The sequence below is a fragment of the Morganella sp. GD04133 genome, from assembly GCF_029835375.1.
Classification (GTDB): domain Bacteria; phylum Pseudomonadota; class Gammaproteobacteria; order Enterobacterales; family Enterobacteriaceae; genus Morganella; species Morganella morganii_B.
In genome coordinates this window covers 1-57,671 of record NZ_JAODZS010000018.1, presented here as the reverse complement: position 1 = coordinate 57,671, position 57,671 = coordinate 1, and the positions used below count along the sequence as shown (strand labels likewise).

Sequence of the window (57,671 nt, the reverse complement as noted above, 5' to 3'; positions counted from 1 at the left end):
AAGTACTGAATTTTACGTAAAATGAACAGTAATATCTGTCATGTGAAATACTGAATTTTACGTAAAATGAACAGTAATATCTGTCATTTTTCGGCTAATTAATTGTCATATAGGTAATGTTAACATTAATTCCTTAAAATTCTACGCATAACAGTGGTATATTTCGGACTATTCCAGATTGGCATGTAAAAAAACTAACCAACTAACGCCCGCATTAGTTTTATATGAATTTCATCATCATTAAGGGACTGAATGTAATGATATTCAACGCCTCCGGAAGATAAAAAGAATGTTTTATTCTGCTCCATTATTTCCTCTAATGTTTCCAGGCAGTCTGCAGAAAACCCCGGACACATCACCTGAACGGATTTAACGCCTTGCGAGGGTAATAACTTCATGGTTTCATCAGTATAAGGCGTAAGCCACGGCTCACGGCCAAAGCGGGACTGATAAGTGTGCATGATACGTTCTGCCGGGAAATTAAGCCTTTCCCGCAGTAATGCTGTTGTCGCGTCACATTCCGCCGGGTAAATATCCCCTTCTTTCGCATAACGGACAGGAATTCCGTGATAGGACAAAATCAGGCGGTCAGGTACCCCGTGCTTCGCGAATGCCGCCTCTGCCGACTGTGCCAGCGCCTCAATATAGAGCGGGTGAGTCGCGTAGCTGCGGATAAAACGGAGTGACGGGAATGTCCGGCGGCGTTTAAAGATATCCGCCAGCCCGTCAAAGACCGCCGCGGTGGTTGAGCAGGAATACTGCGGATACAGCGGCAGAATATCCAGATGTGTCACGCCCTGCGCCAAAAGGGCATCAACCGCAGATTCCAGCGACGGCGAACCATAGCTCATCCCCAGTTCCACCGGAGTCCCCGGCATCTGAGCCGCCAGTGCCGCCTGCTGACGGCGGCTGTATACCAGCAGCGGGGAACCCTCTTCCATCCAGACAGACTGATAAAGCTTCGCCACACGCGGTGAGCGGAACGGCAGCACAATACCGCGCAGAATACACTGCCAGAGCAGCGGAGAGACATCCACCACACGCGGGTCACTCAGAAACTGCTTCAGATAGCGTTTTACCGCCGGGGTTTCCGGCGCATCCGGAGTCCCTAAATTAACCAGTAAAACGCCGCGTTTGTATTGATTTGTCATCAGAAAATCCTGTCAGCAACTGAGAATGATTGTCAGGGTAATGTATTGTATGTAATGATTCTTATTCTTTTCTGCCATGTTCTTCATGTTCTTCATCCTTTTGCCCGCAGGTTCGTTGGCTGCGGTTCACTGGCAGTTCAGGATAAAAAAAGGCAGCCGTTTGGCTGCCTGACAGAAATAAGTGCCGGATCAACCCAGGATACGGGCTAATTCCTGACTGACTTCGCTTACCGGACGGGTGCCGTCAATACGGTTGTATTTCACGTCACTCATCTGAGCTTCTTTCTGATAGTACTGGATCAGTGGTGCAGTCAGCTGATGGTATTCCACCAGACGCTTACGGACGGTCTCTTCCTGATCATCTTTACGGATGGTCAGTTCTTCACCAGTCACGTCGTCTTTATTTTCTGTCTTCGGCGGATTGTATTTTACATGATACACACGGCCTGAGCCCGCATGTACACGGCGGCCGATAATACGGTCAACGATAATCTCATCCGGAACATCGAATTCCAGAACGAAATCAACGGTGATACCGGCTTCTTTCATTGCATCTGCCTGCGGAATGGTACGCGGGAACCCGTCCAGCAGGAAACCGTTACGGCAGTCATCCTGTTTGATGCGCTCTTTAACCAGTGCGATAACTAATGCGTCAGTCACTAATTTGCCGTTGTCCATCAGTTCTTTTGCCTGGAGACCCAATTCACTGCCGGATTTCACTGCTGCACGCAGCATGTCACCCGTCGAGATCTGAGGGATCCCGTATTTTTCCATGATAAACTGAGCCTGAGTCCCTTTACCGGCGCCCGGAGCGCCGAGCAGAATAATACGCATTGCGTAAACCCCTTGCTGGTTGCTTTTTTATAATTCGGATAAAAACAAGCTACCATACCATTTGTCAGGGTATGGACTCAAGAAAAGCGGGGAAACTCTGCTGTTCGGTTTTCCTGACTTCAATAAAAAAACCACATGATCATCATGAAATCATGTGGTTTTTAAGCGGGTTATGCGCGATTTCGCTCACCCGTCGCGGGAACGCCTGTTTTTAGCCTAATAACAGACTATTCATCCGGGAAACGAATTCGTTCGGATCTTCCAGGGTTCCGCGTTCAACAAACAGCGCCTGATCGAGCAGCAGGTTGATCCAGTCGGCAAAGCGGCTTTCATCCTGCTGTTCTGCAGCCAGTTTCACCAGCGGGTGTTCCGGGTTCAGTTCAAAGTTGTATTTCACTTCCGGCGCCTGCTGGCCGGCGGCGGCAAACAGTTTCGCCATCTGTGTGCTCATATCATCAGCATCGGTGGTGACAATCGCCGGGGTTGATGTCAGACGGTGGGTCAGTTTCACTTCTTTTACGCGATCACCGAGCAGGGTTTTCACCCGCTCAACAAACGGTGCCAGCTCTTTGTCCGCTTCTTCTTTCGCTGCCGGATCTTCATCCGCCAGTTTTTCCAGTGATTCATCGGCCTTACTGACAGACTGGAAGGTTTTACCATCAAATTCATTGAGGTAATTCATCATCCACTCATCGATGCGATCGGAGAGCAGCAGGACTTCAATCCCTTTCTTGCGGAACAGTTCCAGGTGCGGGCTGTTTTTCGCAGCTGCATAGCTGTCTGCGGTGATGTAGTAAATTTTTTCCTGACCTTCCGCCATGCGGGAAACATAATCCGCCAGGGAAACGGTCTGTGCGGAGCTGTCTTCTTTCGTGCTGGCAAAACGCAGCAGTTTAGCGATCAGTTCCGCATTGGTGCTGTCCTCACCCGGGCCTTCTTTCAGAACCAGACCGAACTGCTGCCAGAAAGTCTGGTATTTTTCAGCATCATTGTTCGCCAGTTTCTCCAGCATCTGCAGAACACGTTTGGTCAGTGCGCTGCGCAGGCTGCGGGTCACAGCGCTGTCCTGTAAAATTTCACGGGAGACGTTGAGCGGCAGATCATTGGAATCGATCAGGCCGCGCACAAAGCGCAGGTAGTTCGGCATAAACTGTTCCGCGTCATCCATGATAAACACGCGCTGGACATACAGGCTCAGGCCGCGGCGCTGGTCGCGGTGCCACAGGTCAAACGGTGCCACAGACGGGATATAGAGCAGGCTGGTGTATTCCTGCTTCCCTTCCACGCGGTTATGCGCCCATGTCAGCGGATCGGCAAAGTCATGGGAGAGATGCTTGTAAAACTCATTATATTCTTCATCACTGATGTCGTTTTTATTGCGCGTCCACAGTGCCTGAGCTTTGTTGATTTTCTCCCAGATAACAGTGCCGTCTTCTTCATTTTTGCTTTCGATTTCCACCGGCAGCGCAATATGGTCAGAATATTTGCCGATAACCGAGCGCAGACGCCAGTCATCGAGGAACTCATCTTCCCCTTCACGGAAATGCAGGGTGATTTCAGTACCGCGTGAATCCTTGTGGGTTTTGGCGATAGAGTAATCCCCTTCCCCTTCCGATTCCCAGAATACTGCCTGATCAGACGGCACACCTGCGGCACGGGTGATCACCGTGACTTTGTCTGCCACGATAAAGGCGGAATAGAAACCCACCCCGAACTGACCGATCAGCTGGCTGTCTTTTGCCGCGTCAGAGCCGAGCGATTCGAGGAAAGCTTTGGTGCCGGATTTGGCAATCGTGCCCAGGTTGTCGATGACCTCATCACGGGTCATCCCGATACCGTTATCACTGATGGTCAGGGTGCGTTTTTCTTTATCAGCGGACAGACGGACATGCAGATCACCGTCATTTTCATACAGTGAACTGTCGGATAAGGCACGGAAGCGCAGTTTATCGGCCGCATCAGAGGCGTTGGAGATAAGCTCGCGCAGGAAAATTTCTTTGTTGGAATAAAGTGAGTGGATCATTAACTGCAGAAGTTGTTTTACTTCTGACTGAAAACCACGGGTTTCTTGTTCTTGCAGACTCATGAATAACCTCAGACTGACTTATCAACGAAAAAAAACAGGATAAAAATCAGGTGGGGCCGGTCTTTACATTTTCAAGGCAAACGGGGAATTTTTTGTGACAATTCTGAGGAAAAGTGACAGACGGCACAGACCGTCTGTCCGGGTAACCGGCAAAATTGCTGTCAGTAACCGCTGTTGTAACGGATTTTCTGACGTCCGGCAATGGAGTGGGACAAGGTCGTACCGTCCACCATTTCCAGCTCACCGCCGACCGGTACACCATGGGCGATACGGCTGGCGGAGACATCATACTGCGCGCACATTTCCGCAATATAGTTGGCGGTGGCTTCCCCTTCCACTGTCGGGTTGGTCGCCAGGATCACCTCAGTGATGGTTTCCTGAGCCAGCCTCGCCTCCAGTTTATCCAGCCCGATATCCATCGGACCGATGCCGTCCAGCGGTGACAGGTGTCCCATCAGCACAAAGTAACGGCCGGAAAACTGCCCTGTCTGCTCAATCGCGTGGATATCCGCCGGGCTTTCCACCACACAGATAAGGCCGGTCTGCTGACGGCGAGGGTTAGCGCAGATAGTACACTGTTCCTGCTCGGTAAACGTCCGGCAGTCCCGGCAGTGACCAATTTCCGACATGGCACGGGTCAGCGCCTGTGCCAGGCGCATCCCGCCGCTGCGGTCGCGCTGTAACAGCTGAAACGCCATACGCTGCGCCGATTTCGGCCCGACGCCCGGCAGGCAACGCAGGGCGTCCATCAGTGCTTCAAGAAGCGGACTGGTTTGCATCAGAACGGCATCTTAAAGCCCGGCGGCAGCTGCATTCCGCTGGAGACTGACGCCATTTTTTCTTTCTGAGTTTCGTCGATACGACGCGCGGCATCATTGAATGCGGCAGCAATCAGATCTTCGAGCATCTCTTTGTCGTCTTCCATCAGGCTTGGATCGATTTCCACACGGCGGCAGTTATGTGCGCCGTTGATAGTCACTTTAACCAGGCCTGCACCGGATTCACCGGTGACTTCCGTATTTGCAATCTCTTCCTGCATCTGCTGCATTTTATCCTGCATTTGCTGGGCTTGTTTCATGAGATTGCCCAAACCGCCTTTACCGAACATAGTTTTCTCTCTTTGACTAAATTGCGTATTCCAACGCAGGGTGGTTAAACAGGCCGGATACTCTCTTCATCCAGTTCCGCATCAAAAAAGGTCAGCAGAGTCTGAATGGTTTTATCCGTCACAATGGACTGACGCGCCTGCGCCAGCATCTCTTCATAGATAGCCTGCCGCCATTCCAGCGGCGTTTTCATGCTGACATCATCGTCTTCACAAATCGTGAGACTGATAACTTTACCATAAAGTTCACTCAGTGCATCACTCAGCACACTGTGTGCTGATTTTGAATTCAGGTGGCGCTGCGAGGTACGCAGATGCAGACAAATACTGTCTTCCCCGGTCTGCTCTTTCACGGCATTCAGCGCCAGTTGCTGCACCAGTTTCGGCAGCTGCATTTTATCAATATCCGCCGCCCACGGATCCCGTTCCCGGGCGGCAACAGCCAGCTTTTCAGCCACTTCCGGTGTTTTTTCGTGCTCAAGGGCTTTTTTGATATCTTTCGGGCGCGCAACCGGGGTTTTTTCTTCCGGTTCATCCTGTTTCTGCGGACGCCACTGATACGGCTGCGGCTTTCCGGATGCTTTCGGCTGCGGTGCAGACACAGCACGCCCCCGGCGGTTTTCAGTCACGGCAGCGAGTCGCTCCAGTGCTGAGTTCGCCGGTTTACCCTTATCCGTTAAGGTAACCGGCTCAGACTTTTTTGACGGCGGGGTCTCCTGCCGGTTCAGCGCATCACGGGCTCTCAGCAACTGGGCTGTCGGGTTATTTTCCGTTTCCTGCGGCATCACCGGCGGCGGTGTACTGCGTGCCGGTGCGACCGGTGCTGCGGTCTGCGGTTGTGACGGCAGGGAAACCGGTGCCACGGACGGCGCGGTGATCACGTCATCAATCACATTACGCGGATGGAATGCCAGCGCACGTAACAGTGCCATTTCCGCGCCCATGCGTCTGTCCGGCGCATACGGCAGCTCTTTGCGGCCGACCAGCAGTGTCTGGTAATAGAGTTGCAGATCCGCCGGGGCAATGGCCCGGGCCAGGATACGCAGACGCTCTTCTGTCACACCGGCAGCACTGTTTTCCTGTACCGGCAGCAGTTGCAGCATGGCAATTTTATGCAGCGCCGCCAGCATTTCTGTCAGCAGATTATCCCAGTCCGCGCCCCGTGATGCGGCATCGTTCACACCGTTCATCACCTGAACGCCATCCCCTTTTACCAGGGCTTCCAGGATAGTCAGGGGCTGCTCGTCGTCGAGAGTACCGAGCATCTGCGTGACCACGTCCGTGGTCACTTTCCCGGCACCAAGCGCAATCGCCTGATCCGCCAGACTCAGAGCATCACGCATACTGCCGTCGGCGGCACGGGCCAGTAACAGCCGTGCGCGGGCATCGTTTTCAATCTGTTCTGCGGTCAGAATGGTATCAAGCTGCTGACTGATCTGATCCACATCCAGTGCTTTGAGATGGAATTGTAAGCAGCGGGATAAAATCGTCACCGGCAGCTTTTGCGGGTCGGTGGTCGCCAGCAGGAATTTGACGTGCTCCGGCGGCTCTTCCAGGGTTTTCAGCAGCGCATTAAAGCTGTGACGGGAGAGCATGTGGACTTCATCGATAAGATAGACTTTGAAACGCCCGCGTGACGGAGCGTACTGGACGTTATCCAGCAGTTCACGGGTATCTTCCACCTTGGTGCGCGATGCGGCATCGATCTCAATCAGATCAACAAACCGCCCCTGCTCAATTTCCAGGCAGTTCTGGCATTTACCGCACGGGGTGGCGGTGATGCCCTGTTCGCAGTTGAGACCTTTGGCGAACAGGCGTGCCAGGGTGGTTTTTCCGACCCCGCGGGTACCGGAAAAGAGATAGGCGTGGTGCAGCCGCTGATGTTCCAGCCCGTTTGCGAGCGCTGTCAGAACATGCTGCTGACCGATAACCTGTGAAAATGTTTGTGGTCGCCACTTACGGGCAAGGACTTGATAGCTCATGGATTCCGCAGAGAGTGAACATGATTTTCCATCATGCTACCACAGCCTCACCACAATGGGCGAGGCTGAGTTTGCGTTTAATATGGGGAGAGACTCAACCGCCGGCATATTCCAGCAGGCAGAAGCTGTGTACACCTTCCGCTTCAAGGCGTTTCGCGCCGCCGAGATCCGGCAGGCCGATAATAAAGGCCGCTTCATGCACTTCACCGCCCAGACGGCGGATCAGACGGATGGTCGCATTGACGGTGCCGCCGGTGGCCAGCAGGTCATCAACAACCAGCACGTTGTCACCGCTGCTGATGCTGTCTTTATGCATCTCCAGGGTATCAGTGCCGTATTCCAGATCATAGGTCTCGCTGAGGGTATCACACGGTAATTTCCCTTTTTTGCGGACCGGAACAAAGCCGACACCCAGACGTAACGCAACCGGTGCGCCGAATAAGAATCCGCGGGCTTCAGTGCCCACGACTTTGGTGATCCCTTTGTCTGCGAAATGCGCCACCAGCATATCAATCGTCAGGCGGTAAGCTTCAGGGTCAGACAGTAATGTGGTGATGTCGCGAAACAGTACCCCTTCCTTAGGATAGTCAGGGATAGTCCGGATACTTTCTTTAATAAATTGCAGTTGTTCAGCAGTTGCGCTCATAATAGGTGCCATAGAGAGAACACGAAACCTCAGAATCTATGCAAATCAGGGGAAAATTGCAACCGTATCCCGTGACTTTGCCGATTATTTGTTGTTTTATATCAAACAGACTAAAAAATGCTTCCGTAGTTATCAGATCCTCAACAACGACGATCCCGGGCACATTTCACTGAGGCGGATATGAACACCAGACAATTGTTACAGGCGCTGAGGCAGAAAATCAGCGCGCTGGAAGCGCAAATTGCCCCGATAGCAGACAGGGAGCTGAGCCAGCGTTGCTTCGATGATACCCTGTTCGCCGCCCGCAATAAAACCCTGCGTCTCTGCATGGATGAATTACTGCACCATACTGATCAGCTTGAGCTGTGTGCGGATGAAAACCGGGCAGAACAGGTGCGCTTCCTGGCAGAAAAAATTGTTGCCCAGATTGCGGCACTGAGCCGTGAAGCGGCAACGCAGTCCCTGCGGCAGAAAGAGCAAAGCTATGTGAAACGGGACAGCCAGGTGGATCTGTATCAGCGTCTGGCGCAGCATCAGGATTATGAGCGCCGCCTGGCACAGATGACCGATGACCGTGAGCTGGCCCTCGGCCGCGCACAAACCTTTGCCGAACAGCAAAAACTGCAGAAAGAGCTGGCAGCACTGGCCGGACGCCTTGTCCGCTGCCGTCAGGCGCTGCAGCGGATAGAGCGGCAGATTGAACGCCACGACGGCACCGAATTTTAATCAGATACCGGATATCCCCATGAGTCTTGAAAATGCCCCCGATGAGGTAAAACTGGCGGTCGATCTTATCTGTCTGCTGGAAGAAAACCGCATCCCGCCCGCAACCGTGCTCGCGGCGTTACAGATTGTCCGCCGCGATTATGAAAACAAACTGCGCGATACTGACGGTGATCAGGCCGGCTGAGCGCCGTCATCCTTATCTTTTCCCTGCACCTGCACTTCTTTACCGCTGTTCTGATCGTGGAGATACACTTCCAGCTGGTTGAAGGCGATATTGATATCGTTTTCACGCGCCATCCGGTCAATCGCGCGGTTCACTTCGTCCGTGGTGGCACTGCGGTCACCGATAGTGCGCACATAGAAACGCAGCTGGTGATCGAGACTGCTGGCACCAAACTCGGTGAAATACACGCCCGGCGCCGGGTCAGTCATCACTTTCGGGTTATCGGTGGCGGCTTTCAGTAAGACCTCTTTCACTTTCGCCAGATCCGAACCGTAAGCCACACCGACATTAATCACAATCCGCGTGACCGTATCAGACAGTGACCAGTTGGTCAGGCGCTCGGTCATAAAGGCTTTGTTCGGGATAATCACCTCTTTGCGGTCAAAATCAACCACCGTGGTCGCACGGATACGGATTTTGTTAACCGTACCGGAGAAGGTGCCGATAGTGACGGTATCGCCGATGCGGATCGGGCGCTCGAACAGAATAATGATACCAGAGACAAAGTTGGCGAAGATTTCCTGTAACCCGAAGCTGAGACCGAAGGTTAAGGCTGCCGCCAGCCACTGTAATTTACCCCACGACACCCCGAGCGTACCGAACGCGGCAATCGTCCCGATCCCGACAATCAGGTAAGTCAGAATCGTGGTGATAGCGTACGAGGTACCCTGACGCAGCGAGAGACGTGAGAGCACAAGGACTTCCAGCAGCCCCGGCAGGTTGCGCATCATTATCCAGGAAATGACCACAATCAGGACAGACAGGATCAGATCCCCGAGCGTGATCGCCTCCACCACATTCCCCAGTGCGGTATCGACGTTGTAATGCCACAGCGTGATACTGTCGAAGAAAGAGAATATGGTAATAAAATCAGACCATATACCGTAGAACGCCACCGCAAAGACAATAAACAGCACCATCGAGGTCAGACGCAGTGACTGCTGATTAATCAGCTCCATCGACATCGGCGGCTCTTCCACAATCATATCCGGGACATCATCCCCCTCATGCTGTTCTTTATGCTGAACCTGCTGTTTCTGACGACGGGCCAGCGCACGCTGATAGGTCAGCCGCCGCGCCGCCAGTGCCAGGCCGCGCAGACTGGTGTGATACACCATATACCACATCAGCAGCAGATAGAGGCTGTCTATCCAGCGGCTGCTGAGGCGCAGCGCCGTGTAGTAATACCCCAGACCGACCAGCACCACCAGAATCAGCGGAGAGAACGTCAGCAGGGTCAGCAGAAAGGCCCGCACCAGGTGAGAGCCTTTCTCACGCCAGATCTCAATGCAGAACGGCAGTGTGAATGCAAAGACGAACACCAGCGCCACCGGCACCACCAGCTGACCAATCACATCATCCACCAGACGCAGCGGATATTCCATGCCGTAAGCGGCCCACAGCATAATCGGCAGCAGCGGCAGAGCCAGACGCACCAGTCTGCGGCGGCCGGTACGGCAGATCTCCGGGTCAATCCCGAAGTGCGTGACCGCAATGCCTTCCGGTTTCATCACCCGGTAGCTCCACTCGAACAGCACCCAGAAGAGTGCCAGCTGGCGGGAGATGGTCCACATCAGCGCGGAATCCGCACTGCCGGTTTTCAGGCAAAAATACCCGAAAGCGATGACAAGCAGTGAGGAAGGCAGGGTTTTGATCAGCGTCAGCCCCAGCGCCATCGGCGTGTATATCTGCCGGTCTTTTTTCAGCCGCCCGACATCGGCATTAATTTCCGCCAGTTTGGTATCAATATTCTTGGTACCGAAACGCAGCAGCAGCGCAATAATCAGCAGCGGAATGGTAATAAAGAGGGAATCGATAAAACCGTTGACCAGGCTTTGCAGTGACCAGTTCAGATCCAGTGACGTCAGCTCCTGTTTGGCTGCGCCCGGGAAAGACTGAAACCAGGCCAGGTTTACCGGTTTGTTACTGTTGACCCAGAAAATCTGCTGCGCGAGGGTTTTCTCCAGTGAAGCCACCACGGTAACCAGCTGAGTCTGATCCAGCTGCAGGTTAATCGCCTGGGAAATCTGGTTGCCCATCTGGGTATTCAGCTGATCCAGCAGATCCTGACGGACGGACACCACCTGCATCAGTGCATGCTTCTGAGCCCGCAGATCCGCTTCGGTCGCCGGTACATCATGGGTTTTGGCGTATTCGTCAATCAGGGTACTGACGAAATTGTCCGGCTGATAAAGCTTGTCGCGCTGCTGGTTAATTTCAAACTGCGCCAGGCGCATATCCGCAATTCTGTCCGGTAAATCCTTAATCAGTAAATCCGGCGGCAGGTTGATCTGCTCTTTAAACAGGATACGGGAGAGCAGCAGACTGCCGCGCAACACCGTAATCTGCTCTTTGAGGTTGCGCTCGGATTGCAGCGCGCGATCCAGAATACTGCGGATTTTAATCGTGCGCTGCACCAGCTGGTTATTATCACGGGTAGCGGCGACCAGTTTTTCACTTAAATCATGGTTGAGCGCGATTTCACGCTGCACCAGCGGATCGTCCTGCATATTACGCGGGGTATCATCCGAGCTCTGCGCCTCTTTGGCTGCTTCTTCCGAATAATCCAGCCGTTTACTGCTGACGGTTTCCTGAATCACATCAATATTGCTTTCCAGCTGTTTGATGCGTTCCACCACATAGTCACGCTGCACCTGCAGCAGGTTCTGCAGCAGGGTGTTCGACTGTAATGCCCGCTTCTGATAATCAATCTGCTGCTGTAAGTAATACTGCTCTACCTGAAGGGCTTCAATTTCCGTCGGCCGCAGCACTTTCTGGGCTGCCATAGAGTCATTCAGTTCAACGCGGATCTGCTGCAGGCGCTGCACATTGGCATACATAATATTCTGCGCGCGCTCAGGCTGAGTCTGGAGTGCAATCAGATCACTGTTATAAGAAGAGAGGTTATTCTGTGCGGTCTGCAACGCCTCAAGGGTGCTGTTAAGTTTCAGCTCCAGCTGTGAGAGCGGCAGATTCTCAATGGAGGCCCGGTATTCCGCCACGCCTTCATCCGTTAATGATTTAATCTGCGTTAATTTTTGTGTGACCTGATCTGACAATTTCGGGGCGTCATCCACCTGTTTTTTCAGTGCCTGCGATTTCTCTTTCAGGGCATCGAGATTGTCATAAAACACCAGCGCCCGCTCCAGATCCTGCACTGATAACTTATCAGCGGCAGTCTGTTCTTTGCGGTTATTCAGAGCATTGAGTTCGGTCTGAATGGTGTTGCGGTCCGGAATATCCGGCGCGGCCGCCAATGCACTGTTCTGAACCAGTACCGGCAGCAGAAAGATAAAACAGGTAAAAAGACGGAGGAAAATCTGCCTCAGCAGACCGGAAGCCGGGACACGGCTGATTCGCTTCATAATAATATCCACCTGTATCTGCCCTTCCCCGGCTGTTTGTTTCAGGTTATCTGATTAAAAGGTAATGATTTTTTCTGCATCCAGTGACCACTGTGCCAGTTCGGCCAGCGTCCCGACCTGCACACCGTCCACCAGCGGAAGCTCAGTGATACCGCGCGCATCGGTGCAGGTTTTGCACAGCTTAATCTCTGTTTTCTGTGCCAGCAGGATCTCCAGCATCTGTTTCAGGTTATAACCTTCTTTCGGCTGCTGACCGCGTAACCCGGCAACCACCGCATCTGACATCAGAAAAATATTCATCGGCACCTGAGTATCCTGCTCTTTAATCGCAATTGCCAGACGCAGAGCATTAAATAAAGATTCACTGCCATACGCAGCGCCGTTGGCAATAATTAATACAGGCTTCATACATGATATCCTTAAGGTTAATGTTATAAAATGTAAATCAGGCGTCTGCCGGCGGTAGTTGCATATTTTTACTGAGCATTAACATATCCAGATAACCGTCAACCAAATATTCGGCCTGCCCGCTGATATTAAAACTCTCGCTGGAAAAGAGCCAGTTTTCTAACAGCCCGGTTATCATCCCGCGCAGCATAATAGCCGCACGGCGCAGGTCGAGGGTTGACGGCAGCAGCCCCAGAGTGACACTTTCTATCAGAAAAGATTCTATTCTGGAGTATTCCGCAGCATATAAATTTTGTCTGATGGTAATTAATTCGCTCATTTCACCGGTAAATTCACATTTATGAAATGAAATGCTCAAAATAGCCCGCATTTTGGGATCGGATGCCACAGACGTCAGAATGTAAATTAATATTTTCTTAAACACTAAAAGTGGATTATCCGGGTATTTTGCCCGATACTCTTGTTCAATAAAGCCAATTTTCGTATCGGTTATCGAACAGACTTCAGTAAACAGATCAACTTTATTTTTGAAGTGCCAATAGATCGCACCACGGGTCACACCTGCTTGCTTTGCAATATCCACTAATGACGTCGCAGACACGCCCCGCTCACTGAAGGCGGTCAATGCGGCATCAATAATCTGCCGGCGGGTTTCTCCGGCCTGTTGTTTAGTTTTTCGTGCCATGTAAGGCCTGTGTCATCTGAAGTTAATTTACATACATTCGTGTATGTTTGTATTATAGCACGCTGATTTATTAGTTAATCAACCATATTTACCGGTTAAAAATCGACATTTTATAGAGGTTTACTATGCGAAAAAACAGAGGCGTTCTACCTCTGGCGATGCTCGTTCTGTCCGGGAGCTTTCTGCTGTCCGGATGTGGTGAAGAGCAGAAGCAAGGGGGCGAAATGCCACCGCCGGATGTTAAAGTTGTCACACTGAAAGCGGCACCACTGACAGTGAGCACGGAACTGCCGGGACGAACTTCTGCTTACCGCATCGCAGAAGTGCGCCCTCAGGTCGGCGGCATCATTTTAAAACGCAACTACAAAGAAGGAAGTGACGTCAAAGAAGGCGAATCGCTCTATCAAATTGATCCGGCTCCTTTTCAGGCCACGCTGAACAGCGCGCAGGCTGAACTGGCCAAAGCCAGAGCGAATGCCGAACTGGCCCGCCTGACAGTGAACCGCTATAAACCGTTGCTGGGAACAAACTATATCAGCCGCCAGGATTATGATGAGGCGGTCTCCACATACGCACAGGCTCAGGCTGCGGTTCAGGCTGCACAGGCTGCGGTTCAGACAGCACAAATCAACCTGAACTACACCAAAGTTACGTCACCGATTTCCGGCCTGTCCGGGAAATCAAACGTGACTGAGGGTGCATTAGTGGCAACGGGTCAGACCCAGGCACTGACACTGGTTCAGCAGATCGACCCTATCTATGTGGATGTGACTCAGTCCAGCGATGATTATCTGCGTCTGAAACACGAAATCGCCAGCGGTGTCGTGGATAAAGAACAGGGTAAAGTGGCGGTCAGTCTGGTGACAGCGGAAAACAAAGATTATACCCATAAAGGTTATCTGGAATTCTCCGATGTGACGGTTGACGAAACCACCGGTTCTATCACCATGCGCGCCGTGTTCCCGAACCCGCAGGAAACCCTGCTGCCGGGCATGTTTGTCCGCGCCCGTGTTGATGAAGGTGTGCGTCCTGACGCCATCCTGATCCCTCAGCAGGGTGTTATCCGTACAGCCAAAGGAGGTGCGGTGGTTAACATTGTGAACGCCAAAAATGAAATCGAAGTCCGTCCGGTCACTGTCGGCCAGTCTTACGGCAGCTCATGGCTGGTCACATCCGGTGTGAACGATGGTGAGCGCGTGGTGGTTGAAGGCTTCCAGAAAATCAAAGCGGGTGCTGCCGTTAAGGCAACAGAAGCAGATTTAAATGCACAGCCGGCGGCTGCGCCGAAAAATACTGAATCTGCTCAGAAGTCCCAATAAGGAGTCAGTGATTCATGCCAAAGTTTTTTATTGAAAGACCGATATTTGCATGGGTAATCGCCATTATTACCATGCTTGCAGGTCTGTTGGCGATCATGAAACTGCCGGTGGCACAGTATCCGACTGTTGCACCGCCGACTATTTCAATTTCCGCAAACTATCCGGGCGCCGATGCCGAAACGGTTCAGAACACGGTAACGCAGGTTATCGAACAGAACATGAACGGTATCGACAAAATGGTGTACATGTCTTCAACCAGTGACTCAGCGGGTAACATGAATATCTCGCTGACCTTTGAAGCGGACGCCAACCCGGATATTGCTCAGGTACAGGTTCAGAATAAACTCCAGCTGGCAATGCCGCTGCTTCCTCAGGAAGTTCAGCAGCAGGGGATCACGGTTGAGAAATCAGCCAGTTCATTCCTGCTGGTGGCGGGTTTTATCTCTGAAGACGGCTCAATGTCACAAAATGACATTGCGGACTATGTCGGCTCCAACATCAAAGATCCGATCAGCCGTGTCGGCGGTGTGGGTGAGACCCAGCTGTTCGGCAGCCCGTATGCTATGCGTATCTGGCTTGACCCGGATAAACTGGTTAAATACAACCTGAGTACGATTGATATCATCAATGCCATTCAGGTACAAAACAACCAGGTTGCCGCCGGTCAGTTAGGGGGAACCCCGCCGGTACCAAACCAGCGCCTGAACGCCTCCATCATTGCACAGACCCGTCTGAACAGTCCTGAGCAGTTTCAGGAAATCATGCTGCGGGTTAACACTGACGGCTCCGTTGTCCGCCTGAAAGATGTGGCATATGTTGAACTGGGTGCAGAAAACTACGGCAGTATCGCCCGCTATAACGGTAAACCGGCAGCGGGTATCGGGATCAAACTGGCGACCGGCGCTAACGCACTGGATACCGCCAAAGCAGTCCGCGATACACTGAACAATATGTCCGAGTTCTTCCCGGACGGTCTGACTGTTGTTTATCCGTACGATACGACACCATTCGTCAAAATCTCCATTTTCGAAGTGGTGAAAACACTGGTCGAAGCGATCATGCTGGTGTTTGTGGTGATGTATCTGTTCCTGCAAAACTTCCGTGCAACGCTGATCCCGACAATCGCCGTACCGGTGGTACTGCTGGGAACCTTTGCCACCCTTGCCGCCTTCGGGTATTCGATCAATACCCTGACGATGTTTGCGATGGTACTGGCAATCGGTCTTCTGGTGGATGACGCCATCGTGGTGGTGGAAAACGTCGAGCGTGTTATGCAGGAGACCGGCCTGCCGCCGAAAGAAGCCACAAAAGTGTCGATGGTTCAGATCCAGAGCGCCCTGGTCGGTATCGCCATGGTGTTATCAGCGGTATTTATTCCGATGGCCTTCTTCGGCGGGTCAACCGGGGCAATCTACCGTCAGTTCTCGATTACCATTGTTTCCGCGATGATATTATCCGTCTTCGTGGCACTGATCCTGACACCGGCACTGTGTGCCACTATGCTTAAACCAATCACCAAAGGCAGCCACGGCACACAAACCGGGTTCTTCGGCTGGTTTAACCGTATGTTTGAGAAGCAGACCAACCACTACACCAACAGTGTGGGCCGTATGCTGCGCGGGACCGGGCGTTACCTGCTGATCTATGTGCTGCTGGTTGCAGGCATGATCTTCATGTTTACCCGTCTGCCGACATCGTTCCTGCCTGAAGAGGACCAGGGCGTACTGCTGACGATGGTTCAGTTATCTCCGGGCTCCACACAGGAACAAACCCAGATTGTTCTTGATGGTGTCAGTAAGTACTATCTGGAAAATGAAAAAGACGTGGTTGAATCTGTCTTTACCGTTAACGGCTTCGGCTTTGCGGGTCAGGGACAGAATATGGGTCTGGCGTTTATCGTTCTGAAAAACTGGGATGAACGTAAGGCGAAAGAAGATAAGGTGGAAGCGGTTGTTGCACGCGCCAACCAGCACTTCTTTACCGATACCTCAGCCATGATCTTCGCGGTTAACATTCCGCCGATTGTGGAACTGGGTTCATCCAGCGGCTTCGATCTCGAACTGATGGATAACGCCAACCAGGGTCATGAAGCACTGACCGCTGCCCGTAACCAGTTACTGAAGATGGCAGGCGAGCATCCGGATATGCTGGTGCAGGTGCGTCCGAACGGGATGGAAGATACCTCACAGTATCATATCCATGTCGATCAGCAGAAAGCAGAGGCATTAGGGGTTGATATCCAAACCATTAACGCCGCGCTGAGCACCATGTTCGGCGGCAGCTACGTCAACGACTTTATCGACCGCGGTCGTGTGAAGAAAGTGTACGTACAGGCTGATGCGCCGTTCCGTATGCAGCCGAAAAATATTGCTGAGCAGTATGTCCGCAATAATCAGGGTCAGATGGTACCATTCTCTGCCTTTATCGATACGCAAAAGGATCCGTGGACCTTCGGTTCACCGCGCCTTGAACGTTATAACGGTATTCCGGCTATGCAGATTCAGGGCAGCGCCGCACCGGGTAAAAGTAGTGGTGATGCGATGGCACTGATGGAAAGCATGGCGAAAGAACTGCCGCAGGGCTTTGGTGTTGAATGGACAGGTATGTCTTACCAGGAAAAACTGTCCGGTAACCAGGCCCCGGCGCTGTATACCATCTCTCTGATTGTGGTCTTCCTCTGTCTGGCGGCCCTGTATGAGAGCTGGTCGGTTCCGTTCTCTGTTATGCTGGTGGTTCCGCTCGGGGTTATCGGCGCACTGTTACTGACCCACGCACGCGGGCTGGATAACGACGTGTACTTCAAGGTCGGTCTGCTGACAACCATCGGGCTGTCGGCGAAGAACGCCATCCTGATTGTGGAATTCGCCAAAGACCTGATGGAGAAAGAAGGTAAAGGACTGATTGAAGCAACACTGGAAGCCGTTAAGATGCGTCTGCGTCCTATCCTGATGACATCACTGGCCTTTATGCTCGGGGTTATACCATTAGTCCTGAGTAACGGTGCCGGTTCCGGTGCACAGAACGCCGTTGGTACCGGGGTATTCGGTGGTATGATCGCCGCGACCTCACTGGCTATCTTCTTCGTACCGGTCTTCTATGTGGTTATCCGCCGTCGCTTCAGTAAGAAGAGTGACGATATTGAGCATGCTCATGCGGTCACGCAGAAAAGTGATAGTCCTGACGGATTTTAATCCTGCTTAAACATAAAAAGGTCACATTAGTGACCTTTTTTATTTTTTTGACATGACGAATATTTTTAAATTTGAGTAAAAAAAACTTAAATAAACAATAGATGAGTGTAAATTATCACTTTTCACAAATGTAAGGTTTTGTCATAACACGTTATGATTCATCACCTGTCCTTCTTCATAAAAATTCAGTAAATTTAAGCAGATGAGTAATTACAGACTGTGTATCCACGCATTTATTCTGTATTTAAATTTATTTTTTTTGTATTTTGGCTAGTGACAAGAGCCGAAATAGTGTTATATTACCAGCAGGGTTAACTCAGACCTTTTTATCCACATCTTTTTCCGGAACATCACGTTCACTGACTGAAACAGATTAACACGTAATCAGCGTCTGGTTATCCGCTTGTGCTGAACGGATCTTTACGTTACCTTTATTTATAATTAAAGGCTGATGCTATATATAATATACCGACGTCGATAACGTAATACCTTACTCATGTGTTAATTATAATTTAACGTTTTTCAGCGCCTTATCATTCCCGGTTACATTCAGGAGGTGATTATGGACGAGTATTCTCCACGAAATTACGATATTGCGGTATTGAAGTATCTGTGCGATGAACTTTGCCGTGAAGGCACGCAAACGCTCATCAGAAGCAATAATTATTGGGTTAATGATTTAGCCTCAGATTCAAACTTAAAACTTAACGAATTATTAGGTTACATTGCTGACGTAACCTGGAGTTTTAAGATAAAACATACACAAAATAAGGACCTCATCTCATTTGTCGATGAATACATCGATGAAACTTACGCGCTGTTTGGTCAGATGGAAGTTTCATTTAATGAGGTTGAGGAATGGAAGAAGATGGCATCACTGGTAAGCAGCATGCTGACCAGCGAGGGGCATCTTGTCCACTAACGGAATACAGACCTATATATCAGTATATTGCGTACTAACAACTCAGCAAGAAGATAACATATGATGACTAAACTGGACTATCTCATGCGCTTACGTAAGTGCACTTCGATTGAAACACTGGAACGTGTCATTGAGAAGAACAAATATGAACTGACTGATGACGAGCTGGAGGTTTTTTATTCAGCGGCTGATCATCGTCTGGCTGAATTAACCATGAATAAACTGTATGACAAAATCCCGGCATCTGTCTGGAAGTTTGTCCGTTAATTCAGTCTGCTGTAACTGCCTCTCTTTCAGGCAATAGTCTTATTTTTAGTGATCCCGGGCCAAAGGCACAGCTGGCTGACTTTGGCTTTTGATCATGCCCGCTATTTATCCTGCTATTCTTTACCTATATTACGTTACAGATATAATTTATAACAAAAGCATATATTTTCTGTTTTTTTTCACTCACCAGGTTATTAAATTCCGATACGTATTTATTAATACACCTGCTGTACAGAAAATTACATTTTCACTATTTACCACTATGATGTGTTAAATCAAAAATAAAATTTTTATCTGAACATGCTGTTTTATGTGAAACTCATTCTTTTATACTGACAACATAAAACAAATTTTACACATATTGCTGTATCCTTTTACCTGATGTTATCTGCTGAATGCTCCGGTTTGCGCGGACAGAGATAACGTTAAATCATGAATATATGAACAATATGCGCCGGATGAATATCAGAAGATATCGTCTGTTCAGACAGGGAGGTTCAGAATCAGGAACGGGATAATCACAGAGACGGGTACAACTGAAATGGGTGGGGGCCTTGCCAGCGACATCCCGGCACACAATTCCCCTGCTATGGCTGCTTCCTTCCGGACCTGACCGAGTTAACAAGTTCATGTTGCGGGAGAACCAACAAAGCCCCCATAGGAACCCTCAATAATGAGGCGGTGTCATTATCCGGGATCAGCACTGAAATAGCAAGGCAACCGGCGCTGACCGCTGTATTTTTACACACCACTGACACAACAACAGACCTCTGCCGACCGGGAACCGCACATAACGGCGGTTTATCATTTTTCAATTGCACTGACAGCGATTAGAATGACCGGTTCCTGCTGAAATACTTAATAAGGGTAATTATGAGCCTGGCATTAGAAAACCTGATAAACCTGATGGCACTCGAAAAACTCGAAGACGGGTTATTCCGGGGGCAAAGTGAAGATCTCGGCCTGCCACAGGTCTTTGGCGGACAAGTTGCCGGACAGGCACTGTATGCAGCGGGACAAACCGTTCCGGCTGATCGCCGCGTTCATTCATTTCACAGCTATTTTCTGCGCCCGGGCGACAGCCATAAACCCATTATTTATGATGTGGAAAATCTGCGTGACGGCAAGAGTTTCAGTGCCCGCCGTGTCAGCGCTATTCAGAACGGAAAACCGATTTTCTATATGACCGCCTCTTTCCAGGGGGAAGAGAGCAGTTTTGAGCATCAGAATACCATGCCGGATGTTCCCGGTCCTGACGGACTCGCCTCTGAAACCGATATCGCCCGCAAGATTGCCGTGAATCTGCCGCCGAAAATGCAGGCACTGTTCCTGCGGGAACAGGCCATTGAATGGCGGCCGGTGCGGTTTTACAGCCCGTTTCAGAACCCGGAAAATCCACCGGTGCGCTATACTTGGCTGAAAACCAACGGCGCAATGCCGGATGATCAGGCGCTGCATCAGTATCTGCTCAGTTATGCTTCTGACTACAATTTCCTGCCGACCGCTCTCCAGCCGCATGGCTACGGCTTTATGCAGCCGGAAATTCAGATTGCCACCATCGATCATTCCATGTGGTATCACCGCCCGTTCCGGCTGGATGAATGGCTGCTGTATGCGGTGGAAAGCCCGACAGCGTCCGGCGGACGCGGATTTGTCCGTGGTCACTTCTATAATCAGGCCGGTGTGCTGGTTGCTTCTACGGTGCAGGAGGGTGTTCTGCGCTTACGGGAGAAATAAATATCCCGCTGGCAACAATAAAAAAAGCCCCCGCTGCACAGTTGTGAGCGGGGGCTTACTTTTTTGCGGCTTATGACCGGTTATAGGCCTGTTCGCCGTGCGTGCTGATATCCAGCCCGTTGATCTCGTCTTCTTCTGTGCAGCGTACACCGGTTGTCAGTGCCGCGCATTTGAATGCGATGTAAGTAATCACTCCGCTCCAGAGCACAGTCACCAGGATACTTTCCGCCTGAATCCATACCTGATGCAGCATAGTGACACCTTCCGCGTAACCGGTACCGCCGAGCGCAGACGCTGTAAAAACCCCGGTCAGCAGACAGCCCGCGATGCCGCAAACTCCGTGGATCCCAAAGACATCACAGACATCATCGGCTTTCAGGCGGCGTTTCAGTGCGGTGACACCCCAGTAACCGGCAAGACCGCTGACCAGACCGATGACAATAGCTCCCGCAACGCCCACTGTACCGGCTGCCGGGGTGATACCGACCAGACCGCCGATACAACCGGAACATGCACCAAGAAGTGAGGGCTTACCCCGCATGCACCACTCTGCTATCACCCACGCCAGCCCCCCCGCTGCTACCGCAATCACCGTATTCAGAAAAGCCAGCGCCGCAATACCATCCGGTTTTCCTGCAGATCCGGCATTAAACCCGAACCAGCCTATATAAAGGATAGCCGTACCGGTAAAGACCATCGGCAGACTGTGCGGTTTGGTGGCTGTTTTGCCCGGTAACAGGCGCGCTCCTAATATGTAAGCACCAACTAACCCGGCAACCGCCGCGTTAATATGCACCACGGTTCCCCCGGCAAAATCCAGTGCGCCATCTTCCGCCAGCCAACCGCCGCCCCAGACCATATGCGCCATTGGCACATAAGCCAGAGAGAACCAGATAACGGTAAACAGCAGAAAAGCCGTAAATTTTATCCGCTCCGCCAGCGCACCGGTGATAAGCGCAACAGTAATCGCCGCAAATGAACCCTGGAAAATAACGTGCGTCAGCTGGCTGATGCTGCCGCTGTTACTGACAGGCGTTATCCCGCTGAGAAATGCATTCGACAAGCCGCCAATCACACCATTTCCGTCAGAAAATGCCATGCTGTAACCGTAAAAAATCCATAACAGCAGTACCAGTGCGAAACTGACAATCACCTGTGTCATGACTGACAGCACATTCTCACGCCGTACCAGTCCGCCGTAAAACAATGCGATACCGGGAAGTGTCATAAAATACACCAGTGCGGCGCAAATCAGCATAAAACCATTATCCGCGCGATCCATTCCTTCCGTTGCACTGAAGGCCGGGAGCGGCAGCACGGAAGACATCACAACAGGCAGGATCATTTTTCGTTTCATCATCTGAGTCTCTCCGTGCGGTTTAAATAGCTTCATCATTTTGTTCACCGGTACGGATCCGCACCGCCTGTATAATGTCTGAAACAAATATTTTCCCGTCACCGATACTGCCCGTGTATGCCGAGCGGCAAATTGCCTCAATAATGCGATCAAGGGAATCATCAGGCACAACAATATTAATCTGTGTCTTCGGCAGAAAATCCGTGCTGTACTCTTCCCCCCGGTACAGCTCAGTATGCCCCTTCTGTCTGCCCGCCCCCCGCACTTCCAGTACGGTTAATCCCTGAATACCTTCTTCGTTCAGCGCATCTCTGACGTCATTAAGTTTAAAAGGCTTGATGATGGCCATTATCATTTTCATCGCATTCTCCGCTTCAGGTTGCTGGTGTCCTGCGGATAAATTGCAAAAGTGATGCCAATATACAGAATAGAAATTAAATCTATTGATAACAACGGGATAGAAATAAAAAAGGTGTCTGATTCATCAGACACCTTTTCCGGTGATGCGGGGATTGCACTTTTTTACAGCACCATGCACCTGTTTATGTGAACGATCTCACAATTATAGTGCAGGGGCAGCGTTCTCTTCCGGGGCATTCAGTGATTCCCCGACCTGCTGCAGCTGATACATCTGGTAATAGCGACCCTTCTCTGCCAGTAACGCCCGGTGAGAGCCGTATTCCGCCATTTCGCCGCGGTTAAGCACATAAATGGTATCCGCATCAACAATCGTGGACAGCCGGTGTGCAATCACCACCAGTGTGGTTTCACGGCGGATCAGCTGTAAGGCTTTCTGAATCGCCTGCTCGGTGCCGGAATCGATATTTGCAGTTGCTTCATCCAGGATCAGGATTTTCGGGGTCTGCACCAGCACCCGTGCCATGGCCAGCAGCTGTTTCTGCCCGTCAGACAAGGTGTTACCCTGCTCGCCCAGTTCAGTATCCAGGCCGTATTCAAGCTGTGAGACATGTTCACTCAGCTGAACCATCTCCAGCACCCGGTGAATACGCTCATCATCAATATCCCGTCCGAGGGTGATATTGTCGCGGAAGGACGCGGCCATAATGACCGGGTCCTGCTGCACCATTGCAATACCCTGTCGCAGCGCTCTGTGTGAGAATTGTTCCAGCGGACGTCCGCCGAGGCTGATTTCCCCGGCCTGCCACGGATAGTAGCCCATCAGCAGGTTTGCCAGTGTGCTTTTCCCGCTGCCGGTGTGCCCGACAAAGGCGATAAAACTGTGCTCCGCCACATCAATGCTGATATCACGCAACACCGGTTTTCCCGGCTGATAGGCAAATGTCAGGTGTGATACACGAATACTGCCGCTGGTCAGCGGCTGATCATCCGCCCCGTATTTCTGCTGCGGGCTGTCCATCAGCTCAAAAACACGCTCACCGGAAATCACTGCCTGCTGTAAAACAGACTGCTGGGATGTCAGCGTGATCAGTGGTTCATTCAGCCGCCCGAGGTAGGTGATAAAGGCGTACAGCACCCCGACGCCGATAACACCGGTGCCCCCGATCCCGAACAGCAGCATCAGGCCGCAAAGGATCGCTGCTGAAAACAGGCTCAGCAGCGGACGCAGCAAAATGCCGTCCAGCCGCAGTGCCGCCATTCTGACCTCATAGTGGCGGCGGTTGGCGGCAAACATCCGCTCCCCGAAACGCGCCTGCTGGCGAAACTGCTGAATCACCGTCATGCCGCTGATAATTTCATGGAAACCATCATTAATATCCGCCAGATAGCTGCGCACCCGGCGCACAATCGGCGTACTCAGCCGCTGATAGATCCACATCACCAGCATCACCGCCGGGAACATGGCGGTTGCCACCAGCGCCATCCGCCACTCCAGCGAATACATGGCGATCAGCATCACCACAATCAGCGCCACGCTGCGGAACAGTGTCGGCAACACGTTAACAAACAGGTCTTTGATCATCTCCGTATCATTGGTAACACGGGAGATCAACTGCCCGACCGGCTGAGTATCAAAGGCACTCAGCGGCTGGCGCAGCGCGGCATCCATCACATCAGCGCGCAGTGTCTGTACCACGCCGACAGCGGCCTGATTGAAATAGATAAGCTGAAAATAGTGCAGCAGCGACGCGGCAATCTGTAAGGCGATAAACCCGGCCACCAGCAGCAATGTCACCGGCAGGACAATCTGGTTTTTTGCCACCATATTGTCGATAAAATAACTCACCAGAACCGGTGCCGCCACTTCCGCAATGGCAGTCAGCCACAGCATCACAATGGCGACCGCCATCGGGCGGCGGTAGTTACGGCCATAGCCGAGCAGACGTTTCAGCGACGGCCACAGGTTTTTTGCCGTTTCCGGGCGGGTCTGTTCACTCATCGAGCGCGGCCTCTAACTGCTGATAATGATACATTTCGCGATACCATCCGTTCTGATTAATCAGTTCCTGATGACGCCCCTGCGCACTGATACCGCCCTGTTGCAGCACAAGAATATTGTCGGCTTCCGTCAGCGCCGAAAGCCGGTGCGCACTGATAATCACCGTACGGCCTTCCCCCCAGTGCCGCAGATTCTGCAGGATCCGGTATTCCGTCTGCCCGTCCACTGCGGAAAGTGCATCATCGAGGATCAGGATCTCGGCATCCATCAGCAAAGCGCGGGCAATGGAGATCCGCTGTTTTTGCCCGCCGGACAACATCACGCCCCGCTCACCGGCCTGAGTCTCATAACCGAGCGGCAATCGTTCAATATCATCATGGACACTGGCGAGCCGGGCCGCGTGTTCAATTTCGTCCTGTGTCGCCCCGGGCCGACCCAGCGCAATATTGTTGGCGATAGTATCGGAGAACAGAAACGGCGTCTGGTTCACCACCGCCAGCCGGGCATGCCAACCGTCGAAGGTCAGTTCCTGCAGCGGTTTGCCCTGAAAACAGATATTTCCCGCTGTCACATCATAATGACGCTGGATCAGTGCCAGCAGCGTGGATTTTCCGCAGCCGGTCGGGCCGCACAACCCGAGCAACCGGCCCGGTCTGAGGGTAAAACGGATATCATGCAGAACCGCCCGGCGGCTTTCCGGATAACAGAATTTATCCACTGCCACTGACAGCTCCCCGCGCCCCGGTTTCGGGGATTCAGTGCCGTCCGCCAGTACCGGCGGGGTTTCCAGAAGGGATTGGATCCGGCTGTAGGCCGCGCTGCCGCGCTCGACAATGTTAAACATCCAGGCTAATGCCAGCATCGGCCAGATCATCAGCCCGAGATACATAATAAAGCTGGTCAGCCCGCCGAGTGTCAGTGTGCCCTGCATCACCATCCAGCTGCCGCCGGCAACCGCGAGCAGATTTGACATCCCGATCGCCATTATAATGGTCGGGTCGAAACGGGCATCTATCTGTGCCACATGCATATTTTTGCGTCCGGCTTCTGCCGCAACGGATTCAAACCGGGAAGACTGGTGATCTTCCAGGCCAAACGCTTTAATCATCCGGATACTGCTGAGACTTTCCTGTGCGTGATTATTCAGAGAGGAGAAAGCGCCCTGCGCTGTTTTAAAACGCTGATGCAGCTGCTGCCCGTAACGTTTGATTGCCAGGGCCATCAACGGCATCGGCAGCAGGGAAAGGAGGGTCAGCTGCCAGCTGATCTCAATACTCATCGTCAGCAGCACCACCAGTCCCATGACAAAAGAATCCACCAGTGTCAGCACGCCCTCGCCGGCGGCAAACACCACTTTGTCCACGTCATTGGTACTGCGGGCGATCAGGTCACCGGTCCGGTAACGATGATAAAAGGCCGGTGACTGGCGGCTGAACTGCCGGTAAAAATCCTGCCGCAGACGCACCGCCAGCTTGTAGGAAGCACCGAATAGCCAGACCCGCCAGATATAGCGCAGGATATAAATCACCAGCGCGATAAGCAGCATCACACCGACCCAGCCCCACAACGCTGAGGTGGTCATCGTCTCTTTGGTCACGCCGTCAACAATGATGCCGACAAAACGCGGCGGCAGGATCTGTAACACCGCGATAATGATCAGAAAAGTGACCGCACCGGTATAGCGCCGCCATTCACTGAGGAAATACCATTTTAATTGGGCAAATAATCTCACAGGATCCCGTATAACATCTCAGGTTAAATCTCAGGTTAATAATCAGTCCGCTTTGCATTTTTCCGGAATCGGCAACGCGGTGGTGTACTTTATGCGCTCCATCGCAAAATTGGAAGTCACATCAATTAAACCGGGCACACCGTTAACCAGTTTTTTGTAGAAATGATCGAAACATTTCATGTCCACCACTTCGACCTGCAACATGTAATCAAATTCCCCGGCCATCCGGTAAAATTCCACCACATCAGGCATCTGCTGCACAAATTCCACAAACTGAGTATACCACTCGCTGCTGTGGTGCTGTGTCTTGATCATGACGATCACGGTCAGTCCCAGCCCGAGTTTTTCCGGGTCCAGCAGCGCCACACGTTTGCGGATATACCCTTCATCCTCCAGCCGTTTCAGCCGTTTCCAGCAGGGTGTGGATGTCAGGTTCACCGCTTCGGACAGGGTGTTCAGTGATAATGACGCATCTTCCTGCAAGAGTTGTAACAATTTACGGTCTGTTTTATCTAACATATCGCCACCAGAGAGAATAAATTTCTCCATATCATGCATGATACAGAAAATAGAAAAAGCCTTTTCTCTCACAGAATTGCTAAGATGCATCAACAGACCGTGAGGAGATACTACATGACAACCCAATGGACCACATCCGCCATTAATGCCATTCAGGCCGATTATCAGCGCAGTGCCGACACCCACCTGATCCCGCTGGAATTACCCGTTTACCCGGGGGTTTCATTATATCTCAAAGATGAAAGTACTCATCCGACCGGCAGTCTGAAACACCGTCTGGCGCGTTCGCTTTTCCTGTACGGCCTGTGTAACGGCTGGATCCGTGAAGGCACGCCGGTGATTGAAGCGTCTTCCGGCAGCACCGCTGTCTCGGAAGCTTACTTCGCCCGTCTTCTCGGCCTGCCGTTTATCGCCGTGATGCCGCGCTGTACTGCACGCCGCAAAATTGAACAAATTGAGTTCTACGGCGGACAGTGCCACTTTGTGGACAGCAGCGCACAGATTTACGCGGAATCCGAGCGTCTGGCCCGCGAAACCGGCGGACACTATATGGATCAGTTTACCTATGCCGAGCGTGCCACTGACTGGCGCGGCAACAACAATATCGCCGAAAGTATTTACCGTCAGATGTCGCGGGAAGCCCATCCGGTGCCGCGTTACATTGTGATGAGTGCGGGCACCGGCGGTACGTCAGCCACCCTCGGCCGGTTTATCCGCTACCAGGGGCATGACACAAAACTGGTTGTTGTTGATCCTGAAAACTCCGTTTTTCATGACTGCTATCATCAGAAATGCTCACATCTGCGCTGCGATACCGGCAGTAAGATTGAGGGTATCGGTCGTCCGCGTGCGGAACCGTCCTTTATCCCGGGCGTCATTGATGATGTGATCAAAGTCAGTGACCAGTGCAGTATCGCAACCCTTTACTGGCTGGAAAAACTGCTCGGCCGCCGTACCGGAGCCTCCACCGGCACCAATGTCTGGGGTGCCCTGCAACTGGCAAAGCAGATGCATGAACAGCAACAGAGCGGTTCCATTGTGACACTGATTTGCGACAGCGGCGAACGCTATCCGGACACCTATTACAACCCGCAGTGGGTGGCGGACAATATCGGTGATCTGACTGACGCACAGGCAACACTACCCAAATGGTGATGCAGCCGTTACCATAAACCTTATCTTTTTATAATGAGGTTTAGCGATGAAACGTGCTGTGGTCGTATTCAGTGGCGGGCAGGACTCCACAACCTGCCTGATTCAGGCACTACGTAACTATGATGAAGTGCATTGTGTGACGTTTGATTACGGACAGCGCCATAGTCAGGAAATAGATGTCGCCCGTAAACTCAGTCTGCAACTGGGTGCGGCGGCACATAAGGTGCTGGATGTCTCTCTGCTGAATGAACTGGCGGTCAGCAGTCTGACCCGTGATAACATTCCGGTTCCGGGATTCAGTGAAAGTGAACAAAGTGATATCCCGAATACCTTTGTCCCCGGCCGTAATATCCTGTTTCTCACTCTGACGGCGATTTATGCCTATCAGGTCAATGCCGAAGCGATTATCACCGGTGTCTGTGAAACTGATTTTTCCGGTTATCCGGATTGCCGGGACGATTTTGTCAAAGCACTGAACAACGCGGTTAACGCCGGTCTTGCCCGTGATATCCGCTTTGAAACCCCGCTGATGTGGCTGGATAAAGCACAGACCTGGGCGCTGGCTGATTATTACGGACAGCTGGATACCGTCCGCACAGAAACACTGACCTGCTATAACGGTATTCAGGGGGATGGCTGCGGGGAATGCGCGGCCTGCCATCTGCGCCGCAACGGGCTGGACAACTATCTTGCTGACCGCAGCGCTGTTATGGCCGCCATGAAAAAAATCACCGGCCTGCAATAAGCACCTGTTACGCCCGGCACCCTGCCGGGCGTTTTTCTGTACTGGCGGTGATCAACTTTCTTTCGGTGCCGCCAGCAACTCAAATTTATCGCGGATTTCCCCTTCAATCGGGATCGCTTTACCGGTTTTCATATTTACAAAGACAAAGGTCACTTCCGCATCCGCCACAACCTGCTTATCTTCCTGACGGGTAATAATCTGTTTGAGAATACCGCTTTTCTGCCCCGCGTGCTGTAAATAGCTGTCTATCACCAGCCGCTCTCCCACATACACCGGCAGCCGGTAGTTAATATTGATATTCACCACCACCACGGCGATATCCATCTGTTTAAACCAGCGGTAAGCATCGTAGCTTTCCAGCCAGTCCCAGCGGGCGGCCTCCAGAAACTCCAGATAACGCGCATTGTTAACATGTCCGAAGGCATCAATATGGTAGCCAATCACTTTAATTGTGGTGCTCATAATATCTCTCCCTTTACTTCTGTTTCCGGTATTCCCTTCCCCGTCAGCCCGGGGAAGGGAAATCAGCCTCTGCTGATATTACAATGCTATTTTATCACTGTTCATCGTAAAAATACGTTCACCAATACCATATACATCCTTCAGTTGTTCTGCAGAAGTAAATGGCCCGTTTTCCGTGCGGTACTCCACAATCCGCTGTGCTTTTTTCGGCCCGACACCACTGAGTTCCCGTGCCAGCTCTTCCGCTGTCGCGGTATTAATACTGATACGGTTTTCCTGTGAGACGGACGGCTGAACCTGCGTACTTTCGGCCGGTTGTGCCGCCTGAGCCAGTGCGGATGTACTGAAAAAACCGCCGGTTAACAGTGCTGAAGTTAATAATAATGCAGATGTCCATTTTGTTTTCATGCTATTTCTCCTTTTGTGTTTAGCACGAAACGGAGTGTCGCAAAAATTTTTTCTGCCGGGGGATTTTCAGAACAGAAATGCGAAAGGCTGCGAACGCAGCCTTTCAGGGGATGTAAAACGACATTTTATTTTTCGGCACAGCTCGAAAAATTTTAGTCCATATTTCTCACATCAATATCTGCGTTAGCACGCAGGTTCAGCAGTAATGATTCCAGGTCAGTGGCGGCCATCTGCTTACGCAGTACGTCATACAACTCCGCTTTTTCTTTATCTGTAGCAACACCGGCTGTCACTTTATCAAGCTGAACCAGAACAATGTTGCCTTTACCGTCAATCGTGCGGCTGTAGGTCGGTTTACCGTCTGCCGGATGCGGCTGGGTAAAGGCTGCATTGATCACCGGGTCTGACGGATTCAGGCGCTGAACAGTCTGCTCTGCACCGAATTTCACACCGGCTTCTGTTAACGCGGCGTCGCCTTTGCCTTCTTTCAGTGCCGTCAGCAGTTTCTCCGCTTCCGCATTCAGCGCGGCTTCGGCTTTGTTACGTTTAACCAGTGCATCAATGTCTGATTTCACTTTATCAAAGGATTCCACTGCTTCCGGGCGGTACTCATCAACACGGATCACAAAGGCACGGTCACCGGAAACGGTGATGATATCCGAGTTATCGCCGGACGGCCCTTTCTCATCAAACAGTTTATTTTCTGTTAATGCTTTTAACACTTCCGGATAGTTGACCGCATCCGGCAGGCTGCCGAGGGCGAACCAGTCAGTCTGAACGGCTTTAACGCCGGTTGCCTGCTCAACCCCCATCAGGGATTCGTTATCGTTGGCAGCAGCTTCACTGGCTTTCTGCTGGAGATCAAAAAAGGCTTTGCTGGCTGCTTCGCCTTTGGCCAGACGGGTGGCTTCTTCTTTCACATCCGCCAGTGGTTTGACGGTTTCCGGCTCATACACATCCAGACGGAAAATCGCGTAGCCATTATCTACTTTCAGAACGTCTGAAAGCTGACCGGCAGCTGTCAGCCCGGCACCTTTGATTTCAGGGACAAGCGCAGCGTCTTCCATCCAGCCGATCACACCGCCGTTACGGGCTGTCAGTTTGTCGGTGGATTTTTCTTTCGCCAGGGTTTTGAAATCCGCCCCGTTTTTCAGTTCATTCAGTACCGCTTTGGCATCATCTTCCGTGGCCAGGGTGATCTGGCTGTATTCGCCTTTAGCCGGCACGGTAAAACGCGGGGTATTTTTATCGTAGTAGTCCTGAATCTGCTCTTCAGTGACCTCAGTGTTGTCCTGAATATTCGCGGCATCCAGCTCAACAAAACTGATTTTTAACGCCTGCGGCGCGATGAAATTGTTTTTATTCTTCGCGTAATAAGCCTGTAACTCTTCATCGGTTACCGTCTGTTTTGCCTGAGCGGACGCCAGATCAAGTGTCGCGGTACGGATAGTCCGTGACTGGAGTAAAATCGCTGCCGCGTCGGTCACTTCGGAATCCAGCACAAACGAATCACGGACAAACGGCTGAACAAGCTGCGCCTGAATCATCTGCTTGCGCAGGTAGGCGGCATAAGCGTCACCGGTGATACCGTTACGGGACAGGAATGTGCCGTAAGCGTCCTGGCTGAACTGACCGTTAACCCTGAAATCAGGTTCCTGACGAATGGCGTTAATGATCTGCTCATCGCTGACAGTGATACCTAATTTTTGAGCGTACTGTTCCAGCAGAATGGTATCAATCATCTGGTTCAGTGCCTGAGAACGGATCTGTTTAACACCCTGTTCTGTACTGACTAACTGCGAGAACAGGTCACCGAGCTGAGCCTGCTGGCGGTTACGCTCTTCCTGGAAGGCGCGCTCTAACTGCTGGACCGATATTTCTGTATCGTTCACTTTGGCAGCATAGTTAGAACCGCTGACGAGGTAACCACCCACACCTGTCAGAATAAATGACAGGATAATGATGGCGAAGACAATTTTAATCACAGGGTTGTTCGCCGCTGTGCGCAGGTTTTCCATCATAAGAAATCCAAACTCCGCTTTGGTAAAAGAAAAATCAGGTCAGGGGAAATTATGCCCTAAAACAAAAAAAAGCGCATCATTCAGATGCGCTTCCTGTCTGGCTTTATACAGTTTTCGTGCCCGGGACAGGTAAATATCCCGGAGCCTGAGGAAAAACTCAGCCGTTTACTGCGTCTTTAAGACCTTTACCTGCACGGAAAGCCGGGACTTTCGCAGCGGCGATTTTGATCTCTTTACCGGTCTGCGGGTTACGGCCTGTACGTGCTGCACGCTCACGAACAGTGAAAGTACCGAAACCAACCAGAGCCACGTCATCCCCGCCTTTCAGAGAATCGGTTACTGAACCAATAATTGCATCTAACGCGCGACCAGCCGCAGCTTTAGAAATATTAGCGTCTGCAGCAATTTTATCGACCAATTGTGACTTATTCACTATTATCATCCCCTTTCAGAATTTTCGGCCCGGATTTACGAAGTATGTTCCTGACAGCCACAGCCGTTATATCAAGCCTTTTCGCTCTTGGCAAGATTGCTGACTTCGCATGTTGCGTAAGAATGTTCGCTAAATTAGCGGGACAAAAAAAGGCTGACAAGTCCTAAAGTCCCTGTCAGCCCTTTATTTATCTGAACTTCTTGACGCAGGTCACTATTTCCTACGCTTTTTTACTTACCACTTCCATACCGAAAGCAGGATTAACCAGGGCAAGTGAAAGAACTTCATCTATCGTTTTAACCGGATGAATATCCAGATCCGCTTTTACGTTATCCGGAATTTCTTCCAGATCACGGCGGTTTTCGTCCGGAATCAGAACAGTCTTAATGCCGCCGCGATGTGCTGCCAGCAGTTTTTCTTTCAGACCACCGATTGGCAGCACCAGACCACGCAGGGTAATTTCCCCGGTCATCGCCACATCCGCCCGCACCGGGTTACCGGTCAGCGCGGAAACCAGTGCGGTACACATTGCGGTACCGGCACTCGGGCCGTCTTTTGGTGTTGCACCTTCCGGAACGTGGACGTGAATGTCACGCTTTTCATAGAAATCATTGTTGATCCCTAATTTATCCGCACGGGCACGCACCACCGTTAACGCCGCCTGAATAGATTCCTGCATCACTTCACCCAGTGAACCGGTGTAGGAAAGTTTTCCTTTACCCGGAACGGCTGCGGTTTCGATGGTCAGCAGATCACCACCGACTTCAGTCCACGCCAGACCGGTCACCTGGCCCACGCGGTTTTCAGTATCAGCACGACCGTAATCCACTTTCTGCACACCGAGGTAATCTTTCAGGTTATCCTGATTAATCTCGATGTGTTTCAGTGTCTTATCCATCAGCAGCTGTTTCACCGCTTTACGGCACAGTTTGGAGATTTCACGCTCCAGTCCGCGCACACCCGCTTCCCGGGTGTAATAACGGATGATGCCGAGGATCGCGCTGTCATCAATATGCAGCTCAGTTTTCTTCAGTGCGTTGCGTTCAATCTGCTTCGGCAGCAGGTGACGCTTGGCAATGTTAAGTTTCTCATCTTCCGTGTAACCGGACAGACGGATCACTTCCATACGATCCAGCAGCGGTGCCGGAATATTCATGGAGTTGGATGTCGCGACAAACATCACATCGGACAGATCGTAATCCACTTCCAGGTAGTGATCGTTAAACGCGATATTCTGTTCCGGATCCAGCACCTCAAGCAGCGCGGAAGCCGGATCACCGCGCATATCCGATGACATTTTGTCGATTTCATCCAGCAGGAACAGCGGGTTTTTCACGCCGACTTTTGCCATTTTCTGGATCAGTTTACCCGGCATAGAACCGATGTAAGTACGGCGGTGACCGCGAATTTCCGCTTCATCACGCACGCCGCCCAGCGCCATACGGACATATTTACGGCCGGTTGCACGGGCAATGGACTGCCCCAGTGAGGTTTTACCTACCCCCGGCGGTCCGACGAGACACAGGATAGGTCCCTTGATTTTGCTGACACGGCTCTGTACCGCCAGATATTCAAGGATACGCTCTTTCACCCGCTCCAGGCCGTAATGGTCACTGTCGAGGATTTCCTGCGCTTTAAGCAGATCTTTTTTCACCTTGCTGCGCTTAACCCACGGAACCTGAACCATCCAGTCGATATAGCTGCGGACAACCGTGGCTTCCGCAGACATCGGGGACATCATTTTCAGTTTCTGTAATTCCGCTTCGGCTTTTTCTTTCGCCTCTTTCGGCATCTGCGCTTCTTCAATTTTGCGTTTCAGCGCTTCCGCTTCATCCGGCGCATCGTCCATCTCACCCAGTTCTTTCTGGATAGCTTTCATCTGCTCATTGAGATAGTACTCGCGCTGGCTTTTTTCCATCTGCTTTTTGACGCGGTTACGGATACGTTTCTCAACCTGTAACAGGTCGATTTCCGATTCCATCATCGCCATCAGATATTCGAGACGCTCAACCACATCTGACATTTCCAGGACAGACTGTTTGTCCTGTAATTTCAGTGTCATATGAGAAGCGATAGTGTCAGCCAGTTTGGCGACATCGTCGATATTATGCAGGGAGGTCAGGACTTCCGGCGGGATCTTCTTATTCAGTTTGATATAGCCTTCAAACTGGTTGATCGCCGTACGCAGCAGGACTTCCTGCTCGCGCTCGTCCACAACAGGGGATTCCATCAGCTCTGCCTGGGCAGAGAAGAAATCGCCGTTGTCACTTAATGTTTTGATATGCGCACGTTGCAGGCCTTCGACCAGCACTTTGACGGTACCGTCCGGCAGTTTCAGCATCTGTAATACAGACGCGACTGTCCCGACGGAAAATAAATCATTGACGCCCGGCTCATCCGTTGACGCTTCTTTTTGTGCGACCAGCAGCACTTTTTTATCCATATCCATCGCTGTTTCCAGACAATGGATAGATTTTTCGCGTCCGACAAATAAAGGAATAACCATGTGGGGGTAGACCACCACATCGCGCAAAGGCAGTACCGGGATTTCAATGCGTTCAGCACGCTCAGGATTCATAGAGCACTCTCTTCGTTTAGCTTACGCCTTGTTGGGAACGTCGTGAAACGCGTTATCACGGGTTCCACTCCATAGAATAATCAATATATGGGGATGCATTTCTCACATTCAACACTTTATTTAGTAAGAAAAGCAAAATGAGGGAAAATTCCCTCATTTGGTTAATACTGATAACAACTGCGCTAACTTTCCGTTACTCGCCGGAAACCTGAGCTTCCGGTTTGCGGTAAATCAGCATCGGTTCGGTCTGATTGGTTATCACGTTCTCATCGATAACCACTTTTTCGACATTTTCCATCGACGGTAAATCATACATCGTGTTGAGCAGCGCAGCCTCAACGATAGAACGCAGACCACGGGCACCGGTTTTACGGTTCATTGCTTTTTTCGCAATGGCAACCAGTGCTTCACGGCGGAACTCCAGTTCAACATCTTCAATGCTGAACAGCGCCTGATACTGTTTTGTCAGCGCATTTTTCGGCTCCTGAAGGATCTGAATCAACGCATCTTCACTCAGCTCACCGAGCGTTGCCACCACAGGCAGACGACCGATAAATTCAGGGATCAGACCAAATTTGATCAGATCTTCCGGTTCAACCTGAGCCAGTAATTCGCCTTCTGTCGCTTTGTCTTTCTCGCCGCGCACTTCCGCACCGAAACCGATACCGGAACGGGTGTTCAGACGCTGACCGACCACTTTATCCAGACCGGCAAATGCCCCGCCGCAGATAAACAGAATTTTCGAGGTATCAACCTGTAAAAATTCCTGCTGCGGATGTTTGCGCCCGCCCTGCGGCGGAACAGCGGCAATCGTGCCTTCAACCAGTTTCAGCAGTGCCTGCTGAACGCCTTCACCGGACACATCACGGGTAATCGACGGGTTATCTGATTTACGGGAGATTTTATCGATTTCATCAATATAGACGATACCGCGCTGTGCTTTCTCCACATCATAGTCGCATTTCTGTAAAAGCTTCTGAATGATGTTTTCCACGTCCTCGCCGACATAACCGGCTTCGGTCAGTGTGGTGGCATCCGCCATGGTGAACGGCACATCCAGGTAGCGGGCCAGCGTTTCAGCCAGCAGCGTTTTACCGCTGCCGGTCGGGCCGATCAGCAGGATATTACTTTTACCCAGTTCCACGCCGTCAGCGGTTTTATCGCCGTTGCGCAGACGTTTGTAGTGGTTGTATACCGCGACTGCCAGCACTTTTTTAGCCAGTTCCTGACCAATGACATAGTCATCGAGGTGCTGACGAATTTCATGAGGCGTCGGCAGTTCACTGCGTTCACTGCCACGGGCCGGGATCAGATCTTTAATTTCTTCACGGATAATATCGTTGCATAAATCAACGCATTCATCACAGATATACACTGACGGGCCGGCAATCAGTTTCTTAACCTCATGCTGACTTTTTCCGCAGAAAGAGCAGTACAGCAGCTTTCCTGAACCGTCTTTGCGTTTGTCTGTCATCAGTAAACCTCACTTAATCAGAACAGCTCACCGCCTGTGAGCTGCAAAAAAATGTCACAGCACCGCAGTACCCTGCCGCCCGGCAGGATACGGGCAGTACCGGTGTTACTTACCGGTGTGTGTAAATATGGTCAACCAGACCGTATTCCTGTGCTTCTTTCGCGGACAGGAAGCGGTCACGCTCGGTATCACGCTGAATTTCCTCAACGGATTTACCGGTATGGTGAGCTAATAAATCATTCATGCGCGCTTTCACTTTCAGAATTTCCTGAGCATGAATTTCAATATCAGTCGCTTGCCCCTGATAGCCGCCCAGCGGCTGGTGAATCATCACCCGGGAGTTCGGCAGACAGTAACGTTTGCCCGGCGCACCTGCCGTCAGTAAGAAAGCACCCATTGAGCAGGCCTGGCCTACGCAGATAGTGCTGACCTGCGGTTTGATAAACTGCATGGTGTCATAAATAGACATCCCGGCGGTGATCACGCCGCCCGGTGAGTTGATATAAAGACTGATGTCTTTTTCCGGGTTCTCAGCTTCCAGGAAGAGTAACTGTGCCACGATCAGGTTTGCCATATGATCTTCAACCTGGCCGGTTAAAAAGATAATACGGTCTTTTAATAAACGGGAATAGATATCGTAGGAGCGTTCACCGCGTGAAGTCTGCTCGATAACCATCGGCACCAGCGCCATGTTGGGTGCGAAAGTATCCTGATTGTCGTGATATGACATGTCCATCTCCTGATTGAATTTTATTGGTGCCTGGCGGATACCGGTCATTTTACTTGAGATCCGGTGAGATGACCATGCGCTATACGCGATCCGGTCATATAAGCAGCATATACTGTCCGCAGAGACCCTGTATGGCAAATATGGGGGATAACCACCGTTGTTTTCAAGGAATATTGTCAGAAATGACAAAAAAACCGCAGACAATACACATTGCCTGCGGTTTTCATCAGATAAACAGCCTTCAGCTGTTCACAAAGAGAGCGGATTAACCTGCTGCCTGAACCTGATTCATCAGATCAGTGAAACCGGTTTCTTTATCTGTCACTTTTGCTTTCGCCAGAACAGTTTCAACAGCCTGCTCTTCCAGTGCCAGATTACGGATACCATCCATCATCTGCTTGTTTTTGCTGTAGTATGCTACAACTTCAGCCGGATCTTCGTACGCTGATGCCATTTCTTCGATCAGGGCATTAACGCGATCATCTTCAGCTTTCAGTTCGTTAGAAGAAATCACTTCGCCTAACAGCAGACCAACCATTACACGGCGCTTAGCCTGCGCTTCAAACAGTTCACGCGGGAGTTCCATCGCCTGTTTTTCAGAGCCGCCGAAACGCTGTGCCGCCTGACGGCGCAGTTCTTCGATTTCGCTGTCAACCGCTGCTTTCGGTACATCGATTTCGTTTGCTTTCAGCAGACCGTCGATAACCTGGGATTTGATACGGTTGCGTACTGCGTTTTTCAGTTCGCGTTCCATATTTTTGCGGATTTCCGCTTTCAGACCTGCCTCGGAACCGTCGCCGATACCGAAACGTTTGATGAACTCTTCAGTCATTTCCGGCAGTTCGCGCTCTTCCACTTTTTTCAGGCTGATAGCGAATTTCGCTGCTTTCCCTTTCAGGTTTTCAGCGTGGTAATCTTCCGGGAATGTCACTTCGATGTCGAATTCTTCACCGGCTTTGTGACCCACGATACCGTCTTCGAAGCCCGGGATCATACGGTTCTGGCCCATGACCAGGACGAAATCAGACGATTTGCCGCCTTCGAACTCTTCGCCGTCAACAGAACCAGTGAAGTCGATAGTGATGCGATCGTCAGCTTTCGCTGCGCCTTCAATCACTTTCCACTCAGCCTGCTGTTTGCGCAGAGTTTCAACCATGCCGTCGATGTCTTCGTCTTTGACTTCAACAACCGGTTTTTCAACTTCGATTGTTTCCAGACCTTTCAGCTCAATTTCAGGGAAGACTTCAAACTCAACAGTGTAAGTGAAATCCTGACCTTCTTTGTACGGCTCATCAACTTTGTAGTCAGGCGCGCCGACAGGGTTGATTTTGTTTTCGATGATAGCGCTGACAAAGTTACGTGACATCAGGTCGCTCAGTGCATCCTGAACTGCCACATCGCCGTAACGCTGTTTGATGATGTTGTGCGGCACTTTACCTTTACGGAAACCATCGATACGTGCTTTTTTGGCGATTTCAGCTAATTGCTTAGTTACTTCTTTGTCAATATCGGCTGCAGGAACGGTGATTAATACACGACGCCCAAGGCCTTCAGTCGTTTCAACAGAAACTTGCATCTTATTACCTCAAAAAAGTCTATTGCTCGGTCAACTCCATATCTCACACCGGCCCGATGCCTGTGTGAAACGATAATGAACCGGGGCGGTCGCATTTAAAAACCGAGTTCCCTTATATTCAGAAGCGTCCCGAAACCATACGGAATTTCAGACGCGACATTATAGCGATGCTGACCGGCCGCGTCGAGAAGTGCAGACAAAAGAGTCTGAATTTCGCTCTTTTTCTGTTAAATTTTGTGCTGTACGCTGCTTTTTTACCCAACAGGCGGCTTACTTTCCGCCACCGTGACAGCGCGGGGACGGATTCACCGTGCCCTGACTGTTATCCCACTCATCCGGGGTATAGGTATGCAGCGCCAGCGCGTGAACCCCGTCCGCCAGTTCACCGGCCAGCAGGGTGTACATATGACGGTGACGAGCCACCGGACGCATACCCGCAAAGGTATCACTGACCACCACCACCTTAAAATGGGTTTCCGATCCCGCCGGAACATTGTGCTGACCACTCTCATTCACCACACTGATATAAAGAGGCGCGAGTGCATGATTCAGTTTTTCTTCAATACGCTGCTGCATTACAGCAGGAAATGATGCCGACATAACTATCCTTCCGGTCAATACTGGCTTTCAGAGAAAGCCCAGTGTAGTGAGTTTTTTATCAAAATCCATACCATTCACGGATAAAGCCGATTATCATCATGCACTAAGCCGAACACTCACGCCCCGGCGTTTATCCGGTGCGGTGACTGACTTCAACAACTTGTAACGGATCCCTATTATGTTGAAAAAATACCTCTTTCCGCTGTTCGCACTGATCTTACTGGCAGGGTGCCAGGCACCGTCCAACACCCTGTCAATTGAACCGGTGATGAAATTACCGTCTGCGGATCCGACGCTCGGTGCCGCTACTGTCTCCATTACCGGTGTGGATAAACGCCCGTCACAGACCCTGGCCGAATTCAGCCGTAACGGCCAGCTGGCACAGCTGCGTCCGTCCCGTGACCTGCGTTTCCTGATGCAGGAAACCCTGGAAAAACAGATGACCGCACGCGGTTTTATGATTGGCTCACCGGCAAATGCCAATGTGCAGATTTCCATCAATACCTTTAAGGCGGATGTGCAGGAAGGCAGCCTGCGTCATAACATTACCGTGAATATTGATATTACTGTTCTCGCCACCGCACAGAATAACAGCACAAAGAGCCGGACATTCCGTACCAGCTATAATGTGCAGGGTCCGTTAAGCGCCAGCAACGAGAAAATCACGGATGCCTTTAACCGCGCACTCAGCGATATCGTCGCGGATATGGCTCAGGATACCCAAATCAGTCAGTTCATTAAGCAGAACGCCCGCAACTAATCTGCCGGGCTGCCCGCCGCCGGATAACGCCGGGCGGCCTGCTGTTTTCAGTCACTGTCAATACGCCGCGCCTGCGGCGTGTGAGGATAATTATGCTCCGGAGTATTTGGGCGACATACAGCCAGCGTAATGCCCGTATTCTTTTATTGCTCGGTTTTGCATCCGGACTGCCGCTGGCGCTGACCAGCGGCACACTCCAGGCCTGGATCACCGTCGAAAACGTCGATATCAAAACCATCGGTTTTTTTACGCTTGTCAGCCAGGCCTATGTGTTTAAATTCCTGTGGGCACCGTTTATGGACCGCTACCAGCTGCCGTTCCTCGGACGGCGCCGCGGCTGGATGATAACCACACAGCTCCTGCTGGTCGTCAGTATTGCCGGTATGGGGATGCTGAAACCGACAGAGCACCTCTGGTGGCTGGCTGCCGCCGCCGCAATTGTTGCTTTTTGCTCGGCCTCACAGGACATCATTTTTGATGCCTATAAAACCGATTTACTGTCCGCGAAAGATCGCGGCACCGGCGCGGCAATATCAACCTTAGGTTACCGGCTGGCCATGCTGCTCTCCGGCGGTCTGGCGCTGTTTATTGCCCACCGCTATACCGGCTGGCAGAATATGTACCTGCTGATGGCAGGAATGATGCTGATTGGTGTGTTTGCCACGCTGAGAGCGAAAGAGCCGGAAACCGATGCCCCGCCGCCGCGCACACTGCGTGAGGCTGTCCGGGAGCCGCTTGCAGAGTTTTTCTCCCGCAATAACACCTGGCTGCTGTTACTGCTGATTGTCCTTTATAAGATGGGGGATGCCTTCGCCCTGACACTGAGTACACCGTTCCTGATCCGGGGGGCCGGGTTCGGCCCGGATGAAGTGGGTCTTATCAACAAGACCCTGGGACTGGCCGCCACGATTGTCGGGGCGCTGTACGGCGGTTATCTGATGCAGCGCTGGAGCCTGTTTAAGTCCCTGATGTTTTTCGGGCTCCTGCAGGGGGTTTCCAACATCGGCTACTGGGTGCTTTCCGTCACCCCCCAGAATATCTATATGATGGGCAGCGTGGTATTTATCGAAAATATCTGCGGCGGGATGGGCACGGCAGCCTTTGTCGCTCTGCTGATGACTCTCTGTAACCGGTCATTCTCCGCCACACAGTTTGCGCTGTTGTCAGCCTTATCTGCCGTCGGTCGTGTCTATACCGGTCCGTTTGCCGGCTGGATGGTGGAAGTCTACGGCTGGAGCTGGTTCTATCTGTTCACCGTGGTTGCTGCGGTTCCCGGTCTGTTGCTGCTGATGTTGTGCCGCAAAACGCTGCTCTACACTCAGAAAACAGAACAATTCCTGCCGCGGCGGCATTTCCGTAACGGCTACCGGACAGCAATGTCACTGCTCGGTATCACGGCAGTTCTGTTTACAGCCAGCCTGATCCTGCTGCTGACCGGCGTGTTTGAACTGACACCGGGCTTTATTCCGGACACGCTGAAAGGCGACCTGTTTATTTACGGCCTGAATATCGGTATTGCCGGGCTGTTCCTTGGCGGGCTGCTCGATTATTGTGCGCTCCGCCGCGATAAACTGGCCTGACCGGCTGCTACGAATATCAGAAAAAATTCAATCAAAAGTTTATAAAGCCGGTTTTAACCGGCTTTTTTTATTCCTGATTTTAGATATAAGTCACAATTTTTATAATTTATTTCCTGAAATTACATTCAAAACCACAAATACATCACATCACCCATTTTCCTTTTCGTGCCTTCACCCTATATTCGCGCAGTGACTTCTGACTTCTTTACTCTTTAACGACCAAATAAACAGCTAATAAATTATGAAAAAAACGACTATTGCAGCCCTGATTGCTGCAACCGCCGCGTTTTCTGCGCAGGCTGAATATCAGTGGGGATTCGCTAACGTCAGCATGAACTATCTGGACTGGACCCCGCATACCACTCACAAGAGTGGTAACAGCACACACAAGGATGACTTTGTGTATCTGGAGCTTGAGGGCGGCGCCGGTTTCAGCTGGGGTGAACTCTATGGTTTCTTCGATCTTGAGAATGCGTTTAACAGTAAAAACGATTCTGATGCCGGTGATAACCAGCGTTATACCTTCAAAACCACAGCGCGTATCTACCTGGGTGATACCGGTTTTAACGCCTACGGTCATGTCTACGGTACCTATTCCCTGCCGGGGAACGGCGGTAACTTCCATGAAGTGAATACCCTGTACGGTATCGGTTATAACACCGATTTCCACGGCTTATGGTTCAAACCGTTTGCTGCCCTGCACTATGTTGATCAGACGTTCTACAGCGGTAACAACGGTTATGTTCTCGGCTGGGTTGCCGGTTATGACTTTAACCTGTGGAATGAAAAATTCAGTATCACCAACTGGAACGAAATCGAACTTAACCGTAACGACCGTTACGGCAACGGCGGGCGTGACGGCGTCAACGGTGCCCTGGCCTTATGGTGGACACCGGTTCCGTCAGTGACAACCGGCATTCAGTACCGCTATGCGGATAACAAACTGGGTGAGGATTTTTACCAGCAGGCTGTGGTTTACAGCATAAAATATAACTTCTAGATCACCTTTTTTCGCTGCGGGAGGCAAAAACCTCCCGTATTTTTACCAGTAAATTGTTTCTGAACAAAAAAATTTCACTATTACATCACATAAAGTGTAATAATCAGTGTTTTATCCTTTCGGTATTTCCTTCCCTAATCTAAGCTTAAACATACATTTGTCTTCTTATTGTTAAAATTGTAACTTTTATTTCATGATTTCATAAAAACAGACTTACTTGTGATCCTTTTAACATAAAGAGGCAACAAACCCATCAATCCTATTACATATATTTACACTGATCTTACCTTGCCGTAATATGTGCGGACTGATGAAACGACAAGAGTACTTGAGTACCTTTGTTTTTGGGGTCGTTGGATGAGACTTATGAACTACAAAAAGAGTATTGGGATAATCTCGCTGCTCGCATCTGCGCTTTTGCTGGGCGGATGTGATATGGCGCTGATGAACCCGAAAGGCACTATCGGTGCTGAGCAAAAAACACTGATTTTAACCGCCATTGGTCTGATGCTCATTGTGGTTATTCCGGTCATTATCATGGCAATCGTATTTGCCCTGCGTTACCGGGAAACCAGAAAAGCAACTTACCGTCCTGACTGGGCGCATTCCAATAAAATCGAGCTGGTCGTCTGGACAGTTCCGATTATTATCATTCTGATCCTGGGTACCATCACATGGAAAACCACCCATGAGCTGGATCCGTACAAGCCGCTGGTCAGTGACCAGGAGCCTGTCACCATCCAGGTTATCTCAATGGACTGGAAATGGTTATTTATCTATCCGGATCAGGGCATTGCCACAGTGAATGAAATCGCATTTCCTGTCGGTGTTCCTGTCAATTTCAAAATCACCTCTGATTCTGTGATGAACTCGTTTTTCATCCCGCAGTTAGGCGGCCAGATTTATGCAATGGCCGGTATGCAGACCAAACTGCATCTGATTGCGGAAGAACCGGGCGTGTACAAAGGCATTTCTGCCAGTTACAGCGGCCATGGTTTCTCTGACATGAAATTTACCGCCACCGCCACCCCGACACGCGAAGCTTTCGATGAATGGGTTGCGAAGGTGAAAGCCTCACCGGATACCCTGACCACCACCGAAGCGTTTGACGCACTGGCAAAACCGAGCGTCAACAACCCGGTTGTCTATTTCTCCGCAGTCAAACCAAACCTGTATGTTGAGACCATTAACAAATTCGGTCACAGCGGTCACGGTGCAGGGAAGACACACGAAGGCGAAAGCCATTCAATGATGAACATGAGCGCAGATGAACACGGCAGTCATATGCCGGCAGCTCATGCCGGGAATGAGGGGTAAAGCATGTTCGGAAAATTAACACTGGATGCCATCCCCCTGCATGAGCCTATCGTTGTTATTACGGTACTGGGTATCATTCTGGGTGGTGCTGCACTTGTCGGTCTTATTACCTACTTCCGCAAATGGACGTGGTTATGGACCGAATGGCTGACTACCGTTGACCATAAAAAAATCGGTATTATGTACATCATCGTTTCGATGGTGATGCTTATCCGTGGTTTTGCTGACGCCATTATGATGCGCGCCCAGCAGGCCCTTTCGTCTGCCGGTGAAGCCGGATTCCTGCCGCCTGAGCACTACGATCAGATCTTTACCGCCCACGGCGTTATCATGATCTTCTTCGTCGCGACACCGTTTGTTGTCGGTCTGATGAACCTGGTTGTACCGTTACAGATCGGCGCCCGTGATGTTGCCTTCCCGTTCCTGAACTCCCTGAGCTTCTGGTTCTTTGTGGTCGGCGTAATGCTGGTGAATATCTCTCTCGGTATCGGGGAATTTGCCCAGACCGGCTGGCTGGCCTATCCGCCGCTGTCGGGACTGGAATATAATCCGGGCGTCGGGGTCGATTACTGGCTGTGGAGTCTTCAGATATCCGGTATCGGTACCTTACTGACCGGGGTAAACTTCTTCGCCACCATTCTGCGTATGCGCGCACCGGGCATGTCGATGATGAAAATGCCGGTCTTTACCTGGGCGGCATTCTGTACCAACATCCTGATTATCGCCGCGTTCCCGATTCTGACTGTCACCTTAACCGGCCTGACATTAGACCGCTACCTGGGCACCCATTTCTTCACCAATGATATGGGCGGCAACATGATGATGTACATCAACCTGGTGTGGGCATGGGGCCACCCGGAAGTGTATATCCTGGTTCTGCCGGTCTTCGGGGTCTTCTCTGAAGTCACTGCGACATTCTCGAAAAAACGCCTGTTCGGCTATACCTCACTGGTATGGGCAACTATCGCGATTACCGTACTGTCCTTTATCGTCTGGCTGCACCACTTCTTTACCATGGGCTCCGGTGCGAACGTCAACGCCTTCTTCGGTATCGCCACGATGATCATCTCCATTCCGACCGGGGTGAAGATATTCAACTGGCTGTTTACCATGTATCAGGGGCGTATCGAGTTCAAAACCCCGATGCTCTGGACGGTCGGCTTTATTATCACCTTCTCCGTCGGTGGTATGACCGGGGTTCTGCTGGCCGTGCCGGGCGCAAACTTTGTCCTGCATAACAGCCTGTTCCTGATTGCACACTTCCATAACGTCATCATCGGCGGTGTGGTCTTCGGTTGCTTCGCCGGTACCGCTTACTGGTTCCCGAAAGCGTTCGGTTTCACCCTGAACGAAAAATGGGGTGTCCGTGCATTCTGGTGCTGGTTCATCGGTTTCTTTGTTGCCTTTATGCCGGTTTACGTGCTGGGCTTCATGGGAATGACCCGCCGTATCAGCCAGAACATTGACCCGACCTTCCACACCATGTTGTTAATCGCAGCGGTCGGCGTGGCGATTATCGGTGTCGGTATTCTGTGCCAGGTTATTCAGTTCTACGTCAGTATCCGTGACCGCGACCAGAACCGCGACCTTACCGGGGATCCGTGGGGCGGCCGCACACTGGAGTGGGCAACCTCTTCACCACCGCCGTTCTACAACTTTGCTGAAGTACCGGATGTTCAGTCCCGTGATGAGTGGTGGGATATGAAAGAAAAAGGTACTGCGCATAAACGCCCTGCAAAATATGAAGAAATTCATATGCCGAAAAACACGGCTGCAGGTGTGATTATCGCCGGTTTCAGCCTGATCTTTGGTTTCGCCATGATCTGGCATATCTGGTGGCTCGCGATTGTCGGTTTCGCCGGCATGATCGTCACCTGGATTGTGAAAAGCTTCGACGAAGATGTGGATTACTATGTTCCTGTGGCCGACGTCGAGAAAATCGAAAACGCCCACTACGAGCAACTGAGCAAGGCAGGTGTGGATAATGTCAACTAATACCCTGACTCAACATAATAACGCCCATGATGATCATGGGCATCACGATGCAGGTGCGACCAAGGTCTTCGGATTCTGGGTCTACCTGATGAGTGACCTGATTCTGTTTGCGAGTCTGTTCGCCATTTATGTGGTGCTGAAAGACGGCACCGCCGGCGGCCCGTCGGGCAAAGAGATCTTTAACTTACAGTTTGTACTGGTGGAAACCTTCCTGCTGTTATTCAGCAGTATCACCTACGGCTTTGCCATGCTGGCAATGAACCGCAATCAGGTGGGTCAGGTTAATCTGTGGTTATTTGTCACCTTCCTGTTCGGCCTCGGCTTCGTGGCAATGGAAATCTATGAATTCAATGAATTAATCAGCGAAGGTTACGGCCCTGACCGCAGCGGCTTCCTGTCCGGTTTCTTCACCCTGGTGGCAACACACGGTTTGCACGTCACCGCCGGTCTTATCTGGATCATCATCATGATCATCCAGATCAGCCGCCGCGGCCTGACCGAAGTGAATAAAACCCGCCTGAACTGCTTAAGCCTGTTCTGGCACTTCCTGGACGTGGTCTGGATTTGTGTGTTCACCGTTGTTTATCTGTTGGGGGCACTGTAATGAGTCATTCAAATACAGCCGGTACCGGGGCAAGCCACGGTAGTGTGAAAACCTATCTGATCGGTTTTATATTATCGGTCATTCTGACAGTTATCCCGTTTTATATGGTGATTGAGGGAACCGCCTCAACATCTGTACTGCTGGCAACTGTTGTGATTACCGCTGTTGTTCAGATTCTTGTTCACCTGGTGTGCTTCCTGCACATGAATACCGCGTCTGAAGAGCGCTGGAACCTGATTGCGTTCCTGTTCACGCTCCTCATTATCGGTATCGTGGTTGTGGGTTCACTGTGGATTATGTACAACCTGAACATCAATATGATGGTTGATTAAGGGTTGCCGATATGATGAAGCAATACCTGCAAGTGACCAAACCGGGAATTATTTTCGGAAATTTAATTTCTGTGGTCGGGGGATTCCTGCTCGCCTCCAAAGGTGACATTGATTACCCTCTGTTCATTGCGACATTGCTCGGTGTCTCGCTGGTCGTGGCCTCCGGTTGTGTTTTTAACAATTACATCGACCGCGACATCGACTCCGTCATGGAACGCACGAAAAACCGCCCTCTGGTAAGAGGGCTTATTGACCCGAAAATCAGTCTGGTTTATGCCTCTGTGCTGGGTATTGCCGGCATGGTGCTGCTGTTAGTGGCCGCCAATGCAGTGGCAATGCTGATTGCTGTTGTCGGCTTTGTGGTTTATGTCGGGGTTTACAGCCTGTACATGAAACGCAAATCAGTCTACGGCACACTGGTCGGCAGTCTGTCCGGTGCCGCACCGCCGGTTATCGGCTACTGCGCGGTAACCGGTCAGTTTGATACCGGCGCACTGATCCTGCTGTTAATCTTCAGTTTATGGCAGATGCCGCACTCCTACGCGATTGCCATTTTCCGTTTCAAAGATTACCAGGCGGCTAATATCCCTGTACTGCCGGTGATTAAGGGTATTTCTGTGGCGAAAAACCACATTATCCTGTACATCATCGCCTTTATGTTTGCCACACTGATGCTCGCCATCAGCGGGTATGCGGGATATAAGTACCTGATTGTCGCTGCGGCAGTCAGTGTCTGGTGGCTGGGCATGGCGTTATCGGGCTATAAGACAACAAATGATCGTGTCTGGGCGCGTAAGCTGTTCGTGTTCTCCATTGTCGCTATCACGTCACTCAGTGTGATGATGTCTGTTGACCCAAGTGTCTCCGGTGATGTTCTGCTGGCCTACAGTCGTTAACACACACTTTCTGTAATAACAAAATGGCAGGGTTCCCCTGCCATTTTGTGTTTAGCAAAAACCACAAATCTCATTAGAATGTGGTGTCTGTTTTTTTGAGGTTATCCCATGAACGATAATAAAATGACTCCGGTTGAGCGTCGCGCGACCTGGGGGTTAGGCTCGGTATTTTCTCTGCGCATGCTCGGCATGTTCATGGTATTGCCTGTTATCACCACGTTCGGACTCGATTTTAAAGACGCCACCAGCACTCTGATCGGCTTTGCCATTGGTGTCTACGGCCTGACCCAGGCTATCTTCCAGATCCCCTTCGGCCTGCTTTCTGACAAAATCGGCCGTAAACCACTGATTGTCGGCGGGCTGATTATCTTTATGGCGGGCAGTATTGTTGCCGCACTCAGCCACTCTATCTACGGCGTGATTGCCGGACGGGCGCTTCAGGGTGCAGGCGCGATATCCGCTGCCGTCATGGCATTACTGTCCGATACCACCCGCGAACAAAACCGCACCAAAGCAATGGCATTTATCGGTATCAGTATCGGGATCACCTTTGCTGTCGCTCTGGTGCTCGGCCCGGTACTGGCGGATATCGTCGGTCTGTCCGGCCTGTTCTGGGGCATTGCCCTGCTCGCCTTCCTCGGGATCCTCGTCACCCTGTATGTGGTGCCGGACAACAAGGAGCATCGCCAGAACCGTGAAACCGCCGTGGTAAAAGGTGCGATTAAACAGGTGCTGATGGATAAACAGCTCGCACGGCTGAATTTCGGGATCCTCGCCCTGCACACTCTGCTGATGGCGACCTTTGTCGCCCTTCCTCTGGTAATGAGTGATGCCGGGCTGGCACGGGAATCTCACTGGAAAGCGTATCTGTACACCATGCTGATTGCCTTTGTGTCTGTGCTGCCGTTTATTATTTATGCGGAAAAGTACCGCAAAATGAAGCAGGTTTTTATCAGTTGCGTGGTCATGATGGCACTGGCGGAAATCGTGTTTCTGCTGGCAGGCAAAAACCTGTGGCTGCTTTACGGTGGATTACAGATTTTCTTTATCGCCTTCAATGTGATGGAAGCGATTTTGCCGTCACTGATCAGCAAAGAAGCGCCCGCAGGCTATAAAGGCACAGCGATGGGGATCTACTCCACCAGCCAGTTTATCGGCGTGGCACTGGGCGGCAGCCTCGGCGGCCTGCTCTACGGCATCCATGGTGCAGTGGCGGTTTTCGGCGGTGGCCTGATACTGACACTTCTCTGGCTGGCTGTCAGCCTGACACTGCGTCAGCCGCCGTATGTCAGCAGTCTGCGGCTGGAATTACCGGAAAATGCTGTAAATAATCCGGATATTGCCGCGAAGTTACGCGAACAACCGGGTGTGTGTGATGTGGTGATTATTGCGCAGGAACGGGCGGTATATGTAAAAACGGACACCAGACTGTCAAACCGCAGACAACTTGAAGCGGTTTTACAGGGCTGACAGGAACCGGCAACCATGCTGATGCAGGTTGCCGGATAACACTCAGTCGCGGAAGTTTTTGAACTGGAAAGGCTGGCCCAGTTTCCCTTCACGCACCAGTGCCATAACGGACTGTAAATCATCACGGGATTTGCCGGTCACACGGACTTCTTCTCCCTGGATTTGTGCCTGTACTTTCAGTTTGCTGTCTTTGATCAGCTTGACGATTTTTTTCGCCAGTGCTGTGTCGATCCCCTGTAACAGGGTTGCCTCAACACTGTACAGCTTACCGCTGTGAACAATCTCATCCGGTACGGTCAGAGACGCGCCGTCGATTCCGCGTTTCGCCAGTTTTTCCCGCATAATATCAACCAGCTGATTGACCTGGAAATCAGATTCACTGGTCATTTTAACACTGTTATTTTTCTCATTGAGCTCAATCGTCGCGGTAATGTTGCGAAAATCCCAGCGGCTGGTCACTTCACGCTGTGCGTTTTCCACGGCATTGCGCACTTCATGTAATTCAACTTCAGAAACAATATCAAATGATGGCATCGGAAAACCTCCCTATATTCAACTGACCGGCATAATACCGGGTTTATCAGACCAACAAAAGCACTATATTTCCCGCTATATTTACTAAGGTGCAAACGGCCAAAAAGTGGTACTATTCAGTGATATTGCTCACATCTTTTTCGCTGTCCGGAGTCCTTATGAAAATAACAGTACTGGGTTGCGGCGCAATCGGGAAACTCTGGCTCGCTGCACTGTCAGGCAATCATGAGGTGCAGGGATGGATGCGTGTTCCCCAGCCCTACCTGAATGTGAATATTGACTCTCTGAACGGAGAGCCGTTTTACGGGCAATTTACCACAAACGATCCGGAATTCCTCGCACAAACCGAATTATTACTGGTTTGCCTGAAAGCCTGGCAAACCTCCGAAGCGGTTAATCAGCTGCTGCCGCAGATACCGGAATCCTGCCCGGTGTTACTGCTGCACAATGGTATGGGTGTGGCACGTGAATTATCCCGCTGCCCGAACCCGCTGCTGACCGGCATCACCTCTCACAGCGCATTTGAAGAAAATGGTCTGCTGCATCACAGCCGCCGGGGACTGACCCACATCGGCCCGGTGAATGAACGTGCCCGTCATTACGGTCATCTGGCGGATATTCTGCATGATGCCCTGCCGGACGTCGCCTGGCATGATGAAATTGATGCCGCCAGCTGGCAAAAACTCGCCGTGAACTGTGTCATTTCCCCGCTGACCGTTATTTATGACTGTAAAAACGGCGAACTGATGGCGCACCTGCCGCAAATCCGCGTGCTGTGTGATGAAGTGGCGGAAGTGATGCTGCGTGAGGGGATCCACACTGACGGTGATGATATCTATGAATACATTCTTCATGTGATTGAAAAAACCGCTGATCACAGCTCCTCCATGCGCCGGGATATTCTTTACGGTCGTTATACCGAAATTGACTACATCACCGGCTATCTGCTGCAACGCGCCCGCTATCACGGGATCCTGCTGCCGGAACATATTCACGTTTACAGCCTCGTCAAACAAAAAGAGGAACAAAATGCCCCCTTCAGTTCTCATTTGTCTCGCTGACGGCTGCGAAGAAACCGAAACCGTCACCACTGCGGATCTGCTGGTTCGCGCCGGTGTGACGGTCACACTCGCCAGTGCCAATGATGACGGCAGTTGCCTGGTCACCGGTTCACGCGGGATCCGTATTATGGCCGATGTCCCGCTGGTGCGGGTGGCGGACACCCCGTTTGATGCCATTGTGCTGCCGGGCGGCCTGAAAGGCGCGGAGAATCTGCGTGACAGCCCGCTGGTGATTGAAAAAATCCGCCGTATGCATTGTGACGGGCACATTGTTGCCGCTATCTGCGCGGCACCGTCTGTCATTCTGGTAGCCCATAATCTGTTTCCGCTCGGCAATATGACCGGCTATCCTGCGCTGGAAGATAAAATACCGGCAAAACAGTGGGTCAATCAGCGGGTCTATTTTGATGAGCGTGTTAATCTGCTGACCAGCCAGGGCCCGGCCACTGCCATCGATTTTGCCCTGCGTCTGACAGAGCGCCTGTGCGGACAGGAAACCGCCGCGAAAGTCGCGGCGGAATTAGTGCTGCCACCGGGGATATGGGATTATCAGGACACCCCTTACCGCACCCTGGCAGATAACTGATAAAAACGCCCGGCTCTCTGTGATGCCGGGCGTTTTCATATTTACTGTACTTGTGGTTCCGGCGTCACCATCATCCAGACTTTGGGTTTCAGTGAATAATGTCCCGCCTTCAGCGCTGCCCAGGCCGCCAGCTTCTCTTCTTCAGAGGCATACTGAATATCCTGGTAATCACGTTCTTCCCAGACTTGTTTATCCGGCTGACCGTCTGTGACTTCAATGGTTTGCTGCCAGATCTGACAATAGAACGATAAATCAGAATAACCGCTGACACAGACCAGCGCATCATCCTGTCCGTCGCCGTCCGCATCCGCCATAAAGCCGAGACACTCCCCGTTCGCGGAGGATTCCGTACAGAACCAGCTGCGTGTCACATCCGGTTTTCCCTCCCACCAGGATTCCGGTAATTCCGGGCTGCCCGGTACGGTGAGCATGACCTCCCGCAGTGTCCGGCGGTTATCCTGATCATAAGAGGAGTATGTCAGTGCTTTGCGGTATTCCGGATTGTCATTCAGCACCGCAAGTACCGCGTCTCCCCGCTGCCCGAGACGTTCCAGGGTATAGCGGATATCTGACGTCACGTTGATTTTGCCCTTTTCAATACCTGCCAGAATACTGTTTGCCGTGATCTGTTTAAAATCGGCCAGCGGGCTGCTGATCACCAGAATAACCGCCATCAGCGTCAGTAATCCGGCTTTGTTGACCGGCCCGAGCAGTACCGCCCACCCGCTGCGTTTCCATAACAGGGCCGCACTGTACGCCAGTACAACCACAGCCAGAAACAGCGCAATACTGAATCCGTATAAGCGATCCATACTCCAGCTGTATTGATTAACCCGCACCAGAATGCCGTAAACCGATGACAGTGAGAAAATATTCAGCAGTAGCACACCAGCCAGCACCAGTCCGTTGAGCCAGGAGCGGAAGCGCGGGACACACGCATTACCGTAAACCAGATTCAGCAGAATGATGTTCAAAGCGACAAACCAAATCATGGTGAATGAACCCAGCCCGCTGACACGAACACCGGTAACCACGGATAACAATAATCCGCCTGCCGCAATCACACCAATAACGGTCAGCAGCGGCAACAGCACCCGCGCCACATACCCGGCGATTTTTCCGGTACTGAAAGAAAAGGCGGACTGAATAAACACCAGACTGATATTAAAGCCGAGACAAAAACTCATCCAGTAATACAGTGAGTCATCCAGCCAGTCACTGAGAAACGTCAGATTCACAATCCGGAACAGGTAGATCGCCAGAAACAGCACTCCCATCACCAGCAGGCCGATAAGCCCTGCCAGCGCACCCAGCACGGTGTTTCTGACATACTGTTCCGTCAGCAGCGCATAATCCGGGTTCCGTGAACCTGAGGACTGCCGCTGCTGCAACCACGGCAGGATCAGCCAGAACAGCAATACCAGCAGCGGGATCAGCGAAGAAAGTTCCCGGGTGTGACCCGCCGTTGCCTCACTCAGATACCAGTAATTCATCCAGACACAGAGAGCCGCCGTCAGAACCAGCCCTGCCCAGAGAGCCGCAGAGGAAAACCGGTTGATCAGATAACTGAATACCGTCGGCACAAACAGCGCCAGCAGCATCGGCAGCCAGACCAGTGACCCCGGTACCTGCCACGAACTGCGGATAAGGTAATCGGATGTTGCATTCAGTGTGAGCCCCTGAAGGAGCACCACCACAATAACAATAAAATAGATAAAACGGCTTGCCGGTGCCTGAACCGCACTGTTTTTCATGCTGAAACCCCGTCAGTAATGGATGTTGCTGCCGGACAGCATAGAGTCTGAACAGGCACAACGGTATCCCTTACACTCTGAAAAAAGACAATAAAAAACCCCGGCTCCTCAGAGACGGGGTTCAGAAATAAATGACAGCGGTGACTCAGGGACGGTACACCTTCACATTGGTATAGCCCTGCTCTGCCAGATAAAGCGCCTGCAGACGGCTCATCACTCCGCGATCGCAATAGAGCAGATAAGTGGTCTCCGCCGGTAAATCACCGAACTGAGTGCTGAGTTTGTAGAACGGCAGTGTGCGCACTTCGGTCCCCTCAATTTTCAGCGGATGTGATTCCTGTTCATCCGGCGAACGGATATCCAGCACCACATCGGTGGCAGACAGTTCAGACACCATCTCCACTTCAGTGACCTGCTGCTCACTCTGCTGTGCGATCACACGGATATCCATGTTCTGCGCGTTGAGTACCACATCATCCAGAATCGCAAAGTCGAATTTCTCTTCTTCGGCTTCGATTTTCTCTTTCACCGCTTTCACTGTCGGGTTTTTCGAGATCACGCCGCAGAATTCCGGCATGGTACGGGCAAAATCTTCAGTACCGATCTGACGGGCGAGATTGATAATGGTTTCTTTGTCGTGAGAGATCAGCGGACGCAACACCAGAGTGTCAGTCGCGTTGTCGATCATGCGCAGGTTAGTCAGCGTCTGGCTGGAAACCTGTCCCAGCGCTTCGCCGGTCACAATCGCCTGCACGCCATAGCGTTCCGCAACACGGGATGCCGCACGGACCATCATCCGCTTGAGCACCACGCCCATCTGGCCGTCATCCACTTTTTCCAGGATTTCCGCCACCACCGGCTCAAAGTTCACCGCCACAAAACGGACTTTGTGCGAGCTGCCGAAGCGGTTCCACAGGTAATGCGCCACCTGTTTCACACCGATTTCATGTGCCGCACCGCCTAAATTAAAGAAGCAGTAATGAACGCGGCAACCACGGCGCATCAGCATATAACTGGAGACACCGGAATCGAACCCGCCGGAGATCAGAGATAACACATCTTCCTGAGTCCCGATCGGGAAACCGCCGATCCCTTCCAGACGGCGTACCACGAGGATCAGTTTGTCATCTTCCACTTCCAGATTCACCGTCACATCCGGATGCGTCAGTTTCACCTTAGCGGACGGAATATGCTGGTTCAGGCCGCCGCCGACATAGCGCTCCAGCTCGATGGAGCTGAACGGGTGCTTACCACGGCGCTTGGCGCGGACACAGAAGGTTTTATTTTCCAGTGATGCGGCATACATCTCAAACGTCTGCTCATAGATATTATGCAGATCGGTAAATGCACGCTCTTCCACCTGTAAAATATGGTGGATACCGGGAATGCGGGTCAGGCGGTCAGCCACCCCCTCACCAAGCTCTTCTTTCTTCACGCGGACTTCAAGATAGTCCCAGTGACGGACAACCGCCACGTCTTCGGCCAGATCCTTAAGCACATTGCGGATATTACTGGTCAGAATTTTAATAAAGCGCAGGCGGACACTCTGGCTTTTGATGGTAATTTCAGGAAATAATTTAATGATAAACTTCATAACGGTTTACTGGCTATCGGCTTGATTTGCAAAGGACGGAGCAGCCGGCGTCAGGCAGCGGCAATCCCCGTTGATGAAATTGAAAGGCGTCAGTATATCACCATATCTCGATCTGCCCCGTAAAAATCGTAAATGAAAGGCACAATTTTCACTGAAAAGTGTAAACTAGGAATTATTTGCGACATAAATGCAACATCAGTGAAAAACAGACCATGACCAAAAAAACATCCGCAATGAAAACCGATGCACTGAGCTTTGAAGCATCACTCGATGCCCTTGAAGGGATCGTCACCCGCCTGGAAGCGGGTAACCTGCCACTGGAAGAAGCCCTGGCCGAGTTTGAACGCGGTATCGCACTGACGCGCACCAGCCAGAAAACCCTGATGGCAGCCGAACAGCGGGTTCAGATCCTGCTTAATGATGATGAAAACGCCCCGCTGAGCGATTTTACACCTGAAAATGACTGACCGCCCGGATCCGGCGGTTCCCTGTGTGAACGAGAATGACCATGCCAGAACAAACTCCCGAAACATTCCGCAACCAACTGACACAGGCCAGAGAGCGTGTTGATCACGTTCTTGATGAGATCCTGACCACACTGCCGTTTGCCGCCACCGACATGGGTAAAGCCATGCATTACGGTGCCCTGCTCGGCGGAAAACGTCTGCGCCCGTTCCTGGTGTACGCCACCGGTGAGATGTTTGGTGTGACGGCTGAAAACCTGGATGCCCCGGCGGCAGCGATTGAGTGTATTCACGCCTATTCCCTGATCCATGACGATTTACCGGCCATGGATGACGACACACTGCGCCGCGGCAAACCGACCTGCCACGTCGCCTTTGGTGAAGCGAATGCCATTCTGGCAGGTGACGCCCTGCAAACCCAGGCATTCGCAATCCTCGCGGCGCGGCCGATGCCGGATGTCCGCCCGGAAGACCGTCTGGCGATGATCGCCGAACTGGCCGATGCCGCCGGTCTTGGCGGAATGTGCGGTGGCCAGGCGCTTGATCTGGCAGCAGAAGGAAAAAACATCGGTATTCATGCGCTGGAACAAATACACAACCATAAGACCGGTGCTTTAATCCGTGCTTCCGTCCGCATGGGCGCAATGAGTGCCGGTGAGGCAGGTTATGCCGCATTACCGGCTCTCGACACTTACGCACAGGCTATCGGCCTGGCGTTTCAGGTTCAGGATGACATTCTGGATGTTATCGGTCATACGGATGTGATCGGAAAAAGCCAGGGCAGCGACGCCGCGCACGGGAAGAGCACCTATCCGGCGCTGCTCGGGCTGCAGGCAGCTCAGGATAAAGCACAGGCGCTTTATCAGGAGTCACTGGCTGCGCTTTCACAGCTTGAAGAACATCATTACAACACAGCAACCCTGCGTGAACTTGCTAATTTTGTGATTGAACGTAACAGCTAATCCGTCCGGCACGTTCCGGTATTTTCAGAAACTTTAATAAGAATTAGTGAGCATTACATGAGTATTGATATCGCTAAATATCCGACTTTGGCACTCGTTGAGACGCCCGATGATTTGCGTCTGTTACCGAAAGAGAGTTTACCGAAACTCTGCGATGAACTGCGGCAATATCTGTTAAACAGCGTCAGCCGTTCCAGCGGGCATTTTGCCTCCGGTCTCGGCACGATTGAACTGACCGTGGCACTCCATTATGTCTATCAGACGCCGTTTGATAACCTGATCTGGGATGTCGGCCATCAGGCCTATCCGCACAAGATCCTGACCGGACGCCGCGACCGTATTGACACTATCCGCCATAAAAACGGGCTGCACGCCTTCCCGTGGCGCGAAGAGAGTGAATATGATGTACTGAGTGTCGGCCATTCCTCCACCTCCATCAGTGCCGGTGTCGGGATGGCGGTTGCCGCTGCCCGTGAGGGACGCAACCGCAAAACCGTCTGTGTGATCGGTGATGGTGCGATTACTGCCGGTATGGCCTTTGAGGCAATGAACCACGGCGGGGATATCAAATCCGACATGCTGGTGATCCTCAACGACAACGAGATGTCCATCTCCGAAAACGTCGGTGCCCTCAATAACCACCTGGCGCAGCTGCTTTCCGGCAAGCTTTACACCACGCTGCGTGAAGGCGGCAAAAAAGTGTTCTCCGGCCTGCCGCCTATCAAGGATCTGCTGAAGAAAACCGAAGAGCACATCAAAGGCATGGTGGTGCCGAGCACCTTCTTTGAAGAGCTGGGCTTCAATTACATCGGGCCGGTGGACGGACACGACGTGCTTGCGCTGATCCAGACGCTGAAAAATATGCGTGACCTGAAAGGTCCTCAGTTCCTGCATATTATGACGAAAAAAGGGCGCGGTTATGAACCGGCTGAAAAAGATCCGATCAGCTGGCACGCCGTGCCGCAGTTTGATCCGTCAACCGGCACACTGCCGAAAAGCAAATCGTCCAAACCGACCTTCTCAAAAATCTTCGGTGACTGGCTGTGTGAAGAAGCAGAACACGACCCGAAACTGATGGCGATCACCCCCGCCATGCGCGAAGGTTCCGGTATGGTACGCTTCTCCAAATCCTTCCCGGATCAGTATTTTGATGTCGCGATTGCTGAACAGCACTCTGTCACCTTTGCCGCCGGGCTGGCTATCGGCGGTTACAAGCCGGTTGTTGCGATTTACTCCAGCTTCCTGCAGCGCGCCTACGACCAGGTGATCCACGATGTCGCGATCCAGAAACTGCCGGTGCTGTTTGCTATTGACCGCGCCGGGATTGTCGGTAACGACGGCCCGACACACCAGGGAGCGTTTGATCTCTCCTTCCTGCGCATCCTGCCGAACATGGTGATCATGACCCCGAGTGATGAAAACGAGTGCCGCCAGATGCTGCACACCGGCTATCACTACGGCAAAGGCCCGGTGGCGGTGCGTTATCCGCGCGGCGGCGGCTGTGGTGCCACACTTCAGCCATTGGCTCAGATTGAGATCGGTAAAGGTGTTGTGCGCCGTGAAGGGGAAAAAACCGCGATTCTGGTCTTCGGTACCCTGCTGGAAGAAGTGCTGAAAGCAGCGGAAAACCTGAACGCCACCGTGGTGGATATGCGTTTTGTCAAACCGCTGGATGAAGCCCTGATCCTGGAAATGGCAGCACGTCATGACACCCTGGTGACCGTCGAGGAAAACGCCGTTATGGGCGGTGCAGGCAGTGGTGTGAATGAGTTCCTGATGGCGCAGCGCAAGCCGGTGCCGGTGCTCAATATCGGCCTGCCGGACAGCTATGTGCCGCAGGGCGACCAGGAAGAGATCCGCAGCGATATGGGCCTGGATTCAGAGCATATTCAGAAGTCTATCGAAGCGTATCTGGCAAAAGCCTGATTACTTTTCTCCGGACACAAAAAACCCTGCATCACATCAG

At 51.6% G+C, this 57,671-nt stretch carries 50 protein-coding genes and 1 other RNA gene; 23 read left to right on the top strand and 28 right to left on the bottom strand.

Features of this window, described 5'->3' with window-relative positions; translation table 11 throughout:
• Nucleotides 1–194: 194 nt before the first annotated feature.
• The 7 genes from hemH to apt form a co-directional block, all read right to left on the bottom strand.
• Nucleotides 195–1,151, bottom strand: a complete 957-nt coding sequence (hemH, locus tag N7387_RS10615; protein ID WP_279798826.1) for a ferrochelatase — start codon at nt 1,149–1,151, stop codon at nt 195–197.
• A gap of 189 nt (nt 1,152–1,340) precedes the next feature.
• On the bottom strand, nt 1,341–1,985 hold the full coding sequence (gene adk, locus N7387_RS10610; protein ID WP_004236486.1) for an adenylate kinase: 645 nt from the start codon (nt 1,983–1,985) through the stop codon (nt 1,341–1,343).
• A gap of 211 nt (nt 1,986–2,196) precedes the next feature.
• Entirely contained in the window at nt 2,197–4,071 is a 1,875-nt protein-coding gene (gene htpG / locus N7387_RS10605; protein WP_279798822.1) for a molecular chaperone HtpG, read from the bottom strand.
• A gap of 161 nt (nt 4,072–4,232) precedes the next feature.
• Nucleotides 4,233–4,850, bottom strand: a complete 618-nt coding sequence (gene recR / locus N7387_RS10600) for a recombination mediator RecR (RefSeq protein ID WP_025151701.1) — start codon at nt 4,848–4,850, stop codon at nt 4,233–4,235.
• On the bottom strand, nt 4,850–5,179 hold the full coding sequence (locus tag N7387_RS10595; protein WP_015422952.1) for a YbaB/EbfC family nucleoid-associated protein: 330 nt from the start codon (nt 5,177–5,179) through the stop codon (nt 4,850–4,852). Before N7387_RS10595 ends, recR begins: the two co-directional genes overlap by 1 nt.
• 44 nt (nt 5,180–5,223) lie before the next feature.
• Entirely contained in the window at nt 5,224–7,158 is a 1,935-nt protein-coding gene (gene dnaX, locus N7387_RS10590; protein WP_279798817.1) for a DNA polymerase III subunit gamma/tau, read from the bottom strand.
• 94 nt (nt 7,159–7,252) lie between these two features.
• Nucleotides 7,253–7,804, bottom strand: coding sequence for an adenine phosphoribosyltransferase (gene apt / locus N7387_RS10585; RefSeq protein WP_025151703.1), 552 nt, complete (start codon nt 7,802–7,804; stop codon nt 7,253–7,255).
• Nucleotides 7,805–7,984: 180 nt separating this feature from the next.
• Between apt and N7387_RS10580 the strand changes: the two genes are divergently transcribed.
• Together N7387_RS10580 and rsmS are read left to right on the top strand one after the other, a co-directional pair.
• Nucleotides 7,985–8,530, top strand: a complete 546-nt coding sequence (locus N7387_RS10580) for a primosomal replication protein (protein ID WP_025151704.1) — start codon at nt 7,985–7,987, stop codon at nt 8,528–8,530.
• 19 nt (nt 8,531–8,549) lie between these two features.
• Complete coding sequence (gene rsmS / locus N7387_RS10575) at nt 8,550–8,714, top strand: pleiotropic regulatory protein RsmS (protein ID WP_262859098.1); 165 nt, start codon at nt 8,550–8,552, stop codon at nt 8,712–8,714.
• On the opposite strand, the gene mscK is transcribed toward rsmS, so the two are convergent.
• Genes mscK through acrR form a run of 3 tightly spaced genes read right to left on the bottom strand, consistent with a single transcriptional unit; the run spans nt 8,702 to nt 13,211 of the window.
• Nucleotides 8,702–12,118, bottom strand: a complete 3,417-nt coding sequence (gene mscK / locus N7387_RS10570; protein WP_279798813.1) for a mechanosensitive channel MscK — start codon at nt 12,116–12,118, stop codon at nt 8,702–8,704. The two genes, rsmS and mscK, sit on opposite strands and share 13 nt — an antisense overlap.
• Before the next feature lie 54 nt (nt 12,119–12,172).
• Nucleotides 12,173–12,526, bottom strand: a complete 354-nt coding sequence (locus tag N7387_RS10565) for a DsrE family protein (RefSeq protein ID WP_279798810.1) — start codon at nt 12,524–12,526, stop codon at nt 12,173–12,175.
• A 37-nt stretch (nt 12,527–12,563) separates the two neighbouring features.
• Complete coding sequence (gene acrR, locus N7387_RS10560; RefSeq protein ID WP_045138041.1) at nt 12,564–13,211, bottom strand: multidrug efflux transporter transcriptional repressor AcrR; 648 nt, start codon at nt 13,209–13,211, stop codon at nt 12,564–12,566.
• A 125-nt stretch (nt 13,212–13,336) separates the two neighbouring features.
• Between acrR and N7387_RS10555 the strand changes: the two genes are divergently transcribed.
• The 4 genes from N7387_RS10555 (at nt 13,337) to N7387_RS10540 (ending at nt 18,910) form a co-directional block, all read left to right on the top strand.
• The gene (locus tag N7387_RS10555) at nt 13,337–14,530 is read left to right on the top strand and encodes an efflux RND transporter periplasmic adaptor subunit (RefSeq protein WP_025151708.1); all 1,194 of its coding nucleotides are present in this window, start codon (nt 13,337–13,339) and stop codon (nt 14,528–14,530) included.
• A 14-nt stretch (nt 14,531–14,544) separates the two neighbouring features.
• On the top strand, nt 14,545–17,721 hold the full coding sequence (locus tag N7387_RS10550) for an efflux RND transporter permease subunit (RefSeq protein WP_025151709.1): 3,177 nt from the start codon (nt 14,545–14,547) through the stop codon (nt 17,719–17,721).
• A gap of 562 nt (nt 17,722–18,283) precedes the next feature.
• A complete protein-coding gene (gene tomB, locus N7387_RS10545; protein WP_262859095.1) occupies nt 18,284–18,643 on the top strand; it encodes an Hha toxicity modulator TomB in 360 nt (119 codons plus the stop codon).
• Between the two features lie 63 nt (nt 18,644–18,706).
• A complete protein-coding gene (locus N7387_RS10540) occupies nt 18,707–18,910 on the top strand; it encodes an HHA domain-containing protein (RefSeq protein WP_024474604.1) in 204 nt (67 codons plus the stop codon).
• Nucleotides 18,911–19,462: 552 nt separating this feature from the next.
• Here the strand turns inward: N7387_RS10540 and ffs are convergent.
• Nucleotides 19,463–19,559: signal recognition particle sRNA small type (ffs, locus tag N7387_RS10535), an RNA gene on the bottom strand.
• A gap of 224 nt (nt 19,560–19,783) precedes the next feature.
• On the opposite strand from ffs, the gene tesB reads away from it, so the two are divergent.
• A complete protein-coding gene (gene tesB / locus N7387_RS10530) occupies nt 19,784–20,647 on the top strand; it encodes an acyl-CoA thioesterase II (protein ID WP_279798804.1) in 864 nt (287 codons plus the stop codon).
• Nucleotides 20,648–20,717: 70 nt separating this feature from the next.
• On the opposite strand, the gene amtB is transcribed toward tesB, so the two are convergent.
• The 5 genes from amtB to N7387_RS10505 all read right to left on the bottom strand — a co-directional run bounded on the left by amtB (nt 20,718) and on the right by N7387_RS10505 (nt 26,614).
• The gene (gene amtB, locus N7387_RS10525) at nt 20,718–22,007 is read right to left on the bottom strand and encodes an ammonium transporter AmtB (RefSeq protein ID WP_279798802.1); all 1,290 of its coding nucleotides are present in this window, start codon (nt 22,005–22,007) and stop codon (nt 20,718–20,720) included.
• Nucleotides 22,008–22,026: 19 nt separating this feature from the next.
• Entirely contained in the window at nt 22,027–22,365 is a 339-nt protein-coding gene (locus N7387_RS10520) for a P-II family nitrogen regulator (protein WP_262859092.1), read from the bottom strand.
• Nucleotides 22,366–22,566: 201 nt separating this feature from the next.
• On the bottom strand, nt 22,567–24,363 hold the full coding sequence (locus N7387_RS10515; protein ID WP_279798799.1) for a SmdB family multidrug efflux ABC transporter permease/ATP-binding protein: 1,797 nt from the start codon (nt 24,361–24,363) through the stop codon (nt 22,567–22,569).
• Nucleotides 24,356–26,095, bottom strand: coding sequence for a SmdA family multidrug ABC transporter permease/ATP-binding protein (locus N7387_RS10510; RefSeq protein ID WP_279798797.1), 1,740 nt, complete (start codon nt 26,093–26,095; stop codon nt 24,356–24,358). Before N7387_RS10510 ends, N7387_RS10515 begins: the two co-directional genes overlap by 8 nt.
• A gap of 42 nt (nt 26,096–26,137) precedes the next feature.
• On the bottom strand, nt 26,138–26,614 hold the full coding sequence (locus tag N7387_RS10505) for an Lrp/AsnC family transcriptional regulator (RefSeq protein WP_072869666.1): 477 nt from the start codon (nt 26,612–26,614) through the stop codon (nt 26,138–26,140).
• Between the two features lie 114 nt (nt 26,615–26,728).
• Between N7387_RS10505 and N7387_RS10500 the strand changes: the two genes are divergently transcribed.
• Nucleotides 26,729–27,769, top strand: a complete 1,041-nt coding sequence (locus N7387_RS10500; RefSeq protein ID WP_262859089.1) for a PLP-dependent cysteine synthase family protein — start codon at nt 26,729–26,731, stop codon at nt 27,767–27,769.
• Nucleotides 27,770–27,815: 46 nt separating this feature from the next.
• A complete protein-coding gene (gene queC / locus N7387_RS10495) occupies nt 27,816–28,514 on the top strand; it encodes a 7-cyano-7-deazaguanine synthase QueC (protein ID WP_274371178.1) in 699 nt (232 codons plus the stop codon).
• Nucleotides 28,515–28,565: 51 nt separating this feature from the next.
• On the opposite strand, the gene N7387_RS10490 is transcribed toward queC, so the two are convergent.
• From N7387_RS10490 to bolA, 9 genes are all read right to left on the bottom strand, one after another.
• Nucleotides 28,566–28,976 (bottom strand): thioesterase family protein, encoded by a 411-nt coding sequence (locus N7387_RS10490; RefSeq protein ID WP_025151719.1) that lies wholly within the window; start codon nt 28,974–28,976, stop codon nt 28,566–28,568.
• A 78-nt stretch (nt 28,977–29,054) separates the two neighbouring features.
• The gene (locus N7387_RS10485; protein ID WP_025151720.1) at nt 29,055–29,384 is read right to left on the bottom strand and encodes a helix-hairpin-helix domain-containing protein; all 330 of its coding nucleotides are present in this window, start codon (nt 29,382–29,384) and stop codon (nt 29,055–29,057) included.
• A gap of 152 nt (nt 29,385–29,536) precedes the next feature.
• A complete protein-coding gene (gene ppiD / locus N7387_RS10480) occupies nt 29,537–31,405 on the bottom strand; it encodes a peptidylprolyl isomerase (RefSeq protein ID WP_279798788.1) in 1,869 nt (622 codons plus the stop codon).
• A 157-nt stretch (nt 31,406–31,562) separates the two neighbouring features.
• Complete coding sequence (hupB, locus tag N7387_RS10475) at nt 31,563–31,838, bottom strand: nucleoid-associated protein HU-beta (protein WP_004240390.1); 276 nt, start codon at nt 31,836–31,838, stop codon at nt 31,563–31,565.
• A gap of 220 nt (nt 31,839–32,058) precedes the next feature.
• Nucleotides 32,059–34,416, bottom strand: a complete 2,358-nt coding sequence (lon, locus tag N7387_RS10470; protein ID WP_262859086.1) for an endopeptidase La — start codon at nt 34,414–34,416, stop codon at nt 32,059–32,061.
• Between the two features lie 193 nt (nt 34,417–34,609).
• Nucleotides 34,610–35,890, bottom strand: coding sequence for an ATP-dependent protease ATP-binding subunit ClpX (gene clpX, locus N7387_RS10465; protein WP_072869489.1), 1,281 nt, complete (start codon nt 35,888–35,890; stop codon nt 34,610–34,612).
• 109 nt (nt 35,891–35,999) lie between these two features.
• On the bottom strand, nt 36,000–36,620 hold the full coding sequence (gene clpP / locus N7387_RS10460) for an ATP-dependent Clp endopeptidase proteolytic subunit ClpP (protein WP_025151743.1): 621 nt from the start codon (nt 36,618–36,620) through the stop codon (nt 36,000–36,002).
• Nucleotides 36,621–36,885: 265 nt separating this feature from the next.
• Nucleotides 36,886–38,196, bottom strand: coding sequence for a trigger factor (tig, locus tag N7387_RS10455; RefSeq protein ID WP_279798784.1), 1,311 nt, complete (start codon nt 38,194–38,196; stop codon nt 36,886–36,888).
• Nucleotides 38,197–38,466: 270 nt separating this feature from the next.
• Nucleotides 38,467–38,796 (bottom strand): transcriptional regulator BolA, encoded by a 330-nt coding sequence (gene bolA / locus N7387_RS10450; RefSeq protein WP_279798782.1) that lies wholly within the window; start codon nt 38,794–38,796, stop codon nt 38,467–38,469.
• A gap of 178 nt (nt 38,797–38,974) precedes the next feature.
• On the opposite strand from bolA, the gene N7387_RS10445 reads away from it, so the two are divergent.
• The 9 genes from N7387_RS10445 (at nt 38,975) to N7387_RS10405 (ending at nt 48,750) form a co-directional block, all read left to right on the top strand.
• The gene (locus N7387_RS10445) at nt 38,975–39,556 is read left to right on the top strand and encodes a YajG family lipoprotein (protein WP_025151746.1); all 582 of its coding nucleotides are present in this window, start codon (nt 38,975–38,977) and stop codon (nt 39,554–39,556) included.
• Between the two features lie 92 nt (nt 39,557–39,648).
• Nucleotides 39,649–41,136: a muropeptide MFS transporter AmpG gene (gene ampG / locus N7387_RS10440; protein WP_274371180.1), complete on the top strand. Its 1,488-nt coding sequence runs from the start codon at nt 39,649–39,651 to the stop codon at nt 41,134–41,136.
• A 241-nt stretch (nt 41,137–41,377) separates the two neighbouring features.
• On the top strand, nt 41,378–42,136 hold the full coding sequence (locus tag N7387_RS10435; RefSeq protein ID WP_025151748.1) for an outer membrane protein OmpK: 759 nt from the start codon (nt 41,378–41,380) through the stop codon (nt 42,134–42,136).
• 357 nt (nt 42,137–42,493) lie between these two features.
• Complete coding sequence (gene cyoA, locus N7387_RS10430; RefSeq protein ID WP_262859081.1) at nt 42,494–43,453, top strand: cytochrome o ubiquinol oxidase subunit II; 960 nt, start codon at nt 42,494–42,496, stop codon at nt 43,451–43,453.
• A gap of 3 nt (nt 43,454–43,456) precedes the next feature.
• Nucleotides 43,457–45,448 carry a cytochrome o ubiquinol oxidase subunit I gene (cyoB, locus tag N7387_RS10425; protein WP_262859080.1) on the top strand — a complete coding sequence of 664 codons (1,992 nt, stop codon included), beginning with the start codon at nt 43,457–43,459 and terminating at the stop codon, nt 45,446–45,448.
• Complete coding sequence (locus N7387_RS10420) at nt 45,438–46,052, top strand: cytochrome o ubiquinol oxidase subunit III (protein WP_279798777.1); 615 nt, start codon at nt 45,438–45,440, stop codon at nt 46,050–46,052. Before cyoB ends, N7387_RS10420 begins: the two co-directional genes overlap by 11 nt.
• Complete coding sequence (locus N7387_RS10415; protein WP_004236445.1) at nt 46,052–46,384, top strand: cytochrome o ubiquinol oxidase subunit IV; 333 nt, start codon at nt 46,052–46,054, stop codon at nt 46,382–46,384. Before N7387_RS10420 ends, N7387_RS10415 begins: the two co-directional genes overlap by 1 nt.
• Before the next feature lie 11 nt (nt 46,385–46,395).
• The gene (gene cyoE, locus N7387_RS10410; protein WP_024474585.1) at nt 46,396–47,280 is read left to right on the top strand and encodes a heme o synthase; all 885 of its coding nucleotides are present in this window, start codon (nt 46,396–46,398) and stop codon (nt 47,278–47,280) included.
• Nucleotides 47,281–47,388: 108 nt separating this feature from the next.
• Nucleotides 47,389–48,750: an MFS transporter gene (locus N7387_RS10405; protein WP_279798773.1), complete on the top strand. Its 1,362-nt coding sequence runs from the start codon at nt 47,389–47,391 to the stop codon at nt 48,748–48,750.
• Nucleotides 48,751–48,792: 42 nt separating this feature from the next.
• Here the strand turns inward: N7387_RS10405 and N7387_RS10400 are convergent, their stop codons facing one another.
• Complete coding sequence (locus N7387_RS10400; protein WP_025151754.1) at nt 48,793–49,284, bottom strand: YajQ family cyclic di-GMP-binding protein; 492 nt, start codon at nt 49,282–49,284, stop codon at nt 48,793–48,795.
• A gap of 158 nt (nt 49,285–49,442) precedes the next feature.
• Here N7387_RS10400 and panE point away from each other — a divergent pair, with 158 nt between their 5' ends.
• Nucleotides 49,443–50,345 carry a 2-dehydropantoate 2-reductase gene (gene panE, locus N7387_RS10395; protein ID WP_279798772.1) on the top strand — a complete coding sequence of 301 codons (903 nt, stop codon included), beginning with the start codon at nt 49,443–49,445 and terminating at the stop codon, nt 50,343–50,345.
• Complete coding sequence (gene yajL / locus N7387_RS10390; protein ID WP_279798770.1) at nt 50,314–50,931, top strand: protein deglycase YajL; 618 nt, start codon at nt 50,314–50,316, stop codon at nt 50,929–50,931. Before panE ends, yajL begins: the two co-directional genes overlap by 32 nt.
• A gap of 41 nt (nt 50,932–50,972) precedes the next feature.
• On the opposite strand, the gene N7387_RS10385 is transcribed toward yajL, so the two are convergent.
• Nucleotides 50,973–52,685: a DUF4153 domain-containing protein gene (locus tag N7387_RS10385; protein WP_279798768.1), complete on the bottom strand. Its 1,713-nt coding sequence runs from the start codon at nt 52,683–52,685 to the stop codon at nt 50,973–50,975.
• A gap of 145 nt (nt 52,686–52,830) precedes the next feature.
• Nucleotides 52,831–54,279: a tRNA uracil 4-sulfurtransferase ThiI gene (thiI, locus tag N7387_RS10380; protein WP_107678509.1), complete on the bottom strand. Its 1,449-nt coding sequence runs from the start codon at nt 54,277–54,279 to the stop codon at nt 52,831–52,833.
• A gap of 212 nt (nt 54,280–54,491) precedes the next feature.
• Between thiI and xseB the strand changes: the two genes are divergently transcribed.
• The 3 genes from xseB to dxs are packed head-to-tail and all read left to right on the top strand — an operon-like array spanning nt 54,492 to nt 57,631.
• Complete coding sequence (gene xseB / locus N7387_RS10375) at nt 54,492–54,746, top strand: exodeoxyribonuclease VII small subunit (protein ID WP_279798763.1); 255 nt, start codon at nt 54,492–54,494, stop codon at nt 54,744–54,746.
• A 35-nt stretch (nt 54,747–54,781) separates the two neighbouring features.
• Nucleotides 54,782–55,705: a (2E,6E)-farnesyl diphosphate synthase gene (ispA, locus tag N7387_RS10370; RefSeq protein WP_262859073.1), complete on the top strand. Its 924-nt coding sequence runs from the start codon at nt 54,782–54,784 to the stop codon at nt 55,703–55,705.
• Between the two features lie 57 nt (nt 55,706–55,762).
• Nucleotides 55,763–57,631, top strand: coding sequence for a 1-deoxy-D-xylulose-5-phosphate synthase (dxs, locus tag N7387_RS10365; protein ID WP_279798760.1), 1,869 nt, complete (start codon nt 55,763–55,765; stop codon nt 57,629–57,631).
• Nucleotides 57,632–57,671: the final 40 nt, after the last annotated feature.

Excerpts from the sequence above, each read along its gene's own strand:
- hemH (WP_279798826.1), bottom strand. The coding sequence starts at position 1,151 with ATGACAAATCAATACAAACGCGGCGTTTTACTGGTTAATTTAGGGACT.
- adk (WP_004236486.1), bottom strand. The coding sequence starts at position 1,985 with ATGCGTATTATTCTGCTCGGCGCTCCGGGCGCCGGTAAAGGGACTCAG.
- htpG (WP_279798822.1), bottom strand. The coding sequence starts at position 4,071 with ATGAGTCTGCAAGAACAAGAAACCCGTGGTTTTCAGTCAGAAGTAAAA.
- recR (WP_025151701.1), bottom strand. The coding sequence starts at position 4,850 with ATGCAAACCAGTCCGCTTCTTGAAGCACTGATGGACGCCCTGCGTTGC.
- N7387_RS10595 (WP_015422952.1), bottom strand. The coding sequence starts at position 5,179 with ATGTTCGGTAAAGGCGGTTTGGGCAATCTCATGAAACAAGCCCAGCAA.
- dnaX (WP_279798817.1), bottom strand. The coding sequence starts at position 7,158 with ATGAGCTATCAAGTCCTTGCCCGTAAGTGGCGACCACAAACATTTTCA.
- apt (WP_025151703.1), bottom strand. The coding sequence starts at position 7,804 with ATGAGCGCAACTGCTGAACAACTGCAATTTATTAAAGAAAGTATCCGG.
- N7387_RS10580 (WP_025151704.1), top strand. The coding sequence starts at position 7,985 with ATGAACACCAGACAATTGTTACAGGCGCTGAGGCAGAAAATCAGCGCG.
- rsmS (WP_262859098.1), top strand. The coding sequence starts at position 8,550 with ATGAGTCTTGAAAATGCCCCCGATGAGGTAAAACTGGCGGTCGATCTT.
- mscK (WP_279798813.1), bottom strand. The coding sequence starts at position 12,118 with ATGAAGCGAATCAGCCGTGTCCCGGCTTCCGGTCTGCTGAGGCAGATT.
- N7387_RS10565 (WP_279798810.1), bottom strand. The coding sequence starts at position 12,526 with ATGAAGCCTGTATTAATTATTGCCAACGGCGCTGCGTATGGCAGTGAA.
- acrR (WP_045138041.1), bottom strand. The coding sequence starts at position 13,211 with ATGGCACGAAAAACTAAACAACAGGCCGGAGAAACCCGCCGGCAGATT.
- N7387_RS10555 (WP_025151708.1), top strand. The coding sequence starts at position 13,337 with ATGCGAAAAAACAGAGGCGTTCTACCTCTGGCGATGCTCGTTCTGTCC.
- N7387_RS10550 (WP_025151709.1), top strand. The coding sequence starts at position 14,545 with ATGCCAAAGTTTTTTATTGAAAGACCGATATTTGCATGGGTAATCGCC.
- tomB (WP_262859095.1), top strand. The coding sequence starts at position 18,284 with ATGGACGAGTATTCTCCACGAAATTACGATATTGCGGTATTGAAGTAT.
- N7387_RS10540 (WP_024474604.1), top strand. The coding sequence starts at position 18,707 with ATGACTAAACTGGACTATCTCATGCGCTTACGTAAGTGCACTTCGATT.
- tesB (WP_279798804.1), top strand. The coding sequence starts at position 19,784 with ATGAGCCTGGCATTAGAAAACCTGATAAACCTGATGGCACTCGAAAAA.
- amtB (WP_279798802.1), bottom strand. The coding sequence starts at position 22,007 with ATGATGAAACGAAAAATGATCCTGCCTGTTGTGATGTCTTCCGTGCTG.
- N7387_RS10520 (WP_262859092.1), bottom strand. The coding sequence starts at position 22,365 with ATGAAAATGATAATGGCCATCATCAAGCCTTTTAAACTTAATGACGTC.
- N7387_RS10515 (WP_279798799.1), bottom strand. The coding sequence starts at position 24,363 with ATGAGTGAACAGACCCGCCCGGAAACGGCAAAAAACCTGTGGCCGTCG.
- N7387_RS10505 (WP_072869666.1), bottom strand. The coding sequence starts at position 26,614 with ATGTTAGATAAAACAGACCGTAAATTGTTACAACTCTTGCAGGAAGAT.
- N7387_RS10500 (WP_262859089.1), top strand. The coding sequence starts at position 26,729 with ATGACAACCCAATGGACCACATCCGCCATTAATGCCATTCAGGCCGAT.
- queC (WP_274371178.1), top strand. The coding sequence starts at position 27,816 with ATGAAACGTGCTGTGGTCGTATTCAGTGGCGGGCAGGACTCCACAACC.
- N7387_RS10490 (WP_025151719.1), bottom strand. The coding sequence starts at position 28,976 with ATGAGCACCACAATTAAAGTGATTGGCTACCATATTGATGCCTTCGGA.
- N7387_RS10485 (WP_025151720.1), bottom strand. The coding sequence starts at position 29,384 with ATGAAAACAAAATGGACATCTGCATTATTATTAACTTCAGCACTGTTA.
- ppiD (WP_279798788.1), bottom strand. The coding sequence starts at position 31,405 with ATGATGGAAAACCTGCGCACAGCGGCGAACAACCCTGTGATTAAAATT.
- lon (WP_262859086.1), bottom strand. The coding sequence starts at position 34,416 with ATGAATCCTGAGCGTGCTGAACGCATTGAAATCCCGGTACTGCCTTTG.
- clpX (WP_072869489.1), bottom strand. The coding sequence starts at position 35,890 with ATGACAGACAAACGCAAAGACGGTTCAGGAAAGCTGCTGTACTGCTCT.
- clpP (WP_025151743.1), bottom strand. The coding sequence starts at position 36,620 with ATGTCATATCACGACAATCAGGATACTTTCGCACCCAACATGGCGCTG.
- tig (WP_279798784.1), bottom strand. The coding sequence starts at position 38,196 with ATGCAAGTTTCTGTTGAAACGACTGAAGGCCTTGGGCGTCGTGTATTA.
- bolA (WP_279798782.1), bottom strand. The coding sequence starts at position 38,796 with ATGTCGGCATCATTTCCTGCTGTAATGCAGCAGCGTATTGAAGAAAAA.
- N7387_RS10445 (WP_025151746.1), top strand. The coding sequence starts at position 38,975 with ATGTTGAAAAAATACCTCTTTCCGCTGTTCGCACTGATCTTACTGGCA.
- ampG (WP_274371180.1), top strand. The coding sequence starts at position 39,649 with ATGCTCCGGAGTATTTGGGCGACATACAGCCAGCGTAATGCCCGTATT.
- N7387_RS10435 (WP_025151748.1), top strand. The coding sequence starts at position 41,378 with ATGAAAAAAACGACTATTGCAGCCCTGATTGCTGCAACCGCCGCGTTT.
- cyoA (WP_262859081.1), top strand. The coding sequence starts at position 42,494 with ATGAGACTTATGAACTACAAAAAGAGTATTGGGATAATCTCGCTGCTC.
- cyoB (WP_262859080.1), top strand. The coding sequence starts at position 43,457 with ATGTTCGGAAAATTAACACTGGATGCCATCCCCCTGCATGAGCCTATC.
- N7387_RS10420 (WP_279798777.1), top strand. The coding sequence starts at position 45,438 with ATGTCAACTAATACCCTGACTCAACATAATAACGCCCATGATGATCAT.
- N7387_RS10415 (WP_004236445.1), top strand. The coding sequence starts at position 46,052 with ATGAGTCATTCAAATACAGCCGGTACCGGGGCAAGCCACGGTAGTGTG.
- cyoE (WP_024474585.1), top strand. The coding sequence starts at position 46,396 with ATGATGAAGCAATACCTGCAAGTGACCAAACCGGGAATTATTTTCGGA.
- N7387_RS10405 (WP_279798773.1), top strand. The coding sequence starts at position 47,389 with ATGAACGATAATAAAATGACTCCGGTTGAGCGTCGCGCGACCTGGGGG.
- N7387_RS10400 (WP_025151754.1), bottom strand. The coding sequence starts at position 49,284 with ATGCCATCATTTGATATTGTTTCTGAAGTTGAATTACATGAAGTGCGC.
- panE (WP_279798772.1), top strand. The coding sequence starts at position 49,443 with ATGAAAATAACAGTACTGGGTTGCGGCGCAATCGGGAAACTCTGGCTC.
- yajL (WP_279798770.1), top strand. The coding sequence starts at position 50,314 with ATGCCCCCTTCAGTTCTCATTTGTCTCGCTGACGGCTGCGAAGAAACC.
- N7387_RS10385 (WP_279798768.1), bottom strand. The coding sequence starts at position 52,685 with ATGAAAAACAGTGCGGTTCAGGCACCGGCAAGCCGTTTTATCTATTTT.
- thiI (WP_107678509.1), bottom strand. The coding sequence starts at position 54,279 with ATGAAGTTTATCATTAAATTATTTCCTGAAATTACCATCAAAAGCCAG.
- xseB (WP_279798763.1), top strand. The coding sequence starts at position 54,492 with ATGACCAAAAAAACATCCGCAATGAAAACCGATGCACTGAGCTTTGAA.
- ispA (WP_262859073.1), top strand. The coding sequence starts at position 54,782 with ATGACCATGCCAGAACAAACTCCCGAAACATTCCGCAACCAACTGACA.
- dxs (WP_279798760.1), top strand. The coding sequence starts at position 55,763 with ATGAGTATTGATATCGCTAAATATCCGACTTTGGCACTCGTTGAGACG.